The sequence below is a fragment of the Dyella acidisoli genome (genome assembly GCF_030160295.1).
Taxonomy (GTDB): Bacteria; Pseudomonadota; Gammaproteobacteria; order Xanthomonadales; family Rhodanobacteraceae; genus Dyella_B; species Dyella_B acidisoli.
In genome coordinates, this window is the sequence record NZ_BSOB01000003.1 from 1 (window position 1) to 57,671 (window position 57,671).

General features: G+C 58.5%; 43 protein-coding genes and 1 pseudogene (1 of these 44 running past the window's edge). 9 read left to right on the plus strand and 35 right to left on the minus strand.

The window, feature by feature from the left end:
• Positions 1 to 161: 161 nt before the first annotated feature.
• A complete protein-coding gene (locus tag QQJ86_RS00595) occupies positions 162 to 890 on the minus strand; it encodes a Crp/Fnr family transcriptional regulator (RefSeq protein ID WP_284318948.1) in 729 nt (242 codons plus the stop codon).
• Between the two features lie 229 nt (positions 891 to 1,119).
• Between QQJ86_RS00595 and QQJ86_RS00600 the strand changes: the two genes are divergently transcribed.
• The 3 genes from QQJ86_RS00600 to QQJ86_RS00610 are packed head-to-tail and all read left to right on the plus strand — an operon-like array spanning position 1,120 to position 3,114.
• Positions 1,120 to 1,689: a GNAT family N-acetyltransferase gene (locus QQJ86_RS00600; RefSeq protein ID WP_284318949.1), complete on the plus strand. Its 570-nt coding sequence runs from the start codon at positions 1,120 to 1,122 to the stop codon at positions 1,687 to 1,689.
• Between the two features lie 33 nt (positions 1,690 to 1,722).
• Entirely contained in the window at positions 1,723 to 2,595 is an 873-nt protein-coding gene (locus QQJ86_RS00605; RefSeq protein ID WP_284318950.1) for a universal stress protein, read from the plus strand.
• Between the two features lie 27 nt (positions 2,596 to 2,622).
• Complete coding sequence (locus QQJ86_RS00610; RefSeq protein ID WP_284318951.1) at positions 2,623 to 3,114, plus strand: universal stress protein; 492 nt, start codon at positions 2,623 to 2,625, stop codon at positions 3,112 to 3,114.
• 65 nt (positions 3,115 to 3,179) lie between these two features.
• Here QQJ86_RS00610 and QQJ86_RS00615 read toward each other — a convergent pair whose 3' ends face one another.
• Complete coding sequence (locus QQJ86_RS00615; RefSeq protein ID WP_284318952.1) at positions 3,180 to 4,565, minus strand: FAD-containing oxidoreductase; 1,386 nt, start codon at positions 4,563 to 4,565, stop codon at positions 3,180 to 3,182.
• A gap of 412 nt (positions 4,566 to 4,977) precedes the next feature.
• Here QQJ86_RS00615 and QQJ86_RS00620 point away from each other — a divergent pair, with 412 nt between their 5' ends.
• Positions 4,978 to 7,212 carry a sialidase family protein gene (locus QQJ86_RS00620; RefSeq protein WP_284318953.1) on the plus strand — a complete coding sequence of 745 codons (2,235 nt, stop codon included), beginning with the start codon at positions 4,978 to 4,980 and terminating at the stop codon, positions 7,210 to 7,212.
• Positions 7,213 to 7,789: 577 nt separating this feature from the next.
• A complete protein-coding gene (locus QQJ86_RS00625; protein WP_284318954.1) occupies positions 7,790 to 8,317 on the plus strand; it encodes a hypothetical protein in 528 nt (175 codons plus the stop codon).
• A 43-nt stretch (positions 8,318 to 8,360) separates the two neighbouring features.
• On the opposite strand, the gene QQJ86_RS00630 is transcribed toward QQJ86_RS00625, so the two are convergent.
• Both QQJ86_RS00630 and QQJ86_RS00635 read right to left on the minus strand, forming a co-directional pair.
• Positions 8,361 to 9,926, minus strand: coding sequence for an alpha-N-arabinofuranosidase (locus QQJ86_RS00630; RefSeq protein WP_284318955.1), 1,566 nt, complete (start codon positions 9,924 to 9,926; stop codon positions 8,361 to 8,363).
• Between the two features lie 167 nt (positions 9,927 to 10,093).
• Positions 10,094 to 11,218 (minus strand): hypothetical protein, encoded by a 1,125-nt coding sequence (locus tag QQJ86_RS00635; protein ID WP_284318956.1) that lies wholly within the window; start codon positions 11,216 to 11,218, stop codon positions 10,094 to 10,096.
• Between the two features lie 241 nt (positions 11,219 to 11,459).
• Between QQJ86_RS00635 and tssA the strand changes: the two genes are divergently transcribed.
• On the plus strand, positions 11,460 to 12,503 hold the full coding sequence (gene tssA / locus QQJ86_RS00640; protein WP_284318957.1) for a type VI secretion system protein TssA: 1,044 nt from the start codon (positions 11,460 to 11,462) through the stop codon (positions 12,501 to 12,503).
• 46 nt (positions 12,504 to 12,549) lie between these two features.
• Here the strand turns inward: tssA and QQJ86_RS00645 are convergent, their stop codons facing one another.
• From QQJ86_RS00645 to tssI, 15 genes are all read right to left on the minus strand, one after another.
• Positions 12,550 to 13,644, minus strand: coding sequence for a hypothetical protein (locus QQJ86_RS00645; RefSeq protein WP_284318958.1), 1,095 nt, complete (start codon positions 13,642 to 13,644; stop codon positions 12,550 to 12,552).
• Between the two features lie 13 nt (positions 13,645 to 13,657).
• Positions 13,658 to 22,933, minus strand: a complete 9,276-nt coding sequence (locus QQJ86_RS00650) for a filamentous hemagglutinin N-terminal domain-containing protein (RefSeq protein ID WP_284318959.1) — start codon at positions 22,931 to 22,933, stop codon at positions 13,658 to 13,660.
• Positions 22,934 to 22,944: 11 nt separating this feature from the next.
• On the minus strand, positions 22,945 to 24,942 hold the full coding sequence (locus QQJ86_RS00655; RefSeq protein WP_284318960.1) for a ShlB/FhaC/HecB family hemolysin secretion/activation protein: 1,998 nt from the start codon (positions 24,940 to 24,942) through the stop codon (positions 22,945 to 22,947).
• 395 nt (positions 24,943 to 25,337) lie between these two features.
• On the minus strand, positions 25,338 to 25,571 hold the full coding sequence (locus QQJ86_RS00660) for a hypothetical protein (protein WP_284318961.1): 234 nt from the start codon (positions 25,569 to 25,571) through the stop codon (positions 25,338 to 25,340).
• On the minus strand, positions 25,568 to 25,945 hold the full coding sequence (locus QQJ86_RS00665) for a Tse2 family ADP-ribosyltransferase toxin (protein ID WP_284318962.1): 378 nt from the start codon (positions 25,943 to 25,945) through the stop codon (positions 25,568 to 25,570). The genes QQJ86_RS00660 and QQJ86_RS00665 overlap by 4 nt, the downstream gene beginning before the upstream one ends.
• A 64-nt stretch (positions 25,946 to 26,009) precedes the next feature.
• A complete protein-coding gene (locus QQJ86_RS00670) occupies positions 26,010 to 26,330 on the minus strand; it encodes a hypothetical protein (protein ID WP_284318963.1) in 321 nt (106 codons plus the stop codon).
• Positions 26,327 to 29,962 (minus strand): protein kinase domain-containing protein, encoded by a 3,636-nt coding sequence (locus QQJ86_RS00675; RefSeq protein ID WP_284318964.1) that lies wholly within the window; start codon positions 29,960 to 29,962, stop codon positions 26,327 to 26,329. The genes QQJ86_RS00670 and QQJ86_RS00675 overlap by 4 nt, the downstream gene beginning before the upstream one ends.
• A gap of 9 nt (positions 29,963 to 29,971) precedes the next feature.
• Positions 29,972 to 30,682: a PP2C family protein-serine/threonine phosphatase gene (locus QQJ86_RS00680; protein ID WP_284318965.1), complete on the minus strand. Its 711-nt coding sequence runs from the start codon at positions 30,680 to 30,682 to the stop codon at positions 29,972 to 29,974.
• Positions 30,679 to 32,259 carry a type VI secretion system-associated protein TagF gene (tagF, locus tag QQJ86_RS00685; protein WP_284318966.1) on the minus strand — a complete coding sequence of 527 codons (1,581 nt, stop codon included), beginning with the start codon at positions 32,257 to 32,259 and terminating at the stop codon, positions 30,679 to 30,681. The genes QQJ86_RS00680 and tagF overlap by 4 nt, the downstream gene beginning before the upstream one ends.
• A 6-nt stretch (positions 32,260 to 32,265) precedes the next feature.
• On the minus strand, positions 32,266 to 35,790 hold the full coding sequence (gene tssM, locus QQJ86_RS00690) for a type VI secretion system membrane subunit TssM (RefSeq protein WP_284318967.1): 3,525 nt from the start codon (positions 35,788 to 35,790) through the stop codon (positions 32,266 to 32,268).
• Positions 35,791 to 35,795: 5 nt separating this feature from the next.
• Complete coding sequence (gene icmH / locus QQJ86_RS00695) at positions 35,796 to 37,109, minus strand: type IVB secretion system protein IcmH/DotU (RefSeq protein ID WP_284318968.1); 1,314 nt, start codon at positions 37,107 to 37,109, stop codon at positions 35,796 to 35,798.
• Positions 37,106 to 38,449, minus strand: a complete 1,344-nt coding sequence (gene tssK / locus QQJ86_RS00700; RefSeq protein ID WP_284318969.1) for a type VI secretion system baseplate subunit TssK — start codon at positions 38,447 to 38,449, stop codon at positions 37,106 to 37,108. Before tssK ends, icmH begins: the two co-directional genes overlap by 4 nt.
• A 202-nt stretch (positions 38,450 to 38,651) precedes the next feature.
• Positions 38,652 to 40,001 (minus strand): type VI secretion system-associated FHA domain protein TagH, encoded by a 1,350-nt coding sequence (gene tagH, locus QQJ86_RS00705; protein ID WP_284318970.1) that lies wholly within the window; start codon positions 39,999 to 40,001, stop codon positions 38,652 to 38,654.
• 12 nt (positions 40,002 to 40,013) lie between these two features.
• Positions 40,014 to 40,556 carry a DUF6931 family protein gene (locus QQJ86_RS00710; RefSeq protein WP_284318971.1) on the minus strand — a complete coding sequence of 181 codons (543 nt, stop codon included), beginning with the start codon at positions 40,554 to 40,556 and terminating at the stop codon, positions 40,014 to 40,016.
• Positions 40,557 to 40,618: 62 nt separating this feature from the next.
• Positions 40,619 to 42,583 (minus strand): type VI secretion system tip protein TssI/VgrG, encoded by a 1,965-nt coding sequence (gene tssI, locus QQJ86_RS00715; RefSeq protein WP_284318972.1) that lies wholly within the window; start codon positions 42,581 to 42,583, stop codon positions 40,619 to 40,621.
• 80 nt (positions 42,584 to 42,663) lie between these two features.
• Between tssI and QQJ86_RS00720 the strand changes: the two genes are divergently transcribed.
• The 3 genes from QQJ86_RS00720 to QQJ86_RS00730 all read left to right on the plus strand — a co-directional run bounded on the left by QQJ86_RS00720 (position 42,664) and on the right by QQJ86_RS00730 (position 44,706).
• On the plus strand, positions 42,664 to 43,569 hold the full coding sequence (locus QQJ86_RS00720; protein WP_284318973.1) for an N-acetylmuramidase family protein: 906 nt from the start codon (positions 42,664 to 42,666) through the stop codon (positions 43,567 to 43,569).
• Between the two features lie 190 nt (positions 43,570 to 43,759).
• Positions 43,760 to 44,140: a hypothetical protein gene (locus QQJ86_RS00725; protein ID WP_284318974.1), complete on the plus strand. Its 381-nt coding sequence runs from the start codon at positions 43,760 to 43,762 to the stop codon at positions 44,138 to 44,140.
• A gap of 38 nt (positions 44,141 to 44,178) precedes the next feature.
• Positions 44,179 to 44,706, plus strand: coding sequence for a hypothetical protein (locus tag QQJ86_RS00730; protein WP_284318975.1), 528 nt, complete (start codon positions 44,179 to 44,181; stop codon positions 44,704 to 44,706).
• Positions 44,707 to 44,758: 52 nt separating this feature from the next.
• Here the strand turns inward: QQJ86_RS00730 and QQJ86_RS00735 are convergent, their stop codons facing one another.
• The 16 genes and pseudogenes from QQJ86_RS00735 to tssF form a co-directional block, all read right to left on the minus strand.
• Entirely contained in the window at positions 44,759 to 46,054 is a 1,296-nt protein-coding gene (locus QQJ86_RS00735) for a tetratricopeptide repeat protein (protein WP_284318976.1), read from the minus strand.
• Between the two features lie 99 nt (positions 46,055 to 46,153).
• Positions 46,154 to 47,314: a lipase family protein gene (locus tag QQJ86_RS00740; protein ID WP_284318977.1), complete on the minus strand. Its 1,161-nt coding sequence runs from the start codon at positions 47,312 to 47,314 to the stop codon at positions 46,154 to 46,156.
• Between the two features lie 40 nt (positions 47,315 to 47,354).
• Complete coding sequence (locus tag QQJ86_RS00745) at positions 47,355 to 47,831, minus strand: DUF6795 domain-containing protein (protein ID WP_284318978.1); 477 nt, start codon at positions 47,829 to 47,831, stop codon at positions 47,355 to 47,357.
• A gap of 31 nt (positions 47,832 to 47,862) precedes the next feature.
• Positions 47,863 to 48,150 (minus strand): PAAR domain-containing protein, encoded by a 288-nt coding sequence (locus QQJ86_RS00750; RefSeq protein WP_284318979.1) that lies wholly within the window; start codon positions 48,148 to 48,150, stop codon positions 47,863 to 47,865.
• Between the two features lie 137 nt (positions 48,151 to 48,287).
• Entirely contained in the window at positions 48,288 to 48,554 is a 267-nt protein-coding gene (locus QQJ86_RS00755; RefSeq protein WP_284318980.1) for a hypothetical protein, read from the minus strand.
• Between the two features lie 124 nt (positions 48,555 to 48,678).
• The gene (locus tag QQJ86_RS00760) at positions 48,679 to 49,155 is read right to left on the minus strand and encodes a hypothetical protein (RefSeq protein WP_284318981.1); all 477 of its coding nucleotides are present in this window, start codon (positions 49,153 to 49,155) and stop codon (positions 48,679 to 48,681) included.
• A gap of 232 nt (positions 49,156 to 49,387) precedes the next feature.
• Positions 49,388 to 49,846, minus strand: a complete 459-nt coding sequence (locus QQJ86_RS00765) for a hypothetical protein (protein WP_284318982.1) — start codon at positions 49,844 to 49,846, stop codon at positions 49,388 to 49,390.
• 203 nt (positions 49,847 to 50,049) lie between these two features.
• Complete coding sequence (locus tag QQJ86_RS00770; RefSeq protein WP_284318983.1) at positions 50,050 to 50,562, minus strand: hypothetical protein; 513 nt, start codon at positions 50,560 to 50,562, stop codon at positions 50,050 to 50,052.
• A gap of 1 nt (position 50,563) precedes the next feature.
• Positions 50,564 to 51,679 carry a M35 family metallo-endopeptidase gene (locus QQJ86_RS00775; protein ID WP_284318984.1) on the minus strand — a complete coding sequence of 372 codons (1,116 nt, stop codon included), beginning with the start codon at positions 51,677 to 51,679 and terminating at the stop codon, positions 50,564 to 50,566.
• 39 nt (positions 51,680 to 51,718) lie between these two features.
• The gene (locus tag QQJ86_RS00780) at positions 51,719 to 52,126 is read right to left on the minus strand and encodes a polymorphic toxin type 30 domain-containing protein (protein ID WP_284318985.1); all 408 of its coding nucleotides are present in this window, start codon (positions 52,124 to 52,126) and stop codon (positions 51,719 to 51,721) included.
• Between the two features lie 304 nt (positions 52,127 to 52,430).
• Positions 52,431 to 52,886 (minus strand): hypothetical protein, encoded by a 456-nt coding sequence (locus QQJ86_RS00785; protein ID WP_284318986.1) that lies wholly within the window; start codon positions 52,884 to 52,886, stop codon positions 52,431 to 52,433.
• A gap of 133 nt (positions 52,887 to 53,019) precedes the next feature.
• Positions 53,020 to 55,675, minus strand: a pseudogene (gene tssH, locus QQJ86_RS00790) (type VI secretion system ATPase TssH); the annotation flags it as partial.
• 99 nt (positions 55,676 to 55,774) lie between these two features.
• A complete protein-coding gene (locus QQJ86_RS00795) occupies positions 55,775 to 56,002 on the minus strand; it encodes a Tsi2 family anti-toxin (RefSeq protein ID WP_284318988.1) in 228 nt (75 codons plus the stop codon).
• Between the two features lie 75 nt (positions 56,003 to 56,077).
• Complete coding sequence (locus QQJ86_RS00800) at positions 56,078 to 56,305, minus strand: Tsi2 family anti-toxin (RefSeq protein ID WP_284318989.1); 228 nt, start codon at positions 56,303 to 56,305, stop codon at positions 56,078 to 56,080.
• 75 nt (positions 56,306 to 56,380) lie between these two features.
• Positions 56,381 to 57,403: a type VI secretion system baseplate subunit TssG gene (gene tssG / locus QQJ86_RS00805; RefSeq protein WP_284318990.1), complete on the minus strand. Its 1,023-nt coding sequence runs from the start codon at positions 57,401 to 57,403 to the stop codon at positions 56,381 to 56,383.
• Positions 57,367 to 57,671 carry the end of a type VI secretion system baseplate subunit TssF gene (gene tssF / locus QQJ86_RS00810; protein WP_284318991.1) on the minus strand. Its footprint extends 1,579 nt past the window's final position, so 305 of the gene's 1,884 nt are visible here — the last part of the coding sequence; the start codon falls outside the window, past its right edge — the gene reads right to left on this strand; its stop codon occupies positions 57,367 to 57,369. Before tssF ends, tssG begins: the two co-directional genes overlap by 37 nt.

Consider the following 57,671-nt stretch of genomic DNA (forward strand, 5'->3'; position numbering starts at 1 on the left):
CCTTGGTGAGGCCTCATACATAGATGCAGCCGGCATTCGGGGATGAAAAAAGCGGTTGACGAAGGGGGCGAGTCCATACATAGGCTGGGATGCAATCCCAGCATAACATTGTAGGCATGCATGATAATGCTGGGATTGTCATCCCAGCCTACGAACGTCCATCAATTCACTGCTACACCTGCCATCGAGCGCAATCCATCGACGTCCAATACCCGCACCTCGCGACGTTGCACGTTGATGTAGTTGAGATCGTCCAGACGCGACAGCGCACGGCTCACCGTCTCATGCTTCAATGCAAGAAAGCTGGCCATGTCGATACGGCTCATACGCAGAATGAAGTGCCTGGCGCTGTAACCCAGCCGAGCGTAGCGTGCGGCTACTTCGAGCAGAAAGGCTGCGACGCGACGCTCTGCCGCAAGCGTGCCGAACATCAACATCCATGAGCGGCCGTTGCGAACTTCGGCAGCGAGCGCTTCAGTGATGCGAGCCTGCACGTCAGGCACGTGCAGACAGGCGCGTAACACAGCAGGATAAGGCAGCTCCCAAGCTTCGCTGTCCTCCAGCGCAATGACGTCGCAGGAATAGGTCTTTAGGCCGATCGATTCCACGCCGATCAGATCACCACGCATGCGAAAGCCCGTAACCTGTTCACGTCCATCCTCGGCCAGCTCGCAGGTTTTATAGGAGCCGGCGTGCACCAGATAGATCGCCTGAAATGGCTGCCCGGCGTGGTAAATGCCCTGCCCCGCAGCGTGCTTGCAACGGTGCATCGGCACGTGCTGGCGAAGCATCTCAAGGTCCATACCGATGCCACCGTCGTTCGCCAATGCAAGCAGCGCATAAGGTTTACCGGCAGGCATTTCAACGGCGGCGGATACTAGCGCGGTCATGACGATGTCCCCAAGGCAGTCTCTGGTCGCTGTAGAGCTCACTCTAGACTCAGCCAGTAGCGCCAAGAGTTCCGACTGGCAACGGTTTGTAACGGTTTGTAACAACGCCGCTCGCCGAAGATGCAGACAGCAACCTTCACTGCACTTGACCGCGATCAAGCGCATGTCATCTGCTGCGCGCTAAATAGTTCATGCGTCCATTGGACATGACTACCGCGAGGTCTTCGCCATGGCTCCCGACACGAAGCAACCGTTTGCCGAAAGCTCCACGCCACTTGCCGCACTGGAAGGTGACCACTGGATCGAATCGCTGCGTGACGGAACGCGGGTACTCGTTCGCCCGCTGCGCAAAGCCGATCGACCGCTGGAGGAAGCATTCATCCGCAATCTCTCCGCCGAAGCAAGACGTTACCGTTTTCTCGGCGACTTCAAGGAACCGAGCAAAGAACTCATCGATCGACTGATGCATGTGGATTATGTACACGACATGGCTTTTGTGGCGCTTGCGCACGACGAAGGCAAGCTGAAAGAAATAGGCATCAGCCGCTATTCGGCCACGCAAGACGGCAAGCAATGCGAATGCGCCGTTACTGTGGCCGACAACTGGCGCCACCGCGGCTTGGCTGTGCTGCTGATGCATCACCTCATCGATATGGCGCGCAAACACAAGTTTGCCCGGATGTTCTCCATCGACGATGCCGGTAACGAACCCATGCACGAACTGGCCTCGTTTCTAGGCTTCAAGCGCGAATTTCATCCAGAAGATCCAAGGACAGTGGTCTATTCACTGGTCCTGTGATCGATATGGCATCGACTTGCGGAAGATCCACTCATGCTTGCTCAAGAATCCAAAGGCACCATCAACCCCACCTCACCCTTGGCGTTGCGATTCCACGATGTGCTCGCACTGGCAACCTCCACCGGACCGTGGAGCCCTGCGCTGTTGGCTGCCGTCGACATGGCCGCACGCTGGCACTTCAATGTGACCGCTTGCTATGTGCCGGGTGCCCTGCGCGAACAGCGTGCGTATGAATCCGAACCCACGGTAATGAGCCTGCTCACCGACGTGGAATACGAATGCCTGGACGATGCCGTGGCGTTCCAGACCTATGCCCGCAGTCATGGTGCGCTTTATGCGTCATGGACGGTAACGCGCACGGCAATCGCACCTACGCTACGCAAGCTCGGCGCGTGGCACGATCTGGCAGTGCTGGAACGCGACATGGTGGACGAAGTGCGCATATTCGACATACTCGGGGAAGCGATGCTGAGCAGCCGCATTCCGTGCCTGGTGTTGCCGCCACAATGGAACCAGGCCGTCTCGTTCGAGCGCGTGGTGATCGGCTGGAACGGAAGCTTCGAGGCGACCCGCGCGCTGCACAGTGCCTTGCCGCTGATCAAGCTTGCCAAAGAAGTAATCCTGATCAACGGCGAAGTGCGCACGCCATACGACAACCAGATCAGCGTCGCCGAACCCGACCCCATCGTCTACCTGATGCACCATGGCATCACTGCCAAGCCGCATTACATTCATGTGCCCGCCGACAAAGCAGGCGAAACACTTCTAGCCAAGGCACACGACGCGCACGCGGATCTTCTGGTGATGGGCGCCTACGGACACTCGCGCATTCGCGAGCGTGTGCTGGGTGGTGCAACGCGGCACGTCATGGCGCACGCCGATATACCGGTATTCATGCAGCACTGAGCACGAAGTGCATCGGAGGCACCACTCATGTCCATGGCAACCGTGACAAGCTGGCAAGACCAAAACGTGCTGCCGAATGCATCGTTCCAGCATTTGCTCATACCTATCGACGGATCGGATTTGTCGCTGCACGCCTTCAGCCTCGGCCTGCAACTGGCCCGCACGATCGATGCGAAAGTGCTGGCGCTGCATGTGGTGCCGCCGTTCAATTCGATCGCCTACATGACCGAAATCCTTGCTGCAGCGGAATTACGCTACAGCACCCAGGCCTTGCAAAGCGCATCACGCTACTTGGACCAAGCCAAAGCCATGGCTATGGATGCACAAATACCCTGCGAATGCCGCTACGTTTTCGGCGATCACCCACATGAAGCCATTCTCGATGCGGTCAACGAGCACCATTGCGATCTGATCGTGATGGCCACGCATGGCTGGCACGGTCTGAACCGGCTGGTACTGGGCAGCGAGACACAAAAAGTGCTGGTGAGCAGCCGCATACCTGTACTGGTTTGCCAATAGCTCAAATGGAACGCCGATTGCAGCGACGGTGAAAGCCTCAATATCACGGCATATATTGATCAATTTCACCCATGCTTAGCAGGCGCCAGACTCTGCAATGCCGTCGGCAGCAACTCCGCAACGGTGGGATGAATGTGGACGGCATGCGTCACCGTGCGATAAGGCGCCTTGGCGTACATCACATCGAGCAGGCTGTGAATGGCCTCGTCGCCGTTGACGCCAAGAATGGCTGCACCGAGCAATTGCTGGCTATCCGCATCCACAATCATCTTCATGAAACCGAGCGTCTCGCCACGTTCTATCGCGCGTCCGACGCGTGTCATGGGCCGCACGCCGATTTCCACTTTATAACCTTGCTTTAGCGCTTCTTGCTCCGTAAGCCCAATGCGTGCAAGCGGCGGATCGATAAACAGCGCATAAGCCGCAATGCGATCGGAAATCTGTCTGGATTCACTGTCCAGCACATTGGCGGCGACGATTTCAAAATCGTTATACGAAGTATGGGTAAAGGCACCCTTGCCGTTGCAATCGCCGAGTGCCCATATGCCCTTCACATTGGTCCGACATTGATCGTCGACCGTGATATAGCCACGTTCGTCCGTGACGACGCCCGCCTTCTCCAGCCCAAGCTCATCCGTATTGGGACGGCGGCCTACTGCCAGCAAAAGATGTGTCCCGCGCACTTCCAGCCGTGGCTTGGCGCATTTGGCTACTACATTCACGTCGCCCTCTTTGCCATGCACTTCGATGCATTCCGCCGAAAGATGAAAGGTGATGCCTTCCCTTTGCAGGATATCGACTACTGCTGCGGAGACTTCGGGGTCCTCGCGCGGCAACAAGCGATCGCTGCGCTCGACTATCGTTACCTCAGCGCCAAAACGCCGAAACATCTGTCCGAACTCCAGGCCGATATAGCTGCCACCAACGATCACTAGGTGCTTTGGTAACTCGCGCAACGCAAGGATGCCGGTGTTGGTCAGATAAGGGACCGTATCGATGCCAGGAAAATCGGGTATGGCGGCACGCCCACCGACATTGAGAAAAATCTCGTCGGCCTCGATAAGTTCATCGCCTACGCGCAAGCTGCGCGGCGATTCGAACACGGCGTGTCCGCGCAGCAAGGCAACGTTTTGCATGCCGGCGAGCCACTTTTCGACATTGCTGCGCGACTGCCCTGATATGCCTTGTGTCCGCGTCCAAACACGCTCCATGTCGACGCGAACATCGCCTTTGGCAAGCACACCATAGCTGTCCGCGCGACGCGCCATCTGCGCGACATACGCGCTTGCCACCATGGCCTTGGTGGGAATGCATCCGGTATTGACGCACGTGCCGCCTACCAGTTTGCGCTCTATCACGGCAACTTTGCGACCGGATTTACCAAGGCGCTCAGCCAATGATGGACCGGCCTGCCCTGCCCCGACGACCACAGCATCGAATCGCTGACTCATGACGCCTCCGCGAAGCAGGTAAATGCGGAGTGTGTCGCAGCGTAGAAGAAGAAAGCGTTAATCACCGTTCGTAGGTTGGGGTGCAAACCCCAACATCAGGATTTATGCATGCATGGCCATGTTGGCGTCTTCACCTAACCTACGCACCATAAATCACTCAAGCCTTCTTGCGATTTTTCTTTGTGTGCCGCACCAGATTCTTGAAAGACTGCGTGCGTCGTGGTCTTGTCCTCATGGGACAGGGCAGTCCAAAAAATTTAGGCGTACATTGCCGGCGGCATTTAACAAGCGGGTATCGAAAAAGCGATTTTCCGGGTGCGATGAAAACCGGAGCAACGCCGTCCGACGAAACGTTTGATCGCCACGGCGACGTTCTGCACTTGAGCAGTACTGCCAACCTAGAGAGGGGATAATGAATAATATTTTACGCCGAGCCATCGCCAAGGGGCTCGCTTACGGCACATTTGCCTTGCTTGCTGCATCACCTGTTGCAAACCTTGCGGCACAAACCACGACAGCACCTTCATACGCCTGGAAAAACGTACGTATCGTTGCCGGCGGCTATGTCGACGGCATCATCGCGCACCCCGCGAAACCTGGATTGTTCTACGCACGCACCGATGTTGGCGGCGCCTATCGTTATGTATCGACGACCGGCAAATGGGTGCCGTTGAACGATTGGGTGTCACCGTCGGACTCGCAATGGATGGGCGTCGAGAGCATCGCCATCGATCCGAACAATCCGAAGATGCTGTTCATGGTCACGGGTTTGTATACGCAGTCCTGGGGCGCCAATGGTGCAGTGCTCGTATCGTTCGATGAAGGAAAAACATTTGCCTCGCATCCGCTGGGTTTCCGCGCGGGTGGCAACGAAGACGGGCGCAACGCAGGCGAGCGTCTCCAGGTCGATCCGAATCTCGGAACGATCCTGTTTTACGGCACATCCAATGATTCCTCGCAGGCCAGCACCAACGGCTTGTGGAAGAGTTCCGATCGCGGCACGACATGGAGCAAGGTGAACGGCTTCGGCGCACTTTCCAGCGATGGCAGTGGTGCGGGCGTGGCCTTCGTCGCTTTCTACAAGCCGTCGGGCATCAGGGGATCAGCCACCAAAACCATCTTCGCCGGTGTGTCCACCGCTACGGCCACGTCGACGCTTTACAAGAGCTCAGACGGTGGCGTGACCTGGACACCGGTCAGCGGCGGACCGACCGGACTGATGGCGCAACGTGGACTGATTGCACCGGATGGCACCTTGTACATCACCTACGGCAACGCAGCCGGCCCCAATGGCATGACCAAAGGGCAAGTGTGGAAGTACAACATCGGCTTGAATACGTGGCAGAACATCACGCCGCCGGACAAGTACAACTATCCGTCCGGTTTCAGCGGGCTGTCGATCGATCCGGCCAAGCCCGGCACCGTCGTGGTGATGACGATGGACCACTGGTGGCCGAGCGACACAATGTATCGCACCACCAATGGCGGTACGAGCTGGGTGGACGTGGGCGCCACTGCAACGCGCGATGCCAGTGAGTCGCCATGGATCACACAAGGCCAATCGCAAGCAGCGTTCGGCAATTGGGGCGAAGTAGTCATCGATCCCTTCAATCCCGCGCATGCCATGTACGGTTTCGGCGGCGGCATTTGGGAGACTGGCAACCTCACCGCAATCGATAGCGGGCAAGCGACGAACTGGAGCGTTGGCGCCAACGACATTGAGGAAACCGCCGTCATCACGTTGATCTCCCCTACTGCCGGTGCGCATCTGCTCAGCGGTCTTGGCGACGTCTGTGGTTTCGTCCATACCAACCTTGCCAAGGCTCCGGCGAAGCAAAACAACAATCCCATCTGCTCCAACGGCACCGGGCTCGACTTCGCGAAAAATCTTCCTTCGAAGATCGTGCGTGTCGGTACTGGCAGTAACAACGTGTTCGGCGCGGTGTCGAGTGACGGCGGTACAACCTGGACGCCGTTTGCAAACCAGGCCGGCTCCACCAATGGCGGCGGCAGTGCAGCCATCTCTGCAGACGGCGGCACGATCGTGTGGGCACCGTCGGATGTGACGCCTGCTTATTCCACCGACAACGGAACGACTTGGACAACGTTGAGCGCGCTGCCCAAGGGTGTGCAGGTGGTGTCGGATGGTGCCAACGGCAATCTGTTCTACGCATGGAATTCGTCGACCGGCACCTTCTACAGCAGTTCCGACAAGGGCGTGACCTGGTATGCCTCGGCAACCAATTTGCCGGTGGTGGCTTCATGGCAGAAGAGCCAGGTGACCACCGTCACTGGGGTTCAAGGCGATATCTGGCTCGCCACGCCGGCCGGCTTGTATCGCAGCACCAACTCCGGCTGGAGTTGGAGTGCGTTTGCAGCGTCCGCCGTGACGTCGGCCAATTCGGTTGGCTTCGGCAAGGCCGCGACGGGTGCGTTCTATCCCACTATTTACGTGTCAGGCACCGTAAACGGCACCACCGCGCTGTTCCGCTCTACCGATGTGGGCAAGACGTGGGTGCAGATCAACGATGCGCAGCATCAGTGGGGCGGCGTCTCGCTGGTTGTCGGCGATCCGCGCACCTTTGGCACCGTGTATCTCGGAACGAATGGTGCACGTGGTGTTATCTACGGCACGTCGAACGATTGATGTGTCATGTTGCTCCCTCCCCTGCTTGCAGGGGAGGGTTGCAGCGCAGGTTGTGGCGCCTCCCCAACATTCCGTCTGAAACAAACTCAATCTGCCCACCGACCATCATGCCATCCGCGGTCTTTGGAGCAGCCACCGCCTCTTGGCATCCGACCGATTGAAATTCACGTTGCCGGCGCTCGGGTGCATGCTCTAACGAGTGGATTGATAATCGCCAAAGCAATACGCGTCAGCTATAGACGTGTCATTTAATTTTCCTGACGCCCGACGATTTGCGACGCTGAAAAGTTGACGCTTTCATCACGCCATGTAGCCGACGCTTTCGCGGCCTATTTACGTCAAGTCACATGGGGATTCCGGCTCTGCCGGTGCGGCGAGAAGTCTTGACGTCTGCTGGAATTGCATCGGGACGATCGTGAGTCGACAGGCCCACGAAACGACTCCGATGACGAGCACGCGCCCAGCCAAACGAAATCGGGCGCACACACCACGCGGGTGTTCATCCTGACAGGTGCGGAGCGCATCGGCGCCCCGCTCAGCCACTTTACGTGATCACTCTTTGAGGAGGTAATGAGCTATGAAAGCATTCGGTAAACGCATCATGTTGGCTGCAATGGTAGGGACCACTACGCTCTCCTTGATTGGCTGCGCTAACACCGTAACCATTCATTACAATCAATCCGCGACTTGCAGTCTCTTTGACAGCAATCCGACCGGCTCACCGCATACGACCACTCAATCCTCTAACGGACTGTTCGTGATCTACAAGGTCACTTCCGTCGTAAACACCAGTTCTGGGGCCCAGGATTTCAACTTCAATCCATCGAAGGTCTACAACGGAAATCAAAACTTCGCCAATAACCAGTCTTTCGACTATTTGCTGCAATTGGCGCAACCGAAGACGGTGGCTAAAGGAACAACGGCCAACGATCTTGGCAAGCTCATTATCGATACCACCGCGGATCCTAACAACGATCGGAAAGCGGACTTCCCGCTTCGCTATAACAGCGGCCAAGGCGAGAGCGTATTGCTTGTCAGAGACAACCCGAACACACCTCCTCCTTTCCTCGATCCGTGTTCGCCATCCAATATCAATAGTCTGTAAAGGACAATCGTAGGTTGGGGTGAAAACCCCAACCTACACAGATTCAATGGATGTCCAAAACCACTAGCGATTTTGCCGGCAACGCTACCGTGACCACACCATCCTTGATCGCGGCATGATTGAACGCGGCCGGCTCCACTATGTGCGGATGGTCGAAGGTATTGATGGAAGTCATCGCCGGTGCAGTCAGCACCCTGCCCTGCATGTTTGTTCCCGCGATACCAGCAAGGCGCAAGTGAACCGTCTCGGCACGATGCGGGTCGAGATTCACCAGCGCCACGTGCACCACGCCGGTAGTGTCACGCCCGGCCGCGGCATGGACGCCCGGTACCGAGACATTCCCGTAGCGATAGTCCGGCGCTTGCACATCGACCGGCAATGAAGTGGCACCCTGAAACACCTTGTACATGTCGAAGACGTAGTACGTCGGCGTCAACACCATCTTGGCCTTGTCCGTAAGAATCATGGCCTGCAGCACGTTCACCATCTGCGCGATGTTGGCCATGCGCACGCGATCTGCATGTGCCTGGAAAATGTCCAAGGTGATCGCAGCAGAAAGCGCGTCGCGCAGGCTGTTCTGCTGGCACAGCGCAGCGTCGCCCGCACTGGGGTCCTGGTCCATCCAGTTGCCCCATTCGTCCACGGCCAATGCCACACGCTTCTTCGGGTCGTATTTGTCCATCACCGCACTGTGCTTGGCGATGAGTTCGTCCATGCGCAACGCACCCTGCATGGTGGACATCCATTCGCTTTCGCCGAACTGCGTGGCCGAGCCTTTGTGCGACCAATCGCCGGTTGGAATGGTGTAGTTGTGCAGGCTGATGGCATCGATCTGGCTGCCTGCCACTGACATCACCGTGTCGGTCCAGCCAACGTCATCGGCGTTGGCGCCGCTGGCCACCCTGGATATCGGTGCATTGCTGGGCGCATGCACGAACGTGGCGTACTGGCGATATACGTCCGCATAGAACTGTGGGCGCATCGAACCACCACATCCCCACATCTCATTGCCGATGCCGACGTAATCGAGCTTCCACGGCTTATCCCGGCCATTTGCACGCCGCTCCTGGGCAAGGGCGGAGTGGCCGTCGGCCGTGATGTACTCGATCCACTGGCTCATCTCACGCGGCGAGCCAGTCCCGACATTGATGCTGAGGTAAGCCTTGGCGCCGATCAGTTCCGCGAAATCCATGAATTCCTGCGTGCCGAACTGATTGTCGTCCTCCCCACCCCATGAGGCGTTCATGCGCATCGGCCGCTTGTTACGCGGGCCAATGCCATCGCGCCAGTTGTATTGATCCGCAAAACAACCGCCGGGCCAGCGAATGACCGGCACCTTGATCGCCTTCAAAGCCTCGACCACATCCTTGCGGTAGCCCTTGATGTTGGGAATGGAGGAATTCTCCCCAACCCAGATGCCACTGTAGATACCCCGCCCCAGCTGCTCGGCGAACTGGCCGTAGATCTCCGGATGGATCACCGGCCCTGGCTTGTCCGCGTGTACGGTGACCTGGACTTCCGTATCGACGCCGGCATAGGCATGACTCGTTGCAAGCAACAGCGTGGTGACGGCAAGACTTTGGCTCAATAACCGAACAGCTGCTTTCATGAATACCCTCCCGGTCACGCGCGTATGCAGGAATGCACAGCATGGAAGTCGAGCAAATTCTCGCAACGATTTCCAGGGAGTGTCTTTTATGATTTTGCGTAGGCTGGGGTGCAAACCCCAACTCGCAACGTAGACATGCGTGGCAATGTCAGCGTTGCCACCCCAGCCTACGCATGCCTCAGTATGGCAATGACGATCTCCACCACGATCAACACAATGATGGCCAACTCCAGCAACTCTGCACGCTTGCCAGATGCTTCTTCATAAAGCGCGGCGTACGTATCCCGGATGATCGCCAGCTTGCGGTCCACGGCATCACTCACGCGGCTGACCCGGAACAGATCCAGCGCCGCTGCGTAAACACGGGCGAGATAGACGTCCTCGGTGACCTGTAGCGCGTTGTCCACCTTCTCGGTAATTTCGGTGACTTCCGCCACCAGGGTATACAGCTTGCGCGCCAGATCGGCGAAGCGGCGCGATGCCAGCGGATTACCCGCGTGATGAGCGGCCTCGACCATGTCGTACATGCGCGGCAATTCAGCGTCGAGCAGCTCGTCGTAGAAGCGCATCTCCAGCAATTGCGCGTTGGCGACTTCGAGAATGTCCGCCACGTCGGAATCGCCGCGCGGCTCGTAGATGAAGGCACGGTCCCAGGTCAATACCACCAGGTCATCGAGGTAGTAGGAGAAGCGATGCTGCAGCAGGTCCCTGCGCGCTTGCTCCGACAGCGTTCGTTGCTCACCCGACAGCAACGGCACCAGATCGATCTGCTCATGCATCGTATTGGCAGGCACCGTTTCCTCAAACGCGTGCACGATGCCAAGCAGGTAATCCTCGTGCAGCGAAGCAGTGGTGGGCTTGGACAACGCGGGCAGCAGCGCCGCACGTACCTGCTGCAGCAACTGCCCCCAGATGAGGCTATCGGCGCCAGGCCCCAAGAGGGCATCTACGGCATTCACTCGCTGCGAAAAAGCCCCCCAATTGCATGACGCAACCGGAATCCGCACCGAAAAAGCCACAGCGCCGAAATCGTACAGCCTAGCTGTGACGTCGGCCTGGTACATTTGTCCCCGCAGCAGTAGCTCCAATGGGTCGAGTTTCAATAGCACCGGAGGAACGCCGAAAGCCACTGCCTTGGGCGGTGTGCTGCCAAGCTTGCTGCGTACGCTGGTCGAAGGTCTTTGCTGATCCCACAGCAATTCCACGTTCGACAGATCGATTGCATCGGCAATATCGATCAGATGCATCGCAATGATGGCAGCCGAACGGACTGTGGGTTGCTCGTACGGCATGATGCACATGCCTCTGGCGAAGGGGATGCGCTATTCAACCCATATCAATTCGCCGACGCAACAAGCCTGGTCGTGCAGGTTGGGGGCAAACCCCAACATCACCACCTGCACATACATGGCAATGTTGGGTGTTTACACCCCAACCTAACCTCCCCAAAAACCTCCGGTGCATGTAAAAAAACAGGCGCTCAATGCAATCCAATTGAGGTAGGATTTCCCCACCTCAAGGACTGCTACGCCTATGACCAGCTACGCTCTGGAGTCGCTGTTGTCTCCCCTAGATGGGGCTTCGCCTACCGGCGAGAATCTGGAATATGACCCTGATTTCATGGCCCTGGAACGCCTGGCGGCGACCAAGGCCGAGCGCGCCGTCGGCGACAGCGTGATTGCCGCCGAGGAGCCGGACTGGGACAAGGTTTCCAGTCAGGCGAAGGCGTTGCTGGGGCGTTCCAAGGACCTTCGCGTGGCAGTGCACCTGACCACCGCCTGGATGCGTACCACCGGCATGCCCGGCTTTAGCGCCGGCCTGCAGCTGACCCGTAACCTGCTGGAGCATTTCTGGGATAGCGTGCATCCCCAGTTGGATGCGGAAGACGACAACGACCCCACCGCACGGGTCAATGCCGTATCCGCCATCACCGACCTGCAAGGCATGCTCGGTTTTTTCCGCAATACGCCCTTCGTGCAATCGGTGCGGCTGGGACGGTTCTCACTGCGCGACCTGCGCATTGCCAACGGCACGCTCAAGATCACCACGAATGATGATGAGGAAGGCACCGAGCTTCCTGGCATGACCCAGATCGAAGCCTGCTGCATGGATTGTCCAGAAGAGCAGCTCGCTGCGAACGTAGCGGCGATCAACACCGCGTTCGATCACATCAAAGCCATTGATACCATTTTCAGCGAACACATCGGCACGGCCGGTCCGGATTTGAAGCCGCTGCTCAGTGATGTCTATGAAGTAAAGAAATTTCTGGAGCCGCAACTCGCCAAACGCTCACCGCAGACTGTGGAGGCCACGGGTGTTGCAGAAGGTGAAACCACCTCGACATCAGCCGGCGGCACAGCGCCAGTTGCCAGCGGTCGTATCGAAACGCCGCAAGATGTGATTCGCAAACTGGACGAAATCTGCGACTACTACGCCCGCTGCGAACCCTCCAGCCCCATTCCGCTGCTGCTGCGCCGCGCACAGCGCCTGGTGGGCTTGAGCTTCGTGGATCTGATGAAGGATCTGGCGCCGGGTGGTATGAGCGAGTTGCAGGTGATTTCAGGTCCTGAGGAATAGAACGCGCTGGTATCTGTAGGTTGGGGTTTGCACCCCAACCTGCGCGTTAATACACACCTTTGCAGATATTGGCTGCCGACCGCACAAACACCGTACGCGTCGACGGACTCCAGCTCAATGTAAATCCCGCAGGCAAGCCAAGCGTGATATCCGCAGTGGCACTTTGCTCGACCGGCCCCACCGATGCGCTGTTGCCATCGCCGAATGCCACCTTGGCGCTGATGGCATAACGCGATGGATCCGGACATGCGGCAGCATCGACCTGTCGTGACGATGTGCTGCCGTAAGCTGTGACGTCCGGCAAGCTACCTGTTACAGGCACGCGTTGACCATTGCTGCACGTTGCGGTCAATTCGTAATTCACTATCACGCGCAAGGGCTGCGTCACCTGCAGCACGGCTAGTGCTTCCGGTTGTGCAGAACAGCCCATAAGAAACGATTTGTGCTTGGTCACCACGTGCAGCAGATAGGTGCCGGACTTGCTCCCTACCCCGTTCGGAAGTTTCAGCTCGATACGTGTCGGCAGCGTGCCGGTGATGACCGGCTGCGCATCGACGGCTTTGCCTTGTTCGTCGGTGGCGGTGACTTGCGGATCCGCGCATTGCGGATCCCCGAGATTCGTGCCGACCAGCGCCAAGGCAATCGGTGTGCTGCCTGGATGCAACGCAAACAACGGCCGATGATCGATGGTTTCGACGCCACTGATCACCGGCGTAGCTTTCGATGAACTCGATGCCGTAGCGAGCCGGTCGATGGTGGTAATCAAGCTATCTGCCATCGCCTTCGCGTCGCTGCCTGGGCACCCCGGCTCCGCATCGAGATAAGCGCGTGTGCGCTGGACGGCCGCATCGCCACGCCATACTGCTACGCGCGAGCTGTCATCGATGATGTCGACTGGCTGACTCATCTTATTGCCCAGCGACTTGCGCAGCGCGTCGGCCATCGTGCCCAGGCGTGCACTTGCTGCGGTGAGGCGATCGTCGTGCAATTTGCTTGCACGCTCGGCCAACTCCTGCCGTATTGCATCGAGCCGGCCAACCACTGCTTCGCCGGTCAGGCGAGGCGCAATCTGCGCCTGCGCATGACCGGCGGCAAACATGCCGCAGCACCCCAGTAAAACCAACCAACGTGCGCTGCGCATCCACTCTCCTCGCTTATTCGTCCGAACAATCCGTGCCACCGCCCGTCTGGCAACTCTGCTGATCCGGCGGCAACAAAATGCCGGAAGGCACGATACCAAACGCGCGGTAGTTCGCAGTGATCACACTGGCGTCGATATAGGAATCCAGGTGATTGTTTACGTTCTGCGCGCGGCTGGAGAACAGCGAGGTCGGCACGTTCACGCTATCGCCAACGATCGACAGAATGTCGCCGAACCGATCCACTGCGTAGAAGTACGCCGGCGGGTCACCAACCAGCGGCACATACTGCGTCGTCAAACCCGTGACATAGATCGGATTCGCCTGCGTACCAATCGCACCCGTCGACGACCAGTAGCCGCTGCCGTCATACGTCCACGTGTGATCTGACTGGTACAGGTTGCCGTGAGTGACCGAGATCGACGCCGTCGATGTACCGGCATCTACCACATAGTTGCTGCCGTTCAAGGAACTCAAGGTCAGCGTTTGGTCATCCGCGAAATTGAAGCCGGATAGCGAACGGAAATCACCCAACGTGCCTACTTTGTTCAAGCCAGTGAGCGTGGTGAGTCCGCCGGCGTTGCCGCTAAGCGTGGCCGCCGCGATTGTGCCGCCAGTACCTTCGCTCAAGGTGCCCGCTGCGTTCAAGCTCGTCGCAGTGCCGCTGATAGCATTGTTGATGGCGATATCGCCGCTGGTGGTAGTAAGCGCGAGACTGCTACCGCCACTTACCGCACCGCTCACCGTCAACGCCTGCGCATCGGCCAGGCTGAAGCCGTTCGCAGTAAACGAACCCAGCGTACCCACCTGATTGGCACCATTGAGCGTGGTGGCGCCGATGGAGCTACCCGTCAGCGTGTCGGCCTGGATGCCGTTGCTGCCCTCGCCGATCGCCTCCGCCGAGTTCAACGACACCGTGTTGCCGATCACCGTACCGTTGATGGTGATACCGCCGTTGGTAGTGGTCAGCGCGGTGCTGCCATTGCCGTTCACCGAACCGTTAACCGTTAACGCCTGCCCGTCGGTTAAGCTGAACCCATTGGCACTGAAGTTGCCGAGTGCGCCCACCTGGTTGCTGCCGTTGAGCGTCGCGGCACCAGACGCACCGCCGCTGAGCGTACCTGCAGTAATGCTGCCGCCGCCCTCGCTGATAGCTCCGGCAGCATTCAAGGTCGTAGTGCTGCCGAGCAAAGCGCCATTGATGGTGAGACCGCCGTTGCTGACGGTGATGGCGGTACTGGTGCCACCATTCACGGTGCCGTTGATCGTCAACGCGGGACCATCCAGCAGAGTGAAATGCGAAGCGCTGAAATTACCCAGCGTGCCGATTTGGTTGGCCGAACTGCTCAAGCTGGCCGACCCACCGACGCCACCGGACAACGTGCTGGCGACAATGCCCCCACTACTGCCTTCGTTAATATTGCCTGCCGCGTTCAACGCGGTGGCGGAGCCACTCACCAAACCGCTGAGAGAGAGATCACCGCTGGTAACGGTAAGCGTCGTGCTGCCATTGCCAGTCACAGGCCCTGCTACGGTCAAACTCTGCCCGTTGCTCAAGCTGAAGCCATTCGCATTGAAACTACCCAACGTGCCGATCGTGTTGGTACCGCTGAGCACGGTAGCACCCGCCGATGATCCAGTCAGCGCACCTGCGCTGAGACCACCCGAGCTGGTGATCGCACCATTCGCGCTGGTCATCGTCAGCGAACCACTCGCGGTGATGCTGTTGGTCGAGGTAATACCGTTCACACCCGTCAGCGAGATGTTACCGCCGCTGATCGCGCCGCCGGTCGACAGCGTTCCGCCGTTGGAAGCCAGCGCGATATTGCCGCTGCCTGCACTGATGCCATAAGCCGTCAACGTGCCGCCTGCGGTCAATGCGACACTGCCATTGGCATTATCGGTAAGCGAAGCGACGGTGAGATCGCCAGCATCATTTAACGCCACACCCGCGCCCGTCGCCGTGACTGCGCTCGTGAAGGTGTTGCCGCTATCGGTAAGCGATATCGCTCCATTACCACCATTGAGTGCTGTGGTGCCGGCGATCGACAACGCACCGGTCTGACTGATCGCGCCGCCATTGCTGGTCGCCACCAAGTTGCCGCCAATGTTGCCGCTGCCGAGATTCAAGTTGCCACTGCTGGTGATCGTCAGATCACCCGTATTCAATGTGCCCAAGTTCAGTGCTGCGCTGTCCGTGATCTGCGTGGTGCCACCAGTGAGGTTAACCGCTCCACCGAACGCATTGCTGGCATTGGTCAACGCGATCGCTGCGGTGCCTGCATTGAGCGTGCTGTTGCCGCTGACCGACAACGGACCGCTCTCGCTGATTGCGCCACCGTTGCTGGTTGCTGCTAGATCACCGCTAACCGAACCACTGCCTAGATTCAGATCGCCCTGGCTGTTCACCGTCAGCGATCCCGTGTGCATCGCACCCAGTGTCAATGCCGAACCTTGGCTGATTTGCGTGGTGCCACCGGTCAACGCTACTGCCCCAACAAAATTGTTACCACCGTTAGTCAATGTGATCGCATTGCCGCCTGCATTAAACTCACTGTTGCCCGTTACGGCGAATGCGCCGGTCTGAGTGATCGCACCGCCTGTCGTAGTGATCGACAAACCGCCACTGCCGATCGTCAACGCACTACCGCTGAAGGTATTGCTGGTGCTGGTCAGGCCGTTGAGAGTTGCCGCGCCACCTAATGTGACGTTGCCGCTCGTATTGAGCACAAGTGCATGGGTGCCATTAATGGTGGAAGTAAAGGTGAGGTCGCCATTGCCTGCGCTATGCAACGTGGCATCGTTACCCAGCGTAACCGCACCGTTGTAGATTTGCCCGCCACCAGTGGTCTCATTGCCATTGATGGTGATGCCGTTGGCAGTGACGTCCAATGTGCCGCCTACTGCGGTTCCCGGCAACATCAGGCCCGCATTGGGGTAAATCAGCGTAAGGTTGCCACTGATGCTGGCCGGCAATGTCAGGCCGCTGCTCGAAGTGGCATACGCATTCGCAAACGTAAGATTCTTGATCTGCGTACCCGCAAAACTCACAGTGCTCTTGAACTGGTTGCTGGTGTTGCCGAGCAGCACGTCCTGCCCGCTACCGCTCTGCGTGACACTGGCCGCACCGTTCACCGTGAGCGCGCCGTTCTGAGTGATCAAACCAACACCCGATGCAGTGAGCGTACCGCTCACTGTGCCACTGCCCAGGTTTAAACCGGCACCGCTAGCCGCGATCAAGGCACCGGTGTTGAGCGTGCCAAGCGTAAGCGCGGTGCTGTTGGTGATCTGCGTGGCGCCGCCCGTCAGCGTTACGGCACCGGTGAAAGCGTTACTCGCACTGGTCAAGGTGATCGCGTTGCTGCCAGCGGTGAAGTTGCTGGTACCGGTTACCGTCAAAGATCCAGCCTGCGTAATGGCGCCGTGAGCAGTTGCAGTCAGATTGCCATGGATCGTGCTGCTGCCAAGCGTCAGCGCTGTACCGTTGTTGATTTGTGTAGTACCACCTGTCAACAGTACAGCACCTGTAAAGTTGTTGCTCCCGTTGTTCAGCGTGATGGTATTGCCGCCGGCATTGAAGGTGCTGGTGCCGTTGACCGAGAAAGTGCCGCTCTGAGTAATCGGGCCGCTGGCCGTAGAGATCGACAGTCCGCTAGTGCCGATGCTCAACGCGCCGCTGCTGAAGCTGCCGCCGTTGCTGGTTAGCCCCATGAGCTGGGTGGGCAAGCTGCCGCCGATCGTCACGCCGCCACTGGTATCGAGCGCGAGAGCGTAAGTGGATCCGCCAACACCCTGCGCGAGATTGATGTTGCCGCCAGCAGTGCTTTGCAGTGTGGAGCTCCCGCCCAAGGTCACGGCACTGTGATAGGTTTGTGCGCCCCCCGTAGTTTCGGTGCCGTTGAGGGTAATGCCGCCCCCCGCAGTAAGATCCAGCGCGCCCGTGACAACGATTGTCGTTGGCACTGCCAGCACGCCATTGACGTAGTCAATGGCGAGATTGCCGCCCACGCTCGCGGGCAGTGTCAAAGAGGAAGGCGGTGCAGCATTGGTGAACGACAGATTACGGATCGGCGCACCCGCAACGAAGCTGGCCGCGCCCAGGATATTATTGCCCGAATTATCGAGCACGATGTCGTGATTGCTACTGTTCTGCGTAAAGCTCGCTGCGCCGGTAACGCTCAATCCAGTCGTGCCACTGCTGTCGTCCTGAGTAATAGAACCATTGCTGATGACGGTAAGCGCACTCACGGAGCTATCACCCAGAATCAGCGCACTATTGTTGGTGAGCTGCGTGGTACCACCGATCAGTGAAACCGCACCAGTGAAAGCATTGCCCGCGTTGGTCAACGTGATCGCATTGAGACCCGCGCTGAAGCTGCTAGTACCGCCGACGGTCAATGCACCGCTTTGCGTAATAGCGCCGAGGGTGCTTGAAACATCGAGCGTACCGGTGATCGTGCTTGTCCCCAGCTGTGTGGCAAGCGTGTTCGTAAGCGAAGTGTTACCACCTGCGAAGTTCACCGCTCCGGTGAGCGCATTGGCATTGTTCAAGGTGATCGCATTGCTGCCCGCGCTGAAGGTACTGGTGCCGCTCACCGTCAAAACACCGGCACTTGTCTGGCTGATCACGCCGCCGCTGTTAACCGTCAAGCTGCTGACGACGCTGGTATCCAATTGTGTGGCCAGCTGATTGGTGAGCGACGCTGCACCGCTGATCAGGCTAACTGCCCCGGTGAAATTGTTCCCGGCATTATTCAGCGTGATCGCGTTGGTGCCCGCTACGAAGCTGCTGGTAGTGCCTACGCTCAACCCACCACTTTGCGAGATGGCGCCAGTGCTCGTTACGCTGAGGCTGCCTGTTTCCGTACCCGCGCCAAGCTCTGTCGCCACGCTGTTGACCAAGCTGACGTCGCTACCACTCAGGCTGATCACCCCAGCAAAATCGTTCGCTCCGCTGTTGAGTGTTATGGCATTGCTGCCAGCATTGAAGCTGCTGGTGCCCGCTACCGTAAAGCCACCAGCTTGGTTGATCGTTCCGGAGGTAGCAACCGACAAACCGCCGTTACCGATATTTAGCGTATTAGCACTGAAGCTGCCACCTTGCACATTGAGGCCGTTCAGCGGGCCGTTGGTGCTGCTGCCGCCTACCGCGCCCGCAAAGCTTACAGCCCCGTTCGGCGCATCCACAGTCAACGACTCGCGTGTGGTCGCGGCATTATCCACCGTGCTGCCGAAAGAAATACCGCCTGTAGAACCTGAACTGGTCAGCGTCACGTTATTGCCGAGCGTTACTGCGCCAGTATACGTTTGCGAATGCGCTGTAGTAGTGATGTCACCTCGCAGCAGCGCAGCGCCGGTTACCCTCAAGCCGGTAAGCGATGAGGTGCCGCCAAACGTAGCAGCGCCGAAAAGGGTGACCCCGGTGCTTTTACCGCCACTTACTCCATTGGTAAACGTAGTACTTGCGGCGGCAAGGCTGCTCACTGAACTGCCTAGTGTTACCGCACCTGTATAGCTTTGCGTGCCGCCGGTAGTAGTGACAATTCCATCCAGCGTCGATGTGCCGCTGACGCTCAGCGAAGCGAGATTTTCCATGCTGGTGCTGCTCAGCACCGCGTTACCTGCGATAGTCAGATTTTCACCGGATTGATTGATCGCATTGTTGATCGTCACCAGAGAGCCTGCCAAGGTGGTGTTGGCGCTGCTCAAGGCCAGTGCACCAGTATAGCTCTGGGTGCCGGTGGTAGTGACATTACCGCCTAACGTAACGCCGCCGCTGCCGTTCACCGTCAACGAAGCCAATGACGTGAGGCTGCCTACCGCACCACCGAAACTAACTGCGTCGTTCGAATTGGTAATACCGAGGTTGTAGCCACCGTCCACGGTAGAGCCGAAGCTAATCACACCACTCGACCCGGTGTTGGTGAGCGTGGTATTGCCAGTCAAGGTCACAGCACCCGAGTACGTCTGCGCGTCGGTGCTGCTGACCGTGCCCTGCAACTGCGTCGTTCCGCTAACCGACACGCTGGCCAGCGTCGAAGTGCCACCCAAGACCGCATTGCCGGTAATGCCCAGTGAACTGGTGCCGGTACCGCCGCTGACACCCGCGCTCAGGTACACCGTACTGCCGGAAAGCGAATACGTATTCGTTCCTGTTTCGCTGAGCGTCAACCCTCCGGCATAGGTCTGGCTACCTGTGGTGCTGACGTTACTAAGGTTGTTGTTCAAGCTGGTGGCGCCGCTGACATTCAGCGACGCCAATGGTGTTGTATCGCCAATGTCCTGATTGAACGTGGTGGTGCCGGTGGTACTTACATTGAGGCCAAACCCGCCGTCCACCGTGCTGTTGAAGACCACATTGCCGCCGCCAGAACTGTTCAGCGAGGTATTGGCACCTACAATCACCGGACCGTCATACGTCTGTCCTAGCCCCGAAGCGACGTTTTGCGTAAGGGTAATACCGCCTGTGCTAATCGCGTCGAAGCTGCCACCTACCGACACCGTACCCAAGGTCAGCGCATTGCCGCTGTTGTTCACGGTGACGCTGTGGCTGCCGTTGTTGCTCAGTGCCACCGCCCCTGTGAAATCGTTGCCGCCATTGTTGAGCGTGATGACGCCCGCTCCCGCATTGACGGAAGCTGCTCCGGCGCTTGCCACCTGCGTGATGGCAGTACCCGAAGCTTGCGTAATACCGACGCCAGTCAACGTTAGCGTGCCGGTACCGACCGACACATTTCCCACCTTCAGCGCGTTAGTGCCATTGCTTAAAGCGACGTTGTTGGCACCGCTGTTACTCAATGCCACCGCCCCAGTGAAGTCGTTACCGCTGTTGTTAAGCGTGATGACGCCTGCCCCGGCAGTGAAGGAGGCCGTTCCGGCACTCGCCGCCTGCGTGGCGGTAGTCCCGGACGCCTGCGAGATGCCGACGCCCGTCAACGCCAGCGTGCCGGTGCCAACTGACACATTGCCCAGCGTCAGCGCATTGCTGCCATTGTTCACGGTGACGTTGTGGGCGCCGCTGTTGCTCAGCGTCACCGCCCCCGTGAAGTCGTTGCCGCCTCTGCCGAGAGTGATGACGCCCGCCCCTGCATTGAATGAGGCCGTTCCGGCGCTCGCCGTCTGCGTAATGGCGCCGGACGCTTGCGTGATGCCGACGCCGGTGAGCGTCAGCGCGCCGGTGCCGACCGCCACATTGCCCAATGTCAGCGCATTACTGTCGTTACTTACAGCGACGTCATTGGCACCGCTATTGCTCAGCGAAACATTACCGGCAAAGTTATTGCCACTGTTGATTGCCGAAATAGCACCCGCACCTGCCGTAAGCGAGGTGGTGCCACCAATGGTCAGCGCGCCTGCCGCATTGATGCCAGAACTGGCGATAACGGCAAGGTTACCGTTGCCGCCGGTGGTATCGATGCTGGACGTACTGTCGACACTGAGACTGCCGACGGCGCCAGTGGTTGCGTCTCCGATCTTTACGTTGCCACCGCCTGTGCTGATGCTGGACGTGCTGCTAAGGCTGACTAGACCATTGGTCTCGATATCGACATTGCCTCCATTGGTGGCAATGTTGGCGCTCTGCAGTTGCACTGTGCACGCCGTGGTGCAATTGGTACCCGCACTGTACGTGGCGCCCGTCGCCGAGCCACCGTAATCCGCCCACAGATTGACATTCAGCGAGTGCGTGCCGCTATTAGCGGCGGAGATGTTGCCGTTGAGAAAAATACTCCCAGCCGCTTCCAGATACAGCGAACCGGCGCCAGCCGCAGTGATGTTCGTCCCGCTGGCAAGCGTAATGTCACCGTGATCTGTGCCGTTGCTGCTGGTATTGGTGAACACGAACACATTGGTGTTACCGGTCAACGCAGCATTGATACCGGTCGGGCTGATCGTAGAGGTACCGGTAGCCGTGAATGGATTGGTGAACGTCGAACCACCTGTCTGGATGGTGACGTTGTAGGGATCCAGCAACCATGTACCCGCCGTACCATGAGCCGCCGACGCATCCACGTTGCCCTGCGAGTTGAGCCCGTAATGCGAGGACGTTTCGACCAATCCACCGTTACCGCCCAACGCACCACCACGCGCACTGATATTGCCGTAGAAATTATTGACCTGGTTGCCCCATACCACCACTGAACCGCCATTACCTGTCTGCGTGGCATCAGCATTCAACGTCGCGGTGGGCGCCACATAAGTGGCGTTGGCAGTCTGCAGCCCTTCCCCGCCCTGATAACCACCACCCACGCGAATGCTGCCGCCGCCGTTCGTGCCGGAAGCATTCACATTGCCGCTGACGTCGACACCATGGTCGGACAACACCTGCACGCTGCCACCTTGCGTGCCGGACACATCAATGGTGCCGCTGGTAACCGTGTTGCCGCCGCTGGCAATCAGCTGCACTTTGCCGCCGCGAGTGGTGATGCCGCCCGCGCTGACTACGCCGGTGTTGTTGACCAGGTTGGTGAACAGGTCCTTCGCTGCCGAGGCCTGCAGCACTACCGTGCCGCTGTCCGCTTGTAGCTTGCCTTTGTTCGTGACGGCGGCTTCGTCGGTGTTGAGGCGTTTTTGGAGTTCACCGGTGACCTGCACATTGATCAGGCCATCGCCGTCGAAATCGAGCACGGCGCGATCGGCGCCATCGAGATTGATGTGGCCGTAGTTGGCGACGATCAGGCCGTCATTCTCTACCTGTCCGCCAATCAGGCTGACCGAACCGCCGCTGGCCGCTTCGATGGTGCCGTGGTTGACGATGCCAGCGCTGCTGCCGTGCGCATCCAGGTTGAAATGGTTTTTAAGGAAGTCGCTGGGTGTGAGATCCAGCGTGCTCGCCACAAGACCGCCCACATTCATCTGCGAGCCGGCACCGAAGATGATGCCGTGCGTGTTGATCAGGAAGATCTGGCCGTTGGAATTGACATGGCCGAAGATCTGGCTGGGGTTCTGATCAAGAATGCGATTGAGCGCTACCGAGGTGAACGATGGTTGCTTGAACAGCACCGAGGCGTTCGCGCCGACGTTGAAGCTTTGCCAGTTCAATGCCAGCAGTTGCGAATTCTGTACGACGGTGGTGTTGGCGCCGCTCTGCGAAATGGAGCCGCTGCCGCCGACGATCGCGCCGCCAGTGGGCGTGGCGTTCGCCGCCACATGCCCGCCTGCCCATACTTCGCCGCCGAAGGCGAAAAGACCCAACAAGGACAACAGGCTTGCCGGGAGCAATTTGCGCCGCAGGGCCGGCAGTCCATTCGAGTGACGCGACACGTGCAGCTGTTTGCCAGTATTCGTGTTCATGATTGCCTCCATCAAAACGTCAAGCCCATACGTCCGTATACGTGGTATCCGTGACGGTCCGTCGCTTGCTGACTGCCAAGCGGAATCGCACCGTCCAGATGGAATTCGAGGTGGTGGAACTGCGGCAGGCGGAAAATGAAACCAGCGCCCCAGCCACTGAAATTGACCGGTGGCGTGCCGTGCAGATCCGCGCCAGCCGCGAAACCGCGCGCGTAATCGAAGAAAGTTTCCAGTTCCAACAGTTCACGCCATGGTCTGGCGTAGAACGGCGAGGTGACGTTGCCGAAACCCGGTGCATCCACGTGGTATTCAACCGATGTGTAATAGCCGCGATCCGTCAAACCATCGGCAATGGGATAGGCGCGCACGCTGTCCGGACCGCCGATGACGAACTGCTCCATCGGCACCAGCGCATCCGGTGTCCATTGACCGTTGAACTTGAAATACAGACGCTGTGACTGCGTGAGGAACTGCAAGCGCGTGTAGCCGATCTTTGCCACGGTGAAGTCGTGCGCGTGTTTGGGGCTGACTAGATCCGGATCGTGTGTCTGGTCGTCCAGCGACTTGCGCACGCTTACCTGCAACAGATCGACGCCTTGGAAACGTCGATCGGTATGGTTCATCGCATAGGAAAGTTCGAGCAGGTTGAACTTCTCGTCCGACAACTGCAGACCCAGCGTGCTCAACTTCGATTGCTCGCGGATCACGTGCAGCGACGTCTGCATCTTCATGTCGTCGGTATTGATGAACTTCCAATCACTGCCGGCGTAATACGTGGTCGTCGGGCCACGCACTTTCAGCGCCGCAAAGCCGTCGGAACTGATCTGCAACTGGCTGCGCGTGCCGCCGAGAGTCATGCTCAAACCGGGCACCACCACCAGCGGCGCGGTGTAGTTGAGCGAGCCATACGCGTTCTGGTTCGGGTCGAGCGCATAGTTCGCATTGGCCGACAACGTATCGCCAATACCCAGCGGGCTGTTCCAGGTGACACCGCCTTGCACGCGATAACGCCCGGTGAGCGGCGTGCCGTAGTTATCAGCGCCGGTGGTGAACGTGAAAGGCATCGGCGCTTCGCGCGCCACCATCACCAGATCGGTGTCGCCGGTCTGACGACCCGGCTGGAACGTCGACGCCACCGATACGCCCGGCAGATCGCGCACGTACAGCAGTGCCGAGTCCACCGTGCTCTTTTGCAGCGGCTCACCCTTGAGCTGCTGGGCAGGTGCAGCGATCACGCTGGCGTAATAACGCTTGTTGCCTTTGACGATGATGCGACCGACGCGACCTTCGAGAATCTGGATCTGTACTTTCTGGTCATTGCCGATCGTCTGCGCTGGTAGGAATGCGCTGGTCAAGATGAAGCCGGCTTTACGGTAACGGTCGGTAACCTTGTCCGCCACACCCTGCATCTGCGCGAACGTGAGCATCGCCGGCTGGTCGGCGCTGCCGCCCAGCTTCTTGTACTCCGCATCGGCCATCGCCTGGATGGTGTCGAACGTGATACCCGCATCGGGATGATCACCCACGCCATCGACGTGAAAACCGCGTACGGCGATGCGCTGCGCTGCTGCGTTGCCTTCGCGCTCTTTCACTGGCGGTACTACGCCGCTCTCGCTCGGCGCCGAGGCCAAAGCAGCGGTGCCTGCTGCGGTGGCTGCGGGCACCGCGCTGGCGGCAGCTTCGGCATTACCGCTGCTAGCTGCATTCGCGCCCGCTCCAAAACTGTAAGTAACGAACTGGTCGGCTAAATAGGCATGTGCCTGTGGATAGCCGGCCTTGTTCAATGCTGCAGTGATGCGATCAGCCAATGCCTGCAACTGCGCATGCGTGAGCGCGTTTGCATTGCCGGCTGTAGCCGCTGCTTTCTGATATTCGCCGTCGACGATCTTCTGGATATCCGGTGACGATGCCGGTACCCCGCTTACTAGGATGTTCTGCGCAGCCGCGGGAGCGCCACCTTGCGCCCACGCCCTGCCGCCACCCAATGCCAAAGCCAATGCTGCTGCCATGCATGCAATCCGCACGATACGTATCCTCTGAATCGAAACGCGGTGGTGTATATGGGTCGGGAGAGCGCTCATGCGCTCCCCTTCAATCGACTTTTTCTAAACGGAACCCCTTGCTGCGGAGCGCACGCTTACCTTGGTGCGTCCGTTTGTCCCCCATGCGCCCGCCAATGAAACGTGGCGCGTGTCTGCCTATGATGCCTCCATTCGATACCGTGTTCCAAGTCGCGCTTTTTACTTTCCTAATGTTGTTGCGGCATTACTCTTGCTTTAAATCCCGTCGCCCGTAAGCGGGGTTGCAAACCTCAACATCGCCGTGTTTGAGAGCTCGCCAGGTTGGGGTTGGCAACTCTACCTACGTCCTTGTTCCGACAGCATAAGCCTGCCTATGTATGGTCTTAGAGGGGCGTGCGGGAGAAGTTGGTTACACCTGCTCCGAATACCGGAAGAGCGGCCTCTTTGACCTTATTGATCAACAATCGCAAGGCAATGAGATCGTTGCCATAATCGGCAACTTCGTCATCATCCTTCGATGTTTCACAGATATGCGCCCATTTCGCATCCAGCTCTGCGAGGGCTTCGAGGATCAACTGTGCCTCACCGGCAACCAAGGGCAGTTCGATCTGTCTCACGCCATCTTTCCTTCTTTCTTGAACACGCGCGTTGCTTTGAGGGCAAGTTCTTCGAGCAGCCCTTTGTATTTATCAACAGGCATGTTTTGAGCGGGGGCTATACAAAAATGATGGGGTCTGTCGTTGACGAGCTTCAGGCCAACGGGCAATGGTGTGTTAGGAGGGAAACGCCACACCCATCCTGACATAGGAGAAGCCATGACGCCTTCCTTGTCAAAGACACTTATGCCCTTTCCGTTAGCGATGACGACGACAATACCGTTCAGGTCTGTTGTGTCCACGTCCCTAGGGCGAACATTCGACAACCTTGGGTTGTCGGTATTGCCTAAACGGAACACTTCCTCAGGAACAAGAAAAAACTCGCGATTGATCATTCTCAACCCTCCATGAGTAGCTTATTTGTTCGATAACCACCTCATCTGAGGTGGTGGGTGGTGCTCATCTCATCTTCAGCAACCAATACAAAATCAGCACGCACAGCAATACGCCAATAACCACCACCGTAATCAACTTCCACGCGGCATGCCGCGGCGGAAACAGGCCAGGCAACACGTCGCCATCCGACACCGACGCAGGTTCATGCGAACTGACCGCCTGACGCACGATGACATTGCGCGCGGTGACTACGTGGCTTTCCAATAATGCCCCGAGCAGATGACGGCGCCGCGACCGGTATTCCTCGCGGCTGATGCGGCCCAGGCGATGAGCATCGTCCAATGCATGCAGGCTGTGATTGATATGGCGTTCGCGTTCGTTCATTTGAGCTCTCTCAACACGCGGAAGCCCACATCTTTTTGCGCCGTACCGCTATCGTCACGACGGCTGTTCACCGTGCAATCGGACCAATAGCTGTTGTAACTGCCACCGCGCACTGCCACGCCACCGCCTTCCGTGACCCATTCCCACACATTACCTGTCATGTTCACCAAGCCCCATGGATTGGCCTCGCGCCCGCGCGCCGAAATCGGTGTCCCTGCACTATCACCACTGCCGGCCGTAGGCGGAATGCAGTTGCTGTCCGACGCTTGCGACCAGCTCCCGCCCGCCTTGGCGGCGTGCGTCCATTCTGCATCGGTCGGCAGCCGGTACACGTAGCCGCCGCTGGCCGAACTCAGCCACGCCGCATAAGCCTTGGCCTGGGTCAGGCTGATGTTGCTGATCGGCAGGCTGCTGCCGTCCGGGTCGTCCACCGGCTTGGCCGAACACTGGCCGGTGGCGCTGCAGAAACGGTTGAATTCACCGACGGTGATTTCGGCACGCGAAAGCGCATAGGCCTTGCCGCCACTTACGCCGGGTATCACCACCAGCGGCGGGCCACGACGCTGGCCGAGCGCGTCGGAACAGACTTTGCCCTTGCCGATCAGATCAGGCTGATTGCAGGGATCGGAACTGGGGCCGGCCGGAGTCGCCGGCGCGGTGGCATTGGCGGTCGTTGCCACGCCAGTATTGGGCGCTGTGGTTTTGCCGTTCGCCCCAGGTTTCGCGCCCGTACCGGGCACGGCCGTTGGTTGCCCTGGCGTGTTGGTGGCGGGCTGGCCGGGATTGGTGGGCGATGGTGTGGCCGACGGTGTCGTGGCAGCCACTTCGGCCGGCTGCATGGTGGCGAGCAGATCGGCCAGCGTGCCTTGCAATTGACCGCGCTGTTTCAAATCCGATTCCAACTGCTTCAAACCATCCGGATCGGCCTTGCGTGCATCGGCCAGTTGCTTCTTCATGCGATCCAGATCGGCAGCAGCCACCGGCTTGCCACGTGCGTTCATCACCGTAGCGAGCAGGTCGTAGCGCGCTTTGGCATTGCGTAGATCACTGCGAGTGCCGAGCGTCTTGATGCCTTTGGTCAGTCCATCGGAAGCTGCCTGGTAACGGCCACGCTGAATCGCGTTGTCCGCCTGACGCAAGTAGGCATCGGCCAGCAGTTGCGGGCCGTCCTGAGTCAGGAATGGATTGTCCGGTTGCAAGGTGCGGATGCGCGCCAGTGCCTCTTCTGCCTTGCCGATATCGTTGGCCGCCGCGGCGCGCTTCATCGATTCGATGCGCGAGGTCACTTCGGCTGCGGCGCTTTCCTGATTGAGCTGCGCTTCTTGCTGCTGCAGCAACGTATCCAGGCGACCGCGTTGCGCGCGTAGTGCGCTCGATTGCGGCGCATATTGCAAACCAAGGTTGACCAGGTTGCTGGCCTGCTGCAATTGCAGCGGATCGGTCTGCGTACTGGCCTGCGTCGCGATGGTTGCGGCGAGGCTGTCGACCAGCTTGCGCGTATCGGGCGAATTGTCGTTGCGCAGCGCACCCATCGCATTGCTTACCGACTGCTGCCAATCCGCGCTCACGGCAGGCTTGGCGATCAAGTCAGCCAGCGTCTTGCGTGCTTCCGGCAGGTTTTGTTCCGGCTGCGTTGCTGCCACGGCTTGTGTTGCGTTCATGCCGACCAGTTGCGCCTCGCGCTGTTTCAAGCGTTGCGAATCCGGAAATAGCCGTGTGGCCAATGCCAGTTCCGACTTGGCTTCGTCGACGCGGTTGGCGCTCATCGCATGGCCGATGGCGATGTCGTACTTCAGCTCCAGCTCGGCGTTCTTCAGCAAGGCGCTATGCGGATCGATGGCACGGATCTGGGCCAGCGTTTCCACCGCATTGTTAGGCTGGCTCTCGAAGATCGCCCCTGCATCGATGCGCTGCGTGAGCTGCGTGTCGAGCGTATTGAGCAGATCGTTCTTCTGTTCCTCGATCGCCGTGCGCTTGGTATCCAACGTGGGTGAATACAGTTTCAGCTGATCGCGCAACTGGAACACGTGCTGTGTACCGGCATAGTTGTAATGGTTCTGCGTCGGATTCCAATAGCTGTCGATGCGGCTGAGTAGATAGCTCTGGATCGCATCGCCTTGGTCGAGCACGATGCGCTTGCGCTCGTCGTCGCTCAAGCTATTCAACGCCTGCGCGGCCTGGTCTTCGTTGGCGTAATGATCGGGTACATTGAGCGAGAACCTGCCGACAATGCTCGCTACGTGCTGGTTGTGCAGGTAATGCGTCAATCCCCAGCCGGCACCGACCAGCAGCACCAGCGCACCGCCGCCATACGCCAGCTGCGGTCCGATGCGCTCACGCAGACTCAGCTCGCGCAAGCCTTCGACCAAGTCGACCGCATTTTTCAGACGCTGCTCGCCATGGAACGCGACGGCATCGCACAATGCTTTGTATTGGCGTTTGGTCAGGCCGGGCACCAGCGGCGGTTTGCGGCCTTCGCGCAGGGCCACTTCTGCACTGACTTTGTCGAACGGATGCTTGCCGGTCAGCAGCTCGAACGCGACGCAACCCAGCGCGTAGATGTCATCGCTGGGCGTGGGTTCCTTACCCTGGATCATCTCCAGGCTGGCGTACGCCGGCGTGAGCGCGCCGAGCGTGCCTGCATCGAACAGCGTCTGTTCGCCTGACGCATCGCTGGCATGTTTACCGGCGCGGGCGATACCGAAGTCGAACACCTTCGGCACGCCATCGCGTGTCACCATCACGTTGCCGGGCTTGAAGTCCGAGTGCACGACGCCCGCGCTGTGCGCACGCTTGAGTGCCCAGGCCATACCTTCGATCAGCAGACGCGCCTGGGACAGCGGTAGGCCGTTATAGGCCTTCTCGCGAATCAGTGCCTTGAGATCCTGGCCGTCGACGTATTCCATCGTCATGAAAACGATGGTGCCGTCCTTGTCGAAGTCGAACACACGCACGATGTTGTCGTGCGCCAGCAATTGCGAGCGGCGCGCCTCGCGCTGCAGCGCAATCAGCGAATCGGGATGTCGGCGGAATTCGTCGTTCAGCACTTTCACCGCAACGTAAGGATCGCGGTCGCGCGCCTCCACCTTGCGTTCGTCGCGCGCCAGGTACACCACGCCCATGCCGCCGCGGCCAATTTCCCGCTCAAGCAGAAAGCGGCCTTTGAGCAGCATGCCAACCGTGGCGTATTCACCGCCTTCGACCTGCGATATGCGCTGCCAGGTGTCGCGATTGGAACTAGAGTTGCTCGTGTTCTGTTCGGTATGCGCAGGCCCGGTAGACGTTGGGCCTGACGCTGGTTTCACCACCGTCGCTTCGGCGTCCGACGAAGCGGGCGCCATCGCCGGCTTCACCTGCGTTACTTCGGCCGATTCCGTACCTGGTGTCTTGACCAGCGTGGCATCGTCAGACGATGGGCTGGCAGGCCGCTGTACCGCATGCAGCTTGGCAATCAGCGCACGGGCGATATCCGGCGACAGCGTGCCCTCTTCCAGCATGCGTTCGAGCAGCGCGATGTCGGCACGGTAGTCCTCGTCAGGCTGCGAACCACGCTCGGTCAGTGCTTGGAACAGCTCCGGCAGCTTGCGTCGGCGCGCGTTGAAGTCGTCGATTAGTTCAGCGAGGAAGCTCATGGTGTGCGGTCAATCCTGCAGCCGCACGATCACGGCGGAAATGTTGTCGCGGCCAGCGCGGTTCAAAGACAGCTCAAACAACCTGGCCAGCAGCATCTGTGGATCGGTGTTCGTGCGGCATTCCTGATCAAGCTCCGCATCCGACAGCTCCTTGTTGATGCCGTCGGTGCAAAGCAGGAACGCCATGCCAGGACGGCTGCCGGCCACGACCCAATCGACGAAGAGATGTTCTTCGGCACCGATCGCACGCGTAAGCACGCCGGCACCCGCCGGCTGCGACTGGCCGATCTGTGTGACGTCGTTCTTCAAGCCATGCACGTGATCGCGCGTGATCTGCTGCAAATGCCCGTCTTCGAAGCAATAGGCACGGCTGTCGCCCACCCAGCCGCAGAGCACAAAATCCTTGTCGTGCACCAGCACCACGACCGTGGAACCAATGACATCGACGTTGCGTTCCTGTGCTGTATGGCGCAGATCGGCGTTGACTTGAACCAGCGTGTCTTCGATCGATTCGACGAAATCGAACACGCTTTCAGGGCGTGGCAAAACGCGCAGGCGCTCAACGATCATCGTGCTGGCGTAATCGCCGGCCGAGTGGCCACCCAGGCCGTCGGCCACCACCCACAGGCCGACATCTTCGCGCACGAGCACTGCATCCTCGTTATGTGCGCGAACTTTGCCGGTGTCGGTGTGGCCGACGGATTCATAGCGTAGCGTCATGCAGTCACCTCGATCACAGCCAGCGGCCAGTGCGCTGGTTCGCTGCCCAAACCGGCCGCACTAGCGATGCGCGCACGCGCGTCATCGCAAGAAGGCATGGCCAGTGCGCGCGCATACACATCGGGCGGAAGCTGCACCAAGCTTTGCGTAACCATCAGCAGCAGGCGATCGCCCTCCTCCACCGCGCAAACCACTTCGTCGCACAATGGTTCGGTCGGACCGCCCAGGCCGGAAGCCACCGGCGCGGCGCGCGTGAACAGCAGGTCGTCGAATTCACCGCCCAAGGCGTCGCCGCCTCCCTCTGCCACAGCTGCACCGGTTGCAAACAGTGATTGCAGACTGCCACCGCGCCAATGCCATGCTGCTGCCGTGCCGATGCGCAGCAGATTGGCCCAGCGACGGGTGATGTGTACGGCGATCACTGAGCCGTCTTCGGTCACTGGATTGATCAAGTCTTCGCTGCGGTCGCGCAACGAGGGATGCAGTGCGAGCAGACGTTGACGCAACATCTGCAAACCGCCGGTGAGATGCTCGGCGTCCAGTTCGTGTGCGATTTTGTTGGCCGCAGCGGCGGCCTGCCTGCGCGGATCGTGCCCGCCTTCGTCCGCCGCCACCACAGCCAGCGCAACGTCGCCGCGATAGACCGTGGACGCGCTGCCGTTTGCCTTGGGCTCGCTCTCGTCGGTCGTGCCGGAAGCTACCGCCATGGATACTGGCGGCACCAGATCGGCAAACAGTTCGCTTAGGTCATCGGGCAACAGCTGCTGCGATGGTGCTGGCGTTGCGACATGAGAGGCCACCGATACGTGCGCAGCATGATGAGGATGATGATGCGGCGACGGCGGCTCTTCGAACACACCCAGCGATTGCCAGCCTTCATCTGCATAATCTGCATCGAGAAAGCCTGCATATGCCGCTGGCTGCGGTAAGCCACGCGTAACCAGCACGCTGGCCGGCACATGACCACCACCTTGCGTCCACCACAAGCACCAGCCATTGCCGCTGGTGCTGATGCGTGTCCACAGATCGGCAAGAAAAGCACTATCGCTACGCATACGCGGCAACGGTAACCGCCATTGCACCGCGTTCCACCAGGCGATGTGCTCCACGCCGTGCACATGCGTGCCGGCAGGCGCAGTCATCGGCATGTCGGCCAGCGCGAGCAGTTGTGTGTCGAACGCTTCCACGCCAAGAGCTGCAGCCTGCGCAGCTATATGCACATGTTCGATTGCGGAGAACCACGCATCGCCATCGCGTAGCACATGCGCGACGTTCGCCATGTCATCCCAAGGCGTGGCAATCACCATCGGAAAACTGCGACCGACGCGATCGTTCGCCGGCCCCATCACGCCGACCCACGCAGCGTCTGTGCATACGCCCGGCGACAACAGAAAGCGCCAGGCCGGGCTGCTGCGATACGCGTGCTGCCATGCGTCGCCCAGCGCGACCTTGCTTTCGTTCACCGCACGCTCGAAGTGCCGATCCCAGGCTTCCACGAAAGTCGACGGCAGACGTCGCTGGACGAAATCGCCCGCGCCCGGAAGCTTGCCGAAGAAACCCGCCCCTGTCGGATCCATGCCGCCTTATCCTCCGCACCTGAAACGCTGCACAGCGTTATTAAGGAAAGGATTCTTCAAGTTGTCGGCTTGCACCGTCACTTTGGCGACATGGCCGCCGAAGTTGAACGTAGCCAGGTAACGCAGATCCGATTGCCGCTGCAGATTCGCGGCCTGCATCGCATGGAAGAACGCCCAATCACCCTGATAATCGAATGTGCTGAGCAGGTTACCGCTGCTATCCCATGCGGAAATCGTCACGTGACCGGGCTGCGGTCCCGGCCATTTCATGCCCATGCTGCTTACACCGCCCGCCTGGTATTCGAACTTTTGCCCGTCGACGGTCACCGCGAACTTGCCGATACCCGCATCCAACGATGGCGCCACCAAGGTGAAATCCACCTCCGGCGTGGCGCCGTTGTTGCGGAAATACATCTGCTTGATGGTGTCGGCCAGCTGCATCTGCGCCAGCATGCCGGGCGAGCCGCTCACCGCGCCCGGGCCACTCTTCCACTTCCAGGTGGCACCGCTGGCGTCGACCAGCTTGTCCAACGTCTGCTTGTAGAAGCTGTCGAAGCGTCCGCCGTAACCAAACATCTCGCCGAAGTTCTGCAGCGGAATGTCCTGAGCACTATTGGGCGCGAAGGGATAACGGCCGCGCGTGAAGCTGGCGCAATCCTTGCCGACGCCCTGTTGAAACGCGTCGCCCAGCGCACCAGTGGTGCTGGTGGCGACCAGTGCTTCGCTCTTGCCGGTCAATGCGGCCACCCAACCCGTTACTGGCGGCGGCAACTGCGCGGCCTCCTGCTGCGCCATCAGCAATTGCGGATTGGGTTGTCCAGCAGCATTGCTGAAGTCGTTCATCGTCAGCAGGTTCTTGCTTAGCTGATCGAGCACGCTCAAGGTGTGATCAATCGGCGTGCTGCCAGGTGCACCTTCAGTCAGCTTGTCGAGCGTATCGAAGTGCGCGCTGATCTCGTCACCAGGCTTGGCGGCAACCTTCGCCTCTCCGCTTCCATTGACGCCCGCATTGGCCAGTGCACGCATGACTGCGCTCTGCTCGGCCCGCTTTTCCGCCACCTTCTTCAGCGCGCCTTCCGCCTTGTCGGCATCAGTTGCCGGTGGCGCGCGCATCAGGTCGTGCGTGTTGTCGCGCACCAGTGCGAGCAGTGATTTCAGCGGCGAACTGGGGCCGGATAGCTTGGCCGCCGTTGCGCTGGCATCCTGGATGTTTGCGATGGGCTGCAGCTGCAGATCGTTGAGCAGTTCGTCCCAGACCTTGATGTAATCAGTCTCGTACAGCGCCAGCACCTGTTGCGCGAGCTTGGCCTGGCGAATCGCATCGATCTTGCCGGTGCCAAACACCCAATCATCCTGCGTGAATTGCTTAACCGCTTGCTCGATACCCTTGTTCACCTGCATCGCAAACACGGGTTGCGTGTAGAGCGCTGGGATCGGCTCCGACAACGCTACCCCACTGCGTCGGCGGAACACGTTGCCGAGCAAACCTAGCTCCTTGTCCAGTTGCAGCGGCGGATTGTCGGCATTGTCCGCGTTGAGCTTCATGCTGCCGTAGATCAGCGTGGAAAGATCCGCGGTGCGCAGCGTGCTGCGCGCCTGCTCCACCATCGCATCATCCAGATGGATGGCTCGCAGTTGCCCTGGTTCGCTGACCAACGCGTGGAAGTGCTTGTCGAGTGCCTTCTGCAGCACCGGATCTTCCGGGAAGATCTTGCGCCATTCGATATCCGTGAGCGCCACCAATTGGTCCGCGTTCTGATGCTGCGGCTCGCCGAGCATCAGGTAGCCCTTCAAGTAGTAATACAGCGCTTGCGGATCGCTGGCACTACTGGTCAAGCCCGTACGGAACTGCGAAGCCACGCCTGGCAGTAGCAACCCGTTGAGTTCGCGCACATACGCTTCGTGCACTTCATTGCCGACCGCGTTGCCTTGATACAGTCCGAAACGCATGGACAAAGGCACGTCGCCGTTGTGCTGCTGCGCCACGTCCTGCACGCCAGACAAGCCTTCCAGACGCGACAGCACACGCGCGAAATAATCCTTCTGCGAGGTTGCATCGGACACGTCGCTGGTGGCGGGATAGCCCTTCAAGGCATCGCTCACCTGCCCCAAGTAAGTGCTGTTTCGGCTGTAACTCTCGGTGAAGCCGGCCAGCAACAGCACCGTCACCACCAGCACGCCCAGATACGAGGCAGCTTGCAGCAAGATTTTCTGCCGTTCCAGCTTGGGATTGGTGCCCGCAAAGCCCGATTCGCGGAACAGCACGTCCTTCAGCAGACGCTCCACGAAGAACGTGCGCTGCTGCGCGCCCGGTGCATGCACTTGCGCTGCATCCAGCCCGAACGTGCGCGCCACCGCCGCCATCATGCGATCGATCGGCGTGCCTTCCTGCGTACCCGAGGTGAGATACACGCCACGCAACAACGGCGGCGTGCCATAGGCGTAGCCGGTGAACACGCCTTCGATGAACTGGCGGAGCGTTTCGCGCAGTGCATTAAGTTGCTGTGGGAACGAAAGAATAGCCGCGCGCCGGTTCGGATCGCGTTCCGCATGCAGTCGACTGAGAATGCGCGTATGCAACCGGTTCAACAGCAGCTCGAATTCCCCGACGAACTGCTTGGCCGACGTACCGTTCATGGTCTGCTCGACCGGGAACGACACGCCCCATACCTGGCTGCGCAGTTCGGGACTGAGATCGTCGAAGAACTCGGTGAAGCCGGCGATGAGGTCGGACTTGGTCAGCACCATGTAGACCGGCACGCCGATACGCAATTCGGTCGCCAGTTCGTCCAATCGACGGCGGACCGCCTGCACATGCTCCTGCATGCCGTTCTGATCCAGCGTGAGCAGGTCGGACATGCTCATCGCGATCAGCACACCGTTGATCGGCCGGCGCTTGCGATATTTGCGCAACAGCTTCAGGAATTCGCCCCACGCCGATGAGTCCGCGGCTTGATCCGAATCCTGTGTGGTATAGCGACCGGCGGTATCCAGAAACACCGCTTCGTCGGTGAACCACCAATCGCAATTGCGCGTGCCGCCAACGCCACGCAGCGCCTGTTTGCCGAAGCGATCCGACAGCGGGAAATTCAGGCCGGAATTCTGCAGCAATGTGGTCTTGCCGGACCCCGGCGGACCAATCACCACGTACCACGGTAAGGTGTAGAGATTGCCGCCGCGTTTGCTCTTGCGCAGCGTATCGACCGCTTCCTGGAAACGTCCCTGCAATTGGGTGCGTTCGGCCGCGCTGCGCTCATCGCGCTCGCCGCCGGCTGGCTTGGCATCTTGCGAAGCCAGGTCACCGGACATCTGCGCAGTCTTCTTGCGTGCGCGCAGTTGCGCAATCTGCAGCCAGATCGCCCATATCGCGAGGATCACGATGATCAGCACCAACCGCGACACCGGGCTAGCCAGCGGTTGCGAATCGCCAATCCCCAAGTACGGACCGCCCAGCCAGATCAGGATCGACAGCAGGATGATGCCAACCAACGCAATGAACCAACCGGATTTGAACAGTGCCAAGATCTTCACAGGGTTCAATCCTCCGGAATGAACATGATTTCCACGCGCCGGTTACGCGTGCGGTTGTCGGGTGTATCGGGCGGCAGCGCAATGGGCTGCGACGAACCCGCACCGCTCGATTCGATGCGGCCGGGATTGTCCAGACCTTGGCCGAGAATCTGCGCAACGCTACGCGCACGTGCGCCGGACAGCTCGAAGTTGTCCTTGTATTTCAACGAGCGCACCGGTTGATCGTCGGTATGCCCCACGACGATCACACGCCCCTGCACCTGATTGAGCGCAGCGGTGATCTTGTGCAGCAAGGGAATCTGATCGGCCCCAACGTCGACGCCACCGGAGGGGAACATGCCGGTGGCGGCAAGGCGCACCATCGCCTGTCCATCGGGTTTTTCGTCCACCGTGAGCTGGCCGGCCTGCTCTTCCGGCGACAGCAATTGCTTGAGGCTCTTGCGCGCTGGCTGCGGTTGGTGCGCGTTGTCCGGCGGTGTACCGTTTTCCAGTCCGATGCGCGCAAGCTGCCCACTGATCGGCGACGACATATCGTTGAGCCGCGTGTAGAAAAACAGAAATGCAACGAGCAGCACCACAGCCGCACCCGCGGCGATCACCCACAGCGGCACGTAACGGATCAGCGGATTGCGGCGATCCTCGATTCCGCGCCAATGCGGCGCCAATTCGTCCGCCGGCTTGGCGCGTTGCGCCTGGATGCGCCGATACAGGTCTTCCTGGATGTCGGCAAGCTTGGCTCTGCCGCCTGACTCGATCTGGTAACGGCCGGCGAAACCCAGCGCCAGGCAGATGTACATCAGCTCGATCAGGTCGATGTGCTTGGAAAAATCCGCGCTCAGGCGTTCCAGAATCTGGAAAAACTTAGCGCCGCCGTACGATTCGCTATGGAAGGTGACCAGCAACGTTTTCTGCGCCCAACCGCTGTGCTCGCCCCAGGGCGCATTGAGCACGGCTTCGTCGAGCATGGTACAGAGCACGTAGCGCGCGGCCAGGATCGTTTGTTGCGGAACGTTGGCCGTCTCCGCCAAATTTTCAAAGCGGCGCATTTGCGCGACCGCCTGCTCACGCAGATGCATGGCATCGGGCTGCACCACGCTATGGCGCAATTGCACGGCCAGCAGCAGCAAGGGGCTGGCCGCCTGCACCAACGGATTCGCACCACCTTCCAGGAATTGGTTGATTTCCGCGGGCGGCGCATACGAGGGAGCCGGCGCGCGCGCAGCGGAAGGTGGCGGTGGTGCAGCAGGTGTAGGGGCTGCACCGCGCGGACGCACGATCGTGGCGTCGCGCATGTCGTCATTGGGGCCGTTGGTGCTCATGTTCCGCCTCTGATTGCCCACAGTTGCAGATCAAGCCCGGCGAATTCCTCGCCGAAGTGGAACGCGATGCCGCCGGACGTCTTCAACATTCGCCACATCTGCGAATTCTTGTCGAATTCGAAATACAGGAAGCCCGCGTTGTACGGAATCTGTCGCGGCGCCACCGGCATAGGCGCTACCCCGATGCCAGGCAACTGCAAATTGACCAGGTCGCGAATCTTTTCCACAGGGCCGATCTTCGACTGTGCAGGCAGTTGACGACGCAGGTCTTCCGATTTCATGTCGGACTTGGCGGCGAGCACGAAGGCCGCAGTGTCGAGCAAGGTGAGATCCGGCACCACCGCGACCCACACACCGAACTTGCGCTGCTGCAACGGAATCGGCGTGGCGGTCTGTTCCATTACGGCGCTCAGGCTGTTGCGCAACGCTACGATGACCGGCTCGAAACTTTCGCGCAGGAATTCGTGCCGATAGGGCGGAAAGGCCGGCGCACGCTTGCCCGGTGCAGTGAACGTAGCCAGCTCGCCGGCCATCCCTACCGCAATGCGATAGAGATCTTCCGGATGCACAATCGGTGCGGCCGCGAGATGTGCAACCAGCGGTTGATAACGGTTCACCACTTGCAGTAACAGGAAGTCGGCAATTTCCGCTGCACCACCACGATCGGTGACCGCGACGCGACTGGCTAGCGCTTCACCGCGCTGATGCAGCAAACCAAGCAATTCCGTAAGGAAAGTGACGAGCCGCGGTACTGCCTGGCAGCTCTGTGCAGTGGGCATGAACGTTTCATCCAGCACCACGCGCCGGTCGGCGCGACATTCCACGATACGCGTCAGCGGAATGTGCGCCAGGCCTTCCATCGGTTGCGATTGCGGCAACAGGCGGCTGCTCATGCCGCCTACTTCGAGCACAGTGATGCCATCCATGCTGCCGGAGGCGTCGCGCACTTCAGCTTCACGCACGCGAAAGCGGAACAGTTTTTCCTGCGGCGCTTCCGGACGTCCACTATCGGGCTGCGTGGGCGAACGCAAAGGAATCGTGAGGTAGACCGTCTGATCACGCCAGTTTGGATCCACTTCCAGCGCGGGCGGCAAAGGATCGTCGTTGGGCATGGAGAACGGCGTGCCATCGGGAAAGATACCGCGCGCACGCTTGATGCCGAGCTTGCCGATCGCTAGCAGGTCAGCTTCCAACTCCAGTTCGTGGAAACCCCATGCATACGGACGCAAGCCGCCTGCACGCAGTTCCACGAAGCGCTCCATGTAGCGCTCCTGCTGCTGCAAATGCTGGGGCCTCAGGAACAGCCCTTCACTCCACACCACTTTGTTGTTTTGCGTCATGTATCCGGTCCGTCTGTTTATTCCCTCTCCTGTATGAAGAGAGGGCAACAACCTTGCGTTGCCGTCATTCCCGCGAAAGCGGGAATCCATGTTGCTCTTTAGTAAAAGCTAAAAATGGATTCCCGCTTTTGCGGGAATGACGACCAAGTGAGGCTTCCTGCAACAACAACTTCTGTTGAGCGCGTGCATATACACAAAAGCGTTAACGACGTTCATTGCGCCGACTCCCCTTCAACCGCGCCAATTGCTCTTCATAAGCCCGCGCGAATTCATCACCGAACAAACGCCGGAAACTGTCATCAGGGTTCTTGACTAGCCCATCGTAGCTGTCACGGTATTTGTCCCAATAGCGCGCTTTGGCACCAAACGCCGCACGTTTGCCGCCGTCCACCTCGTTTTCGTAACGATCCGGATTGAAATGCATCAGCAGCGCCTCGAAACCTGCGCGCACACCGGCAAGCATGGCCATTTGATGGCAGCGGATGTCTTCGAACGCATCCTGGAACGCGGCGGTTCCGGAAAGGAAACCAGGGTTGGCGGGCCCCAGGATTTTCTGCATCGCCTCGTCCGTACCGAGGGCAAATTTCAGCGGATTGTTCTCCGAACGCTGGATGACCGTAACCGGCAGGCGGAAGGTGTTCTTGATCTCGGCACGCGCACGCAGCACATCCATTACGCCATCGACCACGATGCGGAAAATCAGCTCGACGTCTGGTGTAAGCGCACTTGCCGATGCCGGCGTCGCTGCGGGTGCCAGCACTGCAACAGGCGCTGGTGCTGGCGCGGGCGCAACGACAGGCTCCGCTACCGGTGGCGGTGCAGGTGCTGGCGCGGGAGGCGCGAAATCGCCAGCAGTCAGATCCCAGTTATCTGGCAGCACATTGGCTTGCCGGCGCACGTCGGTGGTGGGTGGGCGAAAGTGATCGCTGATGCCCGACGTGTGATTCCAACTCGGCGCAGGCACCGGTTCCGGCGCGGGCGCATTGAACGGTGCATCGAGAAAACTTAGGGGATCCAGATCGCCGCTGGTGGGCGACGGGATATGCGGCGAAGGAATCAGGCTATCCGCGGACAGCGGTCGCGACGACGCAGGACTTTGCGGCAACGGATCGAGAAAACCGAAATCCAATGGATCGTTACCGAAAGAAAGCGGCGACGCTGCCGGTATGGGTGCCGGCGCAGATGCTGGTGCGGAATGAGGTATCGGTGCGCTCGGCTGGAAGATGGTTTCGCTGTCCTGCTCCATGCGCACCGCAATCTCGAAGGTATCGATCTGCAAGCGATCGCCATTCTTCAGCGCCGCCGGGTCGCCCTTTATCAATGGCGAGCCGTTGAGCAACATGCCGTTGGTGCTGCGGTCTTCAATGAAATAGATGCCGTTGAGAAAACGCACCATCGCGTGCACGCGCGATACGCCGGAAGCACTCAACACCCAATCGCAATCCTCGGAGCGCCCGATGCTGCCGTCCTTGCTGTGAAAGCTCTTCTGGGCGCGAGGGCCGAACTGCGCCGCCTGCTGGCCTTGCACTGCGAGGGTCAATACCTGTGGCATCTGCTCTCCTGCTTAGCGATGGGCGTCGGCGTTCGCGTTGAGCAGGCTCATCGCGCGCCCGATGAAAGCGCTGCGCCGCGCTTCGAATTGCTCCTCGATCAATGCCGCCATCAGATTGATCGCGGCCACGGTGGCGCGCGCGGTGAGGTGTTCCGCTGGCGGTACGGGTGTTTCCTGCGTGGCCGGTGCCAGGCTACCGCCCGACCAACCTGCAGCAGCGGCCAACCACGCACCCAGCGAGCGATAGCCGCCGGCATTGGCGAATTCATAGGCAGCGCGGCGGTTGTCTTCGTTCGGCTCGCGCACCCATTTTTCAGCCAGCGATGCACCGGCTTTGTCTTCCAGACCCAGCGGCTGATCGCGCGCGCATTGCAACAGCCACGCCACCGCATAACGCTTGGGCAGCAGCCGCGCAAGAAGTTTCAGGGCGTCCTGGGTATCGCCAGCATCGAGCAGCGTTTGCACCGCCAATTGCGGCGTCATTTCCGGACGCAGCCTGGCACTGGCTGGAGCGGACAAACCCATTTGCGTCGAAGCCTGCGTAACGACCGACATGCTCAGGTTCCCCTTTGAACCGATCCTTGTTATTGCCCCTGTCCTAACGATCAACCGATCGATCAACCGATCATGATGATGCCGCCGGATACCTTCGTCATGGCATCGCCAGTGGCGCTGACCATGGTGCCTTTCACCGTGGTCATTGCACTGCCTTCCACCTCCAGCATGCCGTCCGAATGCACCTTCATGCTGGCGCCGGCGCCGACGTCCATCGTCGCGCCGGCCTTGATGCCGACTTGCACTTGCCCCTCCACCTTCACCGACGAATTGCCGGTGATGGTGATGTTCACGCCGGTGATCTGGATCTCGCCCGTGCTCTTCATAATGATACTTGAAGAGCCCGTGGTCAGTTCGATCTGCGTGCCGGCTGTGAGCTTGAAAATCTGGCCGACGTCGATGGTGTCGTTGTTGCTGATGGTGGCCTTGCGGTCGTGCTTGATGGTGACCGTTTCGTCGTGATCGATGGTCACGATGTGATCATTCTCGACTTCTTCGTGCATGTCTTTCTGTGCATGCATGAAGAAATCTTCGCTGCCCTTCTTGTCTTCGAAACGCAGCTCGTTGAAGTCGGCCGTGCCGCCCAGCAGGCTGCGACTCTTGATGCCGCTTTGCGTCTTGTTGTCCGGCAGGCTGTACGGCACCTGGTTGTCACCGTTGTAGACGCTGCCGATGATCAAGGGGCGGTCCGGATCGCCTTCCAGGAAGCTCACCACGACTTCTTGCCCCACGCGCGGAATGCTGATGGCGCCCCAGTTCTTGCCAGCCCATGGCGTAGCCACGCGCACCGGGCAAGAACACTTCGCGTTTTTCTTGTCAGGCGTATTCCAATGGAAGGTGACTTCCACGCGGCCGTACTTGTCGACCGCGATGTCCTCGCTGGTTTCGCTACCCGTCACGATCGCGGTTTGCAGGCCGACGATAGTTGGCTTTTTTGCCATCTGCATGCTGCGGAATGGTGTCTTGCTTTCAATAGCGTTGAAGCTGCAATGAAAGGAGACGCTACCGCCTCCACCACCCGGACCATGCGGCGGCGCGTGCAGTTGGATGTCGCTGCCGACGATCAGGTACTCCTGATTGAGCTCGTCGCGTGGAAAGTTGCTGAGAGTAAACAGGCCGCCAATCTGTACCGACGGCGTTCCGGTCGCGCCGGAATAACGGGAATGCCAAGCCGTCAGCGCCTCCGCACGAACCTGCGCATAGTGCGCACCGACCGCTGCAGTGACATGTCCTCCGGGAAAATCGAACACATCAAGAACATCATCAGCCTCTGCGGCACCATGCCCATCGGTATTGCCTAGCGAAAGCAGAGATGCCTTCGGTGCTTGCGGGTCGAAGTCGGTCAAGGCGTATTTGGTTTTGTCCACACTCCGCAGCGTGCCCCAACTAACGATAGTGGCTTCTCGACGCAACACCGAGTCGGAACTGGAGGCATAAGCGACCTTGCTGAAGCCATCAACCTTTTGATGTCCGCCAATCCCGTCGGCGAGTACAAGCGTGTGAGTGCCTGCCGTATGGGTGAAATAATAATAAATACCCTCTTGTTCCATCAGCCGACTAATAAAATTGAAATAATCTTCGCGGTACTGCACGCAATAATCGCGGGTGGCGTAGGAACCGGATAGGCTTAGCTTGATATCGCTATAGCCGATCTCGCTTAAAACCTGCTTGATGATGTCTGGAGCGCTGAGCTGCTTGTAAATACGGCAGTCGACCTTTTGCCTTAGCAGCCACGGCTTAGGTGCCAGTGACACTTCATAAGTGGCATAGACAAGGTTTTCGATGGTTTCGACACCGGTCTGGTTCGCGCGTATGACCATGCCGTTGAAGTAACGCTTGAAACCATCCTCGGTGGCAATCGTGACGGTCATGGAAGAACCTAGCAGACCGGAAAGATCGATCGCTATATCCTGACTTTCAAATTGCACATAAAAATCAAATAACTGGCCTAGTCCTTCCTTGGCCATCATGGTGACAAAACGCAAATCGTCACACTTGTCGGAGGTGATCGTAACGATGTCGGTCATTCCACTGCTCTCCCTAAACATGGGACTCTGCTATAGTCCATTCGCATAAAGCACGGCGCCATCAAGGAAAAGGATGCATTATGGCTAGCACATGCGATCCAGGCCCTATCTTTTCGCTACTGCCATCGCAAAACCCCTGTGCAGATCAGCGATTCTTCGATCCGCTCAAGCCGATGCTTTCCCCTCAGCCTAACTGGCTCTCCCCCCTGTCGACCTACCTCGATCCCTGGAACGGTCCTATTGTAGCACCGGCACCAACGGTGCCTAGCGCGAATCCCGATATCTCACAACTTTTTACCAACACAAAGTTACAGCCACAGACCGGCATCACGGAAGATCAGTTCAAAACCATTGCCGAGCAGCTCAAAGTCGAAGTTGCGGTGATTAAGGCCTTTGCGAAGGTGGAAACAGGAGGGGCGCCATTCGACCATCTCGGCCGACCGGCCATTCTGTATGAACGCCAATGGTTTCACACACTCACCAAAGGCAAGTACGACACCACGCATCCGCACATCTCCGATCCGAACGCCTATCACCCCAACCCGAAAAAAAAGCCCCGGCCCAAACACGCCAAAAAGGGGGCACCTGCCCCAGCCCCGTCCGCACCGTTTAACCCGGTACAAGCCGATCCCAAGGATGACTATTACGGCAACGACAGCACCCAATACCCAAGGCTGAAAGAGGCTTATGACCTCGACGGCGTCGCCGCCCTCGAATCCGCCTCATGGGGCCGCTTCCAGGTTCTGGGTGTCAACCACAAGAGTTCCGGCTTCCCTACCGTGCAAGCGTTCGTGCTCGCCATGATGCGCTCGGAGTACTGCCACCTTGAGGCATTCGCTGGCTTTGTCCGCCGCACCAAGGGGCTACAGACGGCCTGTCAGAAAAAGGACTGGGTGAGCATGGCGCGCCTCTACAACGGACCGAAATACCAAAAGTACCATTACGACACAAAGCTGAAGGAAGCCTACGACGAAATAACAAAGTAAGTCATTCACTCATTGGCCGACTGCCTCCTTATCCACCCACCCCATGCATCTCATTCGCTCTTGCAAACTTGCCACGCTTGGCCTGCTCTGCTGGACTTCCGTCGGTCTGACCCAGCCGCCGCCTCAGGGCTCACTTTGCCGGCCTCCCGAAAAAACGTACTACAGCTGCCACACCGTCAACCATAAAATCATGAGTCTGTGCGGCGCCCTACCTGGCGCGCTGCAGTACCGTTTCGGCACCCCTGGCAAGATCGAGCTGCAATACCCTGACAAAGCAGCGGACGGCACCAAGCTGATGCGCTACGCCTACTATTTCCGCTTTCAGACCAACTACTCAGAAGTCGTGTTCGACCACAACGGCTACAGCTATACCGTGTTTGACTACGACGAGAACGACTACGGTGAACGTCACAGCGCTGGTGTGCGTGTCGCGGGCAGCAATGGGGTCGAACACGAAGTGAAGTGCAAGGAACCCGTGGACGGCGACCTAGTCCAGCCGGGCAAATACCTGAAATGTGATCCGGACAACGCTCTTAACGATGACGGCAATCCAGACAGCTGCCACCGTTGAGCCTCCCTCTATTTATTACCGACCATACTCCTTTGGCCATGCGCAAACTGAATCTGGTGTTCGCTCTCACAACGACCCTACTCTCATGCCTGAACGCCCCCTCCTTCGCGGCGGACGCTCCACCACCGGCTAGTTTGTGCACCGCCACGGAAAAGACGTATCTGAGCTGCGAAACCGAGAATCACAAGATCCTCAGTCTGTGCGGCGCGCTGCCGAATGCCTTGCAATATCGTTTTGGACGGCCATCCAGGGTCGAGCTACGTTATCCTGAAGATGCGTCGAAAGGCACCTCGACTATGGCGTACGCCCGCGACGTTGAAGGCAACGACGACAGTTCCGACTTGAATTTCACCCACGGAAGCTATCACTACCAAATATTCGACCTGCGCCATTCCCATGGAGATCGCTATACCGGTGTCATCGCGCAGGGCAAGGACCAAGTCGAGCACAAGGTTGTATGCACAAGCAAAGTGCAAGGCAATTTGGATGAAGTCGGCAAATATCTGAAATGTGATCCGAACGATCCATTTAACGGTGGCACCGAAGACGGCTGCCACGGCTCATGAACACGCAAACTCAGCGCAGCCGAGTGAGCTGGAACGACCGTCGCAGATTGGGTTAGCGCAGCGTACTCAACGCCGGACGCTGAGCCAACACAACCCAGCCCACTACCGGTTGGCCACTTTCCTTGCGCAAGGTGTCTGAACTGACGCGCACCTGTGCGAAACCGGCTGATGCCAATACGCGCTCCACATAACCCCGCGTGTGCTGATAGCGGCCACTTGGCGTGAGATCCACCCTATCTTCACCGCCCTCTGCCGCCTCGAGAGTAAAAGCCAGCCAGCCGCCCGGCCGTAATGCAGCGCACGCTTCGTTGAGCACCTCTTGCAACTCACCGAAATACACCAGGGTGTCGGCGGAAAACAGCACGTCGTAAATCTGCGGATGCGACTGAAGAAAAGCCGTGAGCTCGGCCACCTCCAGTTCGTCGTAGCCTCCGCGCTGGCGTGCTTTTTCAACCATGCCGCCGGAAAGATCAACGCCCGTCAGGCGTTGCGCATAAGGACGCAGCAAAGGAGCGCAAAGCCCAGTACCGCAACCGGCGTCCAGAATATCCAGCGTACCGTCCGCTAGAGTAAGCTCCTTGCCCAAGGCCTCCGCCAGGACCTGTGGTGCACGATAGTTGAGATTCTTTAGCAGTTGCTCATCGAAACTATCGGCAAACCCATCGAATACCTTGCGCACGTAGTCATCACCCGCGCGCGACGGAGCTTCCGCACCACCACAGGCAGCAAGCATATGGCGAGGCACGGGATGCTCCGGCTCGCGTATCAACCAGTCGCGGTACACCTGTGCCGCCTCTTCTTGCCGATGCAGCGCATACAGCGAAACACCTAATCCTTCCAGCGCACGCACATTGCGCGAGTCCAACGCATAAGCCGTGCGAAAACATTCCACGGATTGTTCGACATGCTCCACGCTCTGCGCGTTATTGCGCAGGAACGTGCCCATCAGATAATGCCCTTGCGCAAACTTCGGCGCTTGCTGCAGCAACTTCGCGTATGCCTCGAACGCCTCACCCAGCCGCTCTTGCGCCTCAAGTACTACCGCAAGATTGTTCTGCGCGTTGTAGTGCTTTGGCCCGCACGCCAGCGCCTTCTTGTAGCAGCGCTCCGCTTCAGCCAGACGCCCGCATTCCTTGTGAATATTGCCAAGGTTGTTGTGTGCATCCGGATGCTTCGGCGTGATTTTCAGCGCAGCTTCGATCAAGCGCACAGCTTCGTCGCTGCACCCGCGCTGATGGCATAGCACGCCCAGATAGTGCATGGCGTCGGGCTGGGCCGCCCGAAGATCCAGCACTTCGCGGTACAGGCGTTCGGCGGTGTCCAAGTCGTCGGCCTGGTGTGACTGCATGGCTTGTTTCAGGACGGCACGATAGTCCGTAGCCACTGCAGCAGCAGACCGCTGAGCAGACATACGCGCGTGGTCTCTCTTCAAGCCCATCACCCGCCCTTAGGAGAACATATCCAACGCGCGCCTTGCCATCGCCGACAGGAAGCGGAACAACAAGCCAAGTACGTATTCAATGAATCCCACTGTGATCTCGACCGTTGATACGATAGCGCGCCCCATAAACCGCATCGCCGCCGACATCATGTTGCGGATGGCCTCCGCCAAGCGAATCGATTGCAATGCGCCGCTGTAAAGCAGGCGTGCAAGGGTGTCGAGCACCGTTGTACCGGCGAACAAACCCACGCCCAATACATTAGCCGGAGCGCTGCGCACCTGCTTAAGAATCCAATCCAATGCGGACAAAATCAATTGCAGCGCAGTAGCCGAGCGCATGATGAAGGGCCCGCTATCCTTCGCCGCATCCGCAAGCCATTCACTCGCCTTCTCGAAGCTGCTGTGCTTGGGCAGGATCACTGGCAGAGAAGACCAGGTGCAGCCCGCCACGGACTTTTCGTATGCGTCGGGCATCGAATGCGCTTCAATGCTTATCAACTTGCCCGGCCCCTTCAGGCGATAGGCATTGCTGCCATAGGGCACATGAAAATACGGAAAGATCGGCACCATCGGCACCGGATCGGTATCGTGATAGCAACGGTAAATATCCTGCTCGCCCAATCGGCCGGTGAGGTATTCGGCATGTCCCTCCAAACCGGAACGTGGCGCACCGAACGTATACAGCCGTACTTTGCTGCCCATGCCGCTCAAGCTGTCGGCAATCAAGGTGGCCATCGCGCCGCCAAGACTGTGGCCAACGACGTGCAGCGCAGAAGGATTACGCCCTCGCAACTGTTCCGTGATCTGCGGCAGAACAGATTGCGCAGCACGCCAGAAGCCGGTATGAACAATGTAACCGCTAGGCCCGATAATGCCGCCCATACGCACGTTGCTCAGCCAGTCGTAGCCACTCTTGGGATACGTACCGCGCACGGTAACCAGGCACTCGCCTTGGCGAGGCCCTTTCCCCCAAGCCACGTAGCCGAAGCCCGTCTGCTGTTCGATCACACCCATGCCAGTGCTTCCCACCACATGGGCGCCACCGGCAATGTCGAAAGATTCTCGCGCACTCGGCGCCGCTGCCTCGGCAAACCGCATATTTGAACTCAGGCGCACTTGGTAGGTGCTATCGGCAATCTCGGCCGCCTGTATCGGAGAAAGTTCCATGGCCATCGTTATCCCCTGAAAGAATTTAAGGAGCCGTGTCTCACACGGCTTTGCAAATGCCGTAATGCTTGCCCTCGTAATCTGGCTGGCGAGTCAGCTCACAAACCAGATTGAGGGGCTTACCGTCGAGCTCTGTGTTGGCGTTGTAGGAAGTCTTGCCGTGCAGCCAAGCGGTGTACTCAACGCCTTGATACTTGATCGTAATGGTCTGCTGTATCGTCGGCTGCGCCGGAATCAATCTAAGCAAACCCGCCTTACGCTCAATGGACGGAAACGAGAAAGCCCCCTTGGCATCGCTTACCGCATGCTGCTGAGGAATTTCATTCTCGTCATCCGACCACACCACTTTTTCGATCAGCTCGGCGCCTTCCACAGGCTTGCCGTCCTTCAACACCGTGCCATGCACTTCAGAAAAAAGAACCAGACGATCGAACGCACCCATCGCACATCCCTCTGACAAGCCCGACAACGAAAACACCAAAACAATAAGCAAAACTTTCCAGGCCGAACGCGACATCACCCGCTGTTTTCGCATCGCAGTTCGCCCTTCAACCGATCAACACTTTGAAACATCCCAGCACGATCACGCCGCCGTGCACGGTGCTGTCACCCAGGCGCGCGACAGGTCGACCGCCAGCCAGAACCTTCGGCGAACCCATGGCGATCGCATCAGGCGGACCCACGCATACCGCTATGTCACCCACGCATGCGACAGGCAGGCCGCCGACCAATACGGTAGGCGCACCAGGTGATGCGATCGGGCCGCCGACGTGGGGCACTGGCCCGGTGGTCATTGGGCAGGTATGCATGTCGGTGAGGCGGGCTGCGGGTTGCATGAATATCTCCAGTCATCTGTAAGCTCAAAAAGCTCCAATCCTTTGTTACTAATAACGACTCATCGTTACCAAACCATTTTTGCATGAAGATGATGACGCCGTTTCGACAGGTCTTAGCCGGCTTTTCCAAGGCTTCCTTACCGCCCAACCAGCAAGTAAACCGAATAAATCAGCGTAGCTAAAAGAGCAGCAGGCAAGGTTATCAACGAAAACCAGCCGCTAACGAACATCGCGTACAGCATCTTCCCTACGTCCTTCCCCGCGATCACGCATGGACCAACGCCTGCCTCGCTCAGTTGGCACTTCGTGCAGTTCGCCACAGCACCTGCCAGCATAGCCATCAGCAACGGGACCAGGCCTAAAAAGCCGATCACCAAATAAACCAGCCATGGCTTGAAGTGCATAGCGTGACCTCAACCCAAAAGACGCAAACAAAAAACATATAATTTCTGTGCTGTTACATCTACCAGCATCCTGACCACTGCTTCCTTTTAAAACCCGCCTAAAACTCACCGCTCTCAATCACCATCAATCGCCGAATACGCCCAGGTGAACCGGTGGGCCGTCCTTGATCTGCCAGGAGCTGCGCGCGCCGGTAGACTTATTCATCGTCGTCACCACAGCGGTCTGGTAGACGTTCCAGTACGCGCCGTCTTTAACGCAAATAATGGTGTGCTCAAAATTCTGGCCGACGATGTCGTGATCGCGGCGGTCGGGGAAGCGGCTGAGCGTGCTCATGGCTTTCGCACCCGGACCTTCATACATGTCGGCTTCTACCCTGCATTTCGCAGCAGACGCGAGCACCGGCATGTGTTTTCCGTCGGAGTCGTGGTAAAACCGATTGCCGGCAGCGGTCGGATGCACTTCAAGCGCGCAACCGTTCATCGGGAAAGTCACTACCAGCGTTCCGTTCGGCTGCCCGCTGGGCACATCGCAGTATCGCGCCGCGCCTGATGCGAAAGGGATGAACCAGTCGGTCCCGCCGCCGTCGGCGACATCGATCAAATAAACGCCATCGTTGGTCGTGCACGTCAGAGTGCAATTGCCGCCCAGCGCGCTGTTGAGTGGCGCGCCACGGCACATGAATCCCCACGCCGCGCAAGCAGTCGCGGGCTGCGTTCTTAGCAAAGCCAGCACTTGTCCAGCAGGTTTCATCGGCATTTTGGCGTCCTCCTAGACATGGATCGAATCGTAGCCACCGAACAATTGCAGTTGTAAAACCAACCCCATTTTCCTGCTACCCGATGATGCTCTTAAGCTTGACGTTCCTTCCTTTTACGCCAGACATCGGTACCGAACCATCTTCGGATATGAAATCACTCTTCTTGCCATTGCACTTTTTGCAGATCCACCAAAGGTTGTGTGGATCGTTATAAAGCATTCGTACGTGCCGAATCTTGATGATGCCGCCCTTTGAAATATGCGGCCCGGCGACCGCGGCAATGTACTGACGCCATGGCCCCATATGATCCAGCTCGAACGAGTCGCCCTTTTTGCCACAGCTAGGACAGATTGAGCCCCATTTGGGTTTTGCCGGAACCCCCATCTTGTAAAGAATAGACTTGGACAGCCAGCTGACTTTTTTTCGCTCCAGGGTGTTCAAGTTGACCAGGTTCGAGCGAAATCGTGCACCGTGGGACCTCGCCTTTCTCACGAGCGTCTTAGAATGTGTTTCACCTTTCTTGTGGGATGGCATATAAACCTCCTCGCACTGACTGGTTGACGTCCGGACGTATCCAATGCTCCTAAAAATTCACCCTGCCCCCAATCACCTGCTTTCATTCGTCGAACGGACTTCAGTCACGGAAACTCAAACTGCCATTGCGTCAGCCTCTCTAATCCCGGCGAACGCGGAAATGGCTGAAAATCACAAAATACACTCCGACCGTTTTTTCTGATTCACTTATGCACTGAATCAGGCCCAGATATCCAAGTTGAAGTCCGCTGCTTTAGATCGACGATGTACTTCCCACCAGCCTCGTTCTCAATCTCGATTTCGTCCCGCTCAGGCAGAAGTCGCATAGTGCGGAAATAACGGCCTGGCGTACTGACACCAGCAGCATCCTGACTAGGGACTTCATAAACTTTAAGCATCCACAGCCGTTCACCGGATTTCGGGTCTATAGCGACCAAATAACCGCCGGACTGAGTTCCACCATGGCTGTAGCTCTGCATGTCCTGCTCATAGCGGACGCCCTTATGTAGGATCGGAGCCACCACAGGGGCGGATGGACGGCTAGGGCTAGGCATATCGTCGTTCATCGTCGTGGTCTCTTGCGAAGTATTTGCGTATGAATGCGCAACATCCTGTGCCACATGAGCTGTTGCGTCCGAAATGAGCGATGCTGATGCGTGGTCTGTGCACGCAAAGGCCACCACTATCGCAATCAGCGCAGCCTTATGTATACGCATGTCAGATCACCCTCAGTGCCTTGTTACGTTCTGCATCGGTCAACGCACCGCCACAGTCAGCAGCAAAGAATGCCCAGTTGTCTGCATTGCGCACACAATCTGTTATGGGATACCCAGCGTGCGGGCCAATACCATACCAGGCATAACGATCCTGGCCATTCTTCACATCCAGCGTGCCACATATCAGATGGGACAATTCATGGACAATGATTCTTGTCCAGTTAGCTTGGCCGTGAACCACTCCACCAGGATCGTCTGTAAAGAAATTGCTTTCGATATACACGACATCCATGCCCTCGTGTTTGTTCCGAAATGTAAATGCTTCAGATGCCAGAAAACCCGCCTCATCCACGTCCGTAGTTCCTCGAAATGGAACCCAGTCTGTCACCACGAAATGGCCTTTATTGAGCGTGGCAATGATGTCCTTGAAGCCCCTGCTCAATGTTGCAATATGCGTATCGAGAGCGGCATCGGACAGACCAGATTCGGCGAACCATCTCCGCACCATGTCACGTGCCTTGGTCCGCTCGCCCTGGACTGAACTGCCGCTAGCGGAAGCATTGGCTAGCAGTATGCTCACTTTTTGGCACCAGGCAATCGCCTGCTGGGTCGAATTGCCGAGATAACGCCGCTGTTGATCGGTGAAGTGTTCATCCTTCGCCGCCAGCAGCCGCTTGACAGCGCCAGCGGTGGACGCGTGCGTTTCAAGGAACCTGCTCGGCCAGTCGGTAAATTCCACAGGTAGTGAAAAAACCCATACCCGCCGATTACCCGCTTTATTCTGTAGGTAGATGTGCCTCAGAAATTTCAGGCTGGCAGCGCACTTTTTAGTCTCGGTGTCGATACTACCCGTATCACCGTCGACCCAGCCTTTCGCTGCCTGCAAAATGCCCTTGTCTTCAGAATGCCTGGTCTGACTTGGACCTTTGGTGATGTTGCCGCGCAACTCGTTTAATGCCGGCTCCTCGGCTGCCTCGAAACCATTGGCCCCCATTACCTTTTCCAATCGCATGACTAGCGATTGCCAGCTTTTTTCGAAACTGCCGATCTTAGCGACAGAACTTCGTGCAGCTGTATATTCGGTTATAAATTTTTTGACCAATCGATCATATTCCATTCCCTAGATTCCTAATGAATCCGACCCTAGTTCCGGCAGTCAATTATGTTCCAAAAGGATATGAGTCTTTTCGGCATGTTGACCTCCAAACCATCGACTTGCTGGTCCCAGACCACCTTGGCCAGTGCCAAACGCAATTGGAGTAAGAAATTTGTTGCCTTGCTGCACCCGGAAGGTCCACTCCTTCGCTGCAATCGTACCCACGGGCGCATTTGTAACAGCACTATGCCCCCACACCCTCCATTGAATACCAGCAGAAACCCACTCGTACTTGAACCCCCTCTCTGTGCGAGGCCCGGGCACATAGGAATTCAGGGTCCCTGCAGGGATTAGCGCTGACAAAATGGCAGGCGTCGCCTGTGTTCCAATTTGATTTTCAAAGTCCTGCGCAGTAGGAATGCCTCCGTTTGATGGATTAATCATCGCATCAAGTTGCAACATGGTCATATCTGTCACCCTTCTTTGCTAGACAAGCCGTCAATAGATCTCTCAATTCTTGAGCATCAAAGCCTGGACCACGAGCCGGCATGAATATTTGGCGCGGTGCCTATCGGTCCATTTATCGCTAGCGCGAACCTACGCATCGCGTCTGTCGTGGGAGCACAAGCCAGGAACGGGGTCAGTTTCGCTTCTCAAATGCCATAGCATCCACTGTTTCGCCCAGCATCTTCGAGAAGAACATTCCGCCCCCATTTATCTTGTTATGGGGTAACTCTGGAAGACCATATCCACGGCATTTGCTGTTAATAACTCAAACGTTTGCAACATTCGGAATGGCCGGAAAGCCTGCAGGAGCTGCCTGATTAGTACCCGCTGTCTTGGTGCCTCCGTGGTACCAAATGTAATACGGAAATTGGTGGGCACCCATTACTTGCCCCAATCCGTGATCGGCCGAGTACGATCCATTATTCGCCGTAATTTTGAACACAACCGAGATGCTCTGGCCAGTGAATTTTCCGTCGCATTCGGAGCAAGGGAAGGCATCCTGCTTAATCAGAAATGGTCCGCCTGCGTTCTTCTGCCCCAATGCGTTGTAAACGACTATCTCCGAATGTGTTTGCTTACCCTGTTTGGCAACGGACTGACTCGCCTCTGATTTCCATGATCCGTTTTTTACGCGAAAGCCTTCAGTATTGATCGCCACTGGAATTTCTCCAATTTGTGGATTTTCGCCTGAAAAAAGGTCTCGAGCCCGTTTCCCGAACAAAGGGGTCAGACTCCTTTTCAAAAATCACCCTGACCCTATTCTCAGGGTGATTCTCAAGCAAACCCGTACTCAAAATCCTGACCTTTAACTCTTACATTCACTCCTGCAACCGCCTTGCCTTCGATCATCCGCATAAGGAACTCGCGACTTACGTCCGGCAACATCGTGTTAGTCAAAATCGCATCGATCATGCGACCGCCCGACTCGCTCTCGGTACAACGGCTTACCACCAGCTTCACTACGTCGTCGTTGTACTCAAACGGAATCTTGTAGCGCGTCTCGATGCGCTTCTTGATGCGGCCGAGCTGCAATTTCACGATTTCGCCCAGCATGGCTTCACTAAGTGGGTAATAGGGAATCGTCACCAGACGTCCCAGCAACGCGGGCGGGAAGATTTTCAGCAGGGGTTCGCGCAGGGCCTTCGCCATGCCATCGGGTTCGGGCATCAAGTCTGGGTCCTTGCACATGCTGGCGATCAGCTCGGTGCCGGCATTGGTGGTAAGCAGAATCAAGGTGTTCTTGAAGTCGATCTGGCGACCCTCGCCGTCTTCCATCATGCCCTTGTCGAACACCTGGAAGAAGATTTCGTGTACGTCGGGATGCGCTTTTTCCACTTCGTCCAACAGCACCACGCTATACGGTTTACGACGCACTGCTTCGGTGAGTACGCCGCCTTCACCGTAGCCGACGTAGCCGGGAGGTGCGCCTTTGAGCGTGGAAACGGTGTGCGCTTCCTGGAATTCGCTCATGTTGATAGTGATGAGGTTTTGCTCGCCGCCGTAGAGTGCCTCGGCCAATGCGATGGCGGTTTCGGTTTTGCCGACGCCGGAGGTGCCGGCGAGCATGAAGACGCCGATCGGCTTGTTGGGGTTGTCGAGGCCTGCGCGCGAGGTTTGGATGCGCTTGGCGATCATTTCCATGGCGTGGTCCTGGCCGATCACGCGCTGACCCATGAGCCTGGCCAAGTTCATCACCGTTTCCAGCTCGCTCTTCACCATGCGACCGACCGGAATGCCGGTCCAATCCGCCACTACCGAACCTACGGCGGTGTAATCGACGGTGGGCAGGATCAACGGATGCTCACCTTGCAGTTCGGCGAGTTGCGCCTGCAGTCCGTGCAGCTCTTCGAGCAACGCAGCGCGTTCGGTATCGCTGAGTTCTTCCGGCACATGGGCAGCTTCTGCTTCGGCGGCTGCGGCTTTTTCAAGCTTGCTACCGGTGCCTTCCACCGGGGAATGATCGCCGCGCAGCTTGGCGCGAATGATAAGGATCTTTTCGACCAGCGCCTTCTCGGCCTGCCAGTTGGCTTCGAGTTTTTCCAGTCGCGCTTTTTGATCGGCAAGCTTTTCGTTGGCAACGGATTCACGCTCGGCCACATTTACGCCTACGGTCTTTTCGCGGGCAATAATCCCAAGTTCCGTTTCCAGTGCTTGAATGCGCTTGCGCGTGTCGTCCACTTCCGGCGGCACGGCGTGCTGGCTGATGGCAACGCGTGCGCAAGCCGTATCGAGCAAGCTCACTGCTTTGTCCGGCAGCTGGCGCGCGGGGATGTAGCGATGCGAAAGCTTGACCGCAGCTTCCAGCGCTTCATCGAGGATCTGCACGCGGTGGTGCTTTTCCATCACGCTGGCGACGCCACGCATCATCAGGATGCCCTTTTCTTCGCTGGGCTCGTCTACTTGCACAGTCTGGAAGCGGCGCGTAAGGGCGGGGTCTTTCTCGATGTGCTTTTTGTATTCGGCCCAGGTGGTGGCGCCGACCGTGCGCAGGTTGCCGCGTGCAAGTGCTGGTTTCAGCAGATTGGCGGCATCGCCTGTGCCCGCTGCGCCACCAGCGCCAACCAGCGTGTGGGCTTCGTCGATAAAAAGAATGATCGGCTTGGGCGAGGACTGCACTTCCTCGATCACCTGGCGCAGGCGGTTTTCGAATTCGCCTTTCATGCTTGCGCCGGCCTGCAGCAGGCCGACGTCGAGCGTGCGTAGCTCCACATCTTTCAACTGCGGCGGCACATCACCAGCAACGATCCGCAGCGCGAAACCTTCCACCACGGCGGTCTTGCCCACGCCGGCTTCGCCAACCAGCATTGGGTTGTTCTGGCGGCGGCGCATCAAGATGTCGACCACCTGGCGGATTTCTTCGTCGCGTCCGACGATGGGGTCGATCTTGCCATCGCGTGCTTGTGCTGTGAGGTCAACCGTGAATTGGCGTAACGCTTCCTGCTTGCCCATCTGCGCCGGCGGCATCGCCCCGCTGGCCTCGCCCGGTACTGCAGCGCTGCCGATGCGGAAACCGTCGTTGGCACTCTGCCCGTCCTCTGGTGAGCCGCTGACCACTTCGGCAAACTTCTCCGCCAAGGTTTCCGGCTTGACCTTCTCGAATTCCTTGGAGATGTTGAGCAAGGTGTTACGCAAGTGGCGCGTGCGCAATGCACCGAAAATGAGATAGCCGCTGCGTACCTGCGCCTCGCCGAACATCAACGTGGCGAATACCCAGGCGCGCTCGACGGCTTCTTCCACATCGCTCGACAGGTCGGAGATGGAGCTGGAACCGCGCGGCAGGCGGTCCAGTGCTTCGGTGACGTCGCGCGCCAAGTTGGATGGATTGACGTTGAACTGTTTGACGATGCGGTGCAGATCCGAATCCTGCAACTGCAGGATCTGGTGAATCCAATGCACCAGCTCGACATAAGGATTGCCACGAAGCTTGCAGAACACGGTGGCGCTTTCGATACCACGATAGGCGAGCTTGTTGAGCTTACCGAACAGTGCACTACGACTGATTTCCGCCATGACGACTACCCCTGAAGTTTTGGATGCTTCTGTCCGGTTATGGAGAGAAGGCTGAAAATATGTGCACTGCCTGTAAATGTCTTGCGCGTGACCCGATGCTCAGTGATTCACCAGTTTCTGGTAGGGAGGCAGATGGCTCGTGGTTCGCTGTATTTCTTCATAACCATCTCGAAGCTCCTGCAAGGCTCTCTCATAGCTCAGGAGAAGCCGCTCCAGGTCGCCGGCGCCGGACGCATCATGCGCACCGAGCTGCTCCTCGATGTCGTTGATCTTCGAATGGACGGCTTGTATCGCCATCATCAATGTCAAACCGCTGATGTGAGACATGTTGTTAGCCCACCGACTCGTATCGCTACGTTAGGTTTTACGCCCCAACCCGCAACTGCTCCATACCGTATCGAGCTACTCCAGAAGCTCCTCATAGGGAAGCAGATTCTTTGAGGTCTTCTGTTCGTCGATATACAGCCGCTTCAACTCCATCTTCGCTTTGGAATAGGAAAGTAATTCCTCTTCCAGATGGGAGATCTCGGGATCTTCTGCGGCTTCGATTTGCTCTTGCAGCTCCTTGACCTTCGCATCAACCGCGAGGACGCACATCGTTAACGTGTGAACACTGATCGTCATAGCCATGACTTTCAACTGCGTGCTCCTTCGTACTTCCCTTTAATGCCGGACTTCCATTGCAACGCCGATTTGACCGGCGCCCTATCCCACTGGCCTCAACACCACATCATCGTTATCCGCTTTGCGCTGCGGCTGCCCCAACCAGGTGGTCAACCCCATGCGCCCGTTCTGCCCTAAACGTGTAGTCGGCACTTCCTCTTGCTTGAGCACAAGTTGCACGTCCCACACCTTCTCTTCACCGACGTACGTCTTCACTGCTGCAATCAACTGCCGCAGCGCTTCGCCGCCTGGCAGAAAGTTGCTGAACTCGGCGCGCGTCAACGGTCCCAACCGCAAGCGGAAACGTTGTTGCGCGCCCCACACGTATTCGCCCAGCACGGCCGTCGTGCCGAGGCCGGCAACTTCGCGTGATTGCCCGAGCTTCAGGTGCGCCGTGCCAGGCAAGCGCATCCAATCAGCAACGAACTCGACAACACGCACGGGGATGCCAAAGAAATGTTCGAGAAGATGCTTCAAGCCTTCCGCATTCCGTGCTTGCGCCAGCAAGCGCCCTGCGAAGAAATGCTTGTAGCGGTCCGGCAAGGCATCGCGCGACTGCAAATTGGGTGTCGACAATCCCACCAGTGCGCCCATGTAGAGACTGAAGCGATCTTCGCCGGGGCGATCCAACTGCACCGTGGGCTGTGCATCTGCCCAGGCGCGGTAGAACAGGCTCAGCATACGGTGATGGAAGATGTCGGCGAACGCGACGAATGTGCTGTCCCGCTCGTGGTGCTTGCGCTCGAGCGCATACTCAGTCAGGTGCAATGGCAATGGCGCATTGGGTCCGAACAGGCCGAAGAACAGGCCATACATGCGCGGCGGCTTGCCTTCCGCCTGCTGATCGAAGCGTTCCACGGTGCGTGGCGCGAAGGCCAGCGAAGGCGTTTGGCACAAACGCACGGCGTCTTCCGCCGGTTTGGCGGAATGCCCGAAACGGGGCTTGTCCGGATACGCGCATTCGAGCCAGCGCAGCGCTTCGAAAAACTCGAAGGCTTCCGGCTGATCGCGCAGCGCATTCTGCAGCGCTACAAGATCTGGCGTTTGCCGAGTCGTGCCGACCATCGAGCCACCTCATTGCGCTCCAGAGTGCGCAGTACGGTTTCGGTAAATGAATTCACCGAGACGTAGCGCGCGAAGAAATGCTGCATCACCGAACCAAGCAGGAAGGCTCCCGTGCCTTCGAAAGCTCCGTCATCACAGGTCAAAGTAATTTCCAGGCCGTGCCCGAAAGAGATCGGCCCTGGAACCGGAATACGCCGGACTACCGATTTGGAACTGACTGCTTTCACGCCTTCAATCTGTCGGCGCGCGCCAGCATCGAATTCATCGC

Excerpts from the sequence above, each read along its gene's own strand:
- QQJ86_RS00595 (WP_284318948.1), bottom strand. The coding sequence starts at position 890 with ATGACCGCGCTAGTATCCGCCGCCGTTGAAATGCCTGCCGGTAAACCT.
- QQJ86_RS00600 (WP_284318949.1), top strand. The coding sequence starts at position 1,120 with ATGGCTCCCGACACGAAGCAACCGTTTGCCGAAAGCTCCACGCCACTT.
- QQJ86_RS00605 (WP_284318950.1), top strand. The coding sequence starts at position 1,723 with ATGCTTGCTCAAGAATCCAAAGGCACCATCAACCCCACCTCACCCTTG.
- QQJ86_RS00610 (WP_284318951.1), top strand. The coding sequence starts at position 2,623 with ATGTCCATGGCAACCGTGACAAGCTGGCAAGACCAAAACGTGCTGCCG.
- QQJ86_RS00615 (WP_284318952.1), bottom strand. The coding sequence starts at position 4,565 with ATGAGTCAGCGATTCGATGCTGTGGTCGTCGGGGCAGGGCAGGCCGGT.
- QQJ86_RS00620 (WP_284318953.1), top strand. The coding sequence starts at position 4,978 with ATGAATAATATTTTACGCCGAGCCATCGCCAAGGGGCTCGCTTACGGC.
- QQJ86_RS00625 (WP_284318954.1), top strand. The coding sequence starts at position 7,790 with ATGAAAGCATTCGGTAAACGCATCATGTTGGCTGCAATGGTAGGGACC.
- QQJ86_RS00630 (WP_284318955.1), bottom strand. The coding sequence starts at position 9,926 with ATGAAAGCAGCTGTTCGGTTATTGAGCCAAAGTCTTGCCGTCACCACG.
- QQJ86_RS00635 (WP_284318956.1), bottom strand. The coding sequence starts at position 11,218 with ATGCCGTACGAGCAACCCACAGTCCGTTCGGCTGCCATCATTGCGATG.
- tssA (WP_284318957.1), top strand. The coding sequence starts at position 11,460 with ATGACCAGCTACGCTCTGGAGTCGCTGTTGTCTCCCCTAGATGGGGCT.
- QQJ86_RS00645 (WP_284318958.1), bottom strand. The coding sequence starts at position 13,644 with ATGCGCAGCGCACGTTGGTTGGTTTTACTGGGGTGCTGCGGCATGTTT.
- QQJ86_RS00650 (WP_284318959.1), bottom strand. The coding sequence starts at position 22,933 with ATGAACACGAATACTGGCAAACAGCTGCACGTGTCGCGTCACTCGAAT.
- QQJ86_RS00655 (WP_284318960.1), bottom strand. The coding sequence starts at position 24,942 with ATGGCAGCAGCATTGGCTTTGGCATTGGGTGGCGGCAGGGCGTGGGCG.
- QQJ86_RS00665 (WP_284318962.1), bottom strand. The coding sequence starts at position 25,945 with ATGATCAATCGCGAGTTTTTTCTTGTTCCTGAGGAAGTGTTCCGTTTA.
- QQJ86_RS00670 (WP_284318963.1), bottom strand. The coding sequence starts at position 26,330 with ATGAACGAACGCGAACGCCATATCAATCACAGCCTGCATGCATTGGAC.
- QQJ86_RS00675 (WP_284318964.1), bottom strand. The coding sequence starts at position 29,962 with ATGAGCTTCCTCGCTGAACTAATCGACGACTTCAACGCGCGCCGACGC.
- QQJ86_RS00680 (WP_284318965.1), bottom strand. The coding sequence starts at position 30,682 with ATGACGCTACGCTATGAATCCGTCGGCCACACCGACACCGGCAAAGTT.
- tagF (WP_284318966.1), bottom strand. The coding sequence starts at position 32,259 with ATGGATCCGACAGGGGCGGGTTTCTTCGGCAAGCTTCCGGGCGCGGGC.
- icmH (WP_284318968.1), bottom strand. The coding sequence starts at position 37,109 with ATGAGCACCAACGGCCCCAATGACGACATGCGCGACGCCACGATCGTG.
- tssK (WP_284318969.1), bottom strand. The coding sequence starts at position 38,449 with ATGACGCAAAACAACAAAGTGGTGTGGAGTGAAGGGCTGTTCCTGAGG.
- tagH (WP_284318970.1), bottom strand. The coding sequence starts at position 40,001 with ATGCCACAGGTATTGACCCTCGCAGTGCAAGGCCAGCAGGCGGCGCAG.
- QQJ86_RS00710 (WP_284318971.1), bottom strand. The coding sequence starts at position 40,556 with ATGTCGGTCGTTACGCAGGCTTCGACGCAAATGGGTTTGTCCGCTCCA.
- tssI (WP_284318972.1), bottom strand. The coding sequence starts at position 42,583 with ATGACCGACATCGTTACGATCACCTCCGACAAGTGTGACGATTTGCGT.
- QQJ86_RS00720 (WP_284318973.1), top strand. The coding sequence starts at position 42,664 with ATGGCTAGCACATGCGATCCAGGCCCTATCTTTTCGCTACTGCCATCG.
- QQJ86_RS00725 (WP_284318974.1), top strand. The coding sequence starts at position 43,760 with ATGAGTCTGTGCGGCGCCCTACCTGGCGCGCTGCAGTACCGTTTCGGC.
- QQJ86_RS00730 (WP_284318975.1), top strand. The coding sequence starts at position 44,179 with ATGCGCAAACTGAATCTGGTGTTCGCTCTCACAACGACCCTACTCTCA.
- QQJ86_RS00735 (WP_284318976.1), bottom strand. The coding sequence starts at position 46,054 with ATGCAGTCACACCAGGCCGACGACTTGGACACCGCCGAACGCCTGTAC.
- QQJ86_RS00740 (WP_284318977.1), bottom strand. The coding sequence starts at position 47,314 with ATGGAACTTTCTCCGATACAGGCGGCCGAGATTGCCGATAGCACCTAC.
- QQJ86_RS00745 (WP_284318978.1), bottom strand. The coding sequence starts at position 47,831 with ATGTCGCGTTCGGCCTGGAAAGTTTTGCTTATTGTTTTGGTGTTTTCG.
- QQJ86_RS00750 (WP_284318979.1), bottom strand. The coding sequence starts at position 48,150 with ATGCAACCCGCAGCCCGCCTCACCGACATGCATACCTGCCCAATGACC.
- QQJ86_RS00755 (WP_284318980.1), bottom strand. The coding sequence starts at position 48,554 with ATGCACTTCAAGCCATGGCTGGTTTATTTGGTGATCGGCTTTTTAGGC.
- QQJ86_RS00765 (WP_284318982.1), bottom strand. The coding sequence starts at position 49,846 with ATGCCATCCCACAAGAAAGGTGAAACACATTCTAAGACGCTCGTGAGA.
- QQJ86_RS00770 (WP_284318983.1), bottom strand. The coding sequence starts at position 50,562 with ATGCGTATACATAAGGCTGCGCTGATTGCGATAGTGGTGGCCTTTGCG.
- QQJ86_RS00775 (WP_284318984.1), bottom strand. The coding sequence starts at position 51,679 with ATGGAATATGATCGATTGGTCAAAAAATTTATAACCGAATATACAGCT.
- QQJ86_RS00780 (WP_284318985.1), bottom strand. The coding sequence starts at position 52,126 with ATGACCATGTTGCAACTTGATGCGATGATTAATCCATCAAACGGAGGC.
- QQJ86_RS00795 (WP_284318988.1), bottom strand. The coding sequence starts at position 56,002 with ATGTCTCACATCAGCGGTTTGACATTGATGATGGCGATACAAGCCGTC.
- QQJ86_RS00800 (WP_284318989.1), bottom strand. The coding sequence starts at position 56,305 with ATGGCTATGACGATCAGTGTTCACACGTTAACGATGTGCGTCCTCGCG.
- tssG (WP_284318990.1), bottom strand. The coding sequence starts at position 57,403 with ATGGTCGGCACGACTCGGCAAACGCCAGATCTTGTAGCGCTGCAGAAT.